We start from the raw sequence: 57671 nt of genomic DNA, 5'->3' as shown, positions 1-57671 counted from the left end.
CGCTTCGTACTCGTCGAGGTAGTCCCATACGCGCAGGGTCATGACTTCTCTTTTCCCTCCCGGCCGGCCAGGCCGTGTAGACAGGCGAGGATGGAGCGGACCTGGATGTTGAGGTAGTGGCTGTGGCGGAGCAGCGCGGCCGTGTCGTGGAGCGCCGTCCAGCGGTAGTCGGGGCAGTCCGCGAGGGAGAGGCCGGGGTCGGCCTCGACGATCACGTAGCGGTTGCGGGCGTGCAGGAAGCGTCCGCCTTCCTCGGAGTGGACGGCGCTGAAGAGGACGTTCTGCTCCGGCGCGGTCAGCACGGTGTCGAGGAAGCGGGGGCGGGCCTCGGGGGGCAGGTGCGCGTAGGTCTGCGGGGTGCACTGCACCGTGGGTGCGAGTTCGAGGACGTCGAGGTGGCCGGCTTCGACCCGGGCGTGCAGCAGCGCGTGCGGTATTCCGTCGATCTCGCGGACCAGCAGCGCAACCAGTCCGGTGCCGCGCGGGGCCAGCAGCGGCTGGTCCCAGCGGCCGACCTCGCGGCCGGCCGCCTCCACCGAGACTCCGACTACGTCGAAGAAGAGGCCGTCCCGGTGGGTGACGCGGCCGTCGCGGAGCTGCCATCCGGTGACGGAGTTCAGCGGGATCTCGCGGACGTGGCGTTCGCGGCGGGTGCGCTCCTCGGTGATCCAGCGCAGGAGTTCTCCGTACGACGGTGCGCACTCGGCGGCCGTGGGGGCGGCGGGGAAGCAGGACAGCACCGTACGGGTGTCCATGTTGACCAGGTCGTCCTGGCGCAGCAGTTCGTGGAGCTGTCCCAGGGTCAGCCAGCAGAAGCCGTCGAGGAGTTCGACAGGACCGGTGGTCTCGACGATCAGGTTGCGGTTGCGTTTGCGGTGGAACCAGGCGCCCTGCTCCGACTGGAGGACGTCGGCGAGCACCCGGTGGGATGCGGTGTCGCGGAAGTACTCGAGGTAGGGGACGGCTTTGCCGCGGTGCACGCCGCTGTAGTTGCTCCGGGTCGCCTGGACGGTCGGCGAGAGCTGGATGCCGTTGATGTTGCCGGGCTCCGCCTTGGCCTGCATCAGGCAGTGCGGCACCCCGTCGAACTCCTTGACGAGGATGCCGAGGATGCCGGCCTCGGGCTGGCTGATGATGGGCTGCTGCCAGCGTTCCACGGCGGCGCCCGGCACCTGCACGTCGAGGCCGCGTACGGCGAAGAACCTGCCGCTGGAATGTCCGACGTCCCCGGTGTGCGGGTCCACCGACCAGCCCTGCAGCGCGTCCAGCGGGCGGAGTTCGACGGTGGTGTGGAAGCGGTCGCGGCAGTCGGCGAGCCAGGCGTCGAAGGCCGCCGTGTCCGTACGGACGCCGTCGACGGCCCGTGCCGACTCGGCGAACCGCGTGGCGGGTGCCTGCTCGGTCACCTGTGTCATGTCGGGCGGCCCGGTCAGGCGCGTACGGCGAGGAACAGTCCACGGCCGTTCTGCACCCCGGGCAGGTACTCGGCGGTCAGGCCGGCCTCGGCGAAGGCCTTCTCGTACTGCTCCCGGGTGTAGAGGCGTGCCAGGTAGGTCTCGACGAAGTGGCTGATGCCGGCGTCCGGGCCCGCCACGGTGTAGTGGACCTCCATCCGGGACTTGTCGTCCTGGCGGGTGGCGTGCGAGACGCGGGCCATGGTGAGCCCGTCCACGGTGCACACGTCGCCCGCCACATGGCCCGGGGTGAAGGTGTCGTCGAACCACCACGGGTCGACGACGATCACGCCGCCGTCCTCGAGGTGCGCCTCGAACCGGCGCAGTGCGGCGACGAGTTCGGGCTCCGTCATGGCGTGGCCGATGGAGCCGAACATGCAGGTGACGACGGAGAAACGGGTCCCGAGGTCGAAGTCGCGCATGTCGCCCTGGTGGACGGTGTCCCCCAGTTTGCGACGGGCCACCTCGACCATGGGCGCGGACAGCTCCACGCCCGCGACTGTCTCGAACATCTCGGCGAAGGCGCCCAGGTGCGAGCCCGTGGCGCAGGCCACGTCCAGCAGCGAGGTGGCGGCCGGGGCCTTCTCGCGGGCGAGGCCGGCGACAAACTGCGCCTCGAGGGCGTAGTCCTTGCCCCGGCCCTGGTGGATCAGGTCGTAGATCTCGGCGAATTCTGCACCGTACACGGCTGTGGTCCCCTCGGACTGCTCAGACTGCGCTCTTGTGGCGGGCGGTGAGGTCCTCGAGGACCGGGACGACTTCGTTGGGCGAGGGCGCGGACAGCAGGTCCTTGCGCAGCGCCTCGGCGCCCGTGCGGAACGACGGGTCCTCGAGGAGTCGTACGAGGGACTCGCGCACGCCCTCGGGCGTGACCTGGCCCGGCGGCAGCGAGATGCCCGCGCCGGACCGCTCGACGAGTTCGGCGCGTACGACCGTGTCCCAGAAGCCGGGCAGGATCAGCTGCGGGACGCCGTAGTAGGCGGCGGTGGACTGCACGCCCGCTCCGCCGATGTGGATCACGGCCGAACAGGTCGGCAGCAGGCCCTGCATGGGCACGAAGTCCAGGACGGTGGCGTTGTCCGGTGCCATGTCCGCCGATTCCCCTGGGACCGGCAGCAGCGTGGCGATCAGCTCGATGTCGAGGTCGGCGAAGGCCTGGAGGGCGCCGATGCTGAACATGTCGAAGCCGAAGTAGCCGCGTACGGAGATGCCGGCGGTGACGGCGACGCGGGGCTTGGGCGGCTCGGCGGCGAGCCATTCGGGCAGCTCCGCCTGCCCGTTGTAGGGGATGTAGCGCACACCGACCACCGGCAGGCCGTTGTCGATGCGGTGGCCGGGCGGGCTGACGTCGATCGTCCACTGCCCGTTGGCGACGGTCTCGTCGTAGGCGGCGCCGTACCTGGCGAGCGACTCGGTGAGCCAGTCGCGCAGCGGGTCCGTGCGCTGGTCCTCGGGGAGCTCCGCGAGGCGGTCCAGGAAGTCGTTGCGGGAGCGGGTGACGACGTCCGCCCCCCACAGCATGCGGGCGTGCGCCGCGCCGGTGACCTGGGCGGCGACGGCTCCCGCCCAGGTGAACTGCTCCCACACGATCAGGTCGGGCTGCCACCAGCGGGCGTAGTCGACCAGCGCGTCCGTGAACTCGTCGTTGTTGACGGTGCGGAAGTACCGGGAGGTGGTCTCGTCGAAGAAGCGGAAGAGCTCCTCGTGGCCCAGGTCCGCCGAGCGCGTGACGGCTTCGGCGACGCGGGCCCCCCAGCCTTCGTCCTGGCTGGCCTCCATGACCTGCTTCCACCGGTGGTCGCCGCCGAGCGGCACCGCCGTCAGCCCGGTCCTGGTGACGGTCTCCGCCATCTCCGGCTGGGTGGCGACCCTGACCTCGTGGCCCGCCGTGCGCAGCGCCCACGCGAGGGGCACCATGCTGAAAAAGTGCGTCTTCTCCGCATGTGCCGCGAAGAGAATGCGCATTGCCGTCCTCCAGACGGGACCGTTGCCGGGAACGGGCCTGGTTCGCTGCCGAGATGGTGTACTCGGCAGGAACATAGGGACTGGGCGTGCCCGCCGAACACCCCCTACCCCCCCTACACCTGGCCTCCTCCACCCCAGTGCCCGGCGGCGGGCGCCAGCGCGGCGGCGGTGCGTCGCAGCGCGTCCTTCAGCTCCACCCGCGCGCTCCAGCCCGTGACCGTGTGGAAGGGCCCCGGGTCGACCACCACGTCCTCGCTGTCGGCCGGGTCGGAGTGGTCGGGCGGGGGCACGGTCACGACGGGGACGGACGGGCTTCCGGTGTGCGCGGCGACGGCCTCGGCGACGCCGGTGAAGAGGGAGAGCAGCGTGACGCCGGTGCCGGTGCCGATCTCCCAGTAGCGGCCCGAGAGCCGGTCGGCGTGGTCGTGGGCGGCCAGCAGGGCCTCCACCACGTCGTCGACGTGGACCAGGTCGCGGCGGACCGAGCCGTCGCCCCAGACGGTGAGCGGCTCGCCGGCCAGGGCGCGGCGGGTCATGGCGGCGACCACGCCGCGGTCGGGGGCGGTGGTGGCGGGGCCGTGGCCGAAGACCGTGGGCAGGCAGAGCGAGACGCCGCGCAGTACGCCCTCGGCGGTGGCGTGCGCGAGCACGTTCTCGGCGAGCAGTTTCTGCCGTACGTACGGGCTCTTCACGTCGCCCGGGTCGACCGCCCCGCCGGGGCCGGCGCCGAGGTGGGTGGTCGTGCTGGGGAAGATCACCACGGGGCGCCGCTCCCCCTGGCGCCCGGCGGCGAGCGCCGCGGCGAGGTCGCGTACCAGGCCGACGTTCAACCGCTCGGCGGCGACGTCGTCCTCGGCGACCCGCCAGCCCGCCTCGGTGGCCGCGACCAGGTGGAAGACGGCGTCGGCCCCCTCGACGGCCTCGGCGATCGCGCCCGGGGCGGCGAGGTCGGCCGTGCGCACCTCGATCTCGGCGACCGCCCCGTCCGGGACGGGGGTCTCGCGGCGGGCCACCAGCCTCAGCCGGCCGGGTCTGGCGGCCAGGGCGCGGGTGAGGGGCGAGCCGATGAAGCCGGACGCGCCGAGCACCACGACCAGGGGACGGTCGTCGCCGCCGGGGCGGGCCGTCACGCGTACATCGCCTTCTCGATCTGCCGGCACTGCTCGTACACCGGGAGTGTCCCGGCCTCCGCCGCCTCGGCCAGGGTGGGGGCGACCGAGTCGCGGTCGGAGAGGACCATCCGGTCACGGTCCGGCAGCGGCAGGCCGAGCGCGGGGTCCAGGACCGTGAGGGCCAGTTCGTGCTCGGGGACGTAGCTGCTGGAGACCATGTACGACATGACCGTGTCGTCCTCGAGCGAGATGAAGGCGTGGCCGAGGCCGAGCGGGAAGTACACGGCGCGGTGGTCGGTCTGGTCGAGCAGCACCGAGTCCCAGGCGCCGAAGGTGGGCGAGCCGACACGGACGTCCACCACTATGTCGATGGCGCTGCCACGCGCGCAGTAGACGTACTTCGCCGCGCCGGGCGGCGTGAGCGTGTAGTGGACGCCGCGTACCACGTCGCGGGCGGAGACGCTGTGGTTGGTCTGGGCGACGGGGAAGAGCGGGTGGCCGAGGGCGGCGGTGAACGCCGGCTCCTGGTACGGCGAGAGGAAGGCGCCCCGGCTGTCGGGGAAGACCTTCGGGGTGAAGGCGTAGGCGCCTTCCACTCTCAGGGGGCGGACGGACATGGAGCCGGTGACGGCGGCGTCGCGCGCGGTGGCGGACGGGGCTTCGGGCACGGCAGACCTCACGGTTGGGCGGACGACGGATGCGCGCCGCGCGCGTGGCGCGGTGCGGCAGGTGGGGGGCTGGGGGGTGCGGTGGCGGGTGCTCAGCGGAAGCGGCGGCCCTCGTCGGCGCGGTAGGCACGGAAGGCGACGAGCGCGAGGACGACGGTCCAGACGCCCTGCGCGATCAGCGAGGCGGGCTGCGGGGTGTAGTCGCTCACCGCCGCCCACACCAGTTCCGCCGCGCCCCGGACCGGGGTGTACGGAGCGATCGTGGCGATGAAGCCGTCCGTCGCGTACGGGTCGGCGAGCAGTCCGCCGAGGACGACCAGGACCAGCGGGGTGATGCTGGTCAGCATGGCCACCAGGTAGGGGTTGACGGCGTACCCGATGGCCAGCATGAAGAGCGCGAAGGGCACCACCGCGAGCATCAGGGCCAGCAGTCCGAGCACGAGCCGGCCCGGGGAGACACTGGCCTCGGTGCCGAGGGCGGCGACCAGGATCAGCGGGATCGCGCCGAGCAGGGTCATCAGCAGGCTCAACGTCACCATGGAGACCATGCGGGGTACGGGTCCGCCGGGCAGCGTGCGGACGTACCCTCCCCAGGGCTTCATCCGGGCGTCGGCGATGCCCATGCCGTACTGCGCGGAGCAAATGATGAGTACCGCGAAGAGGCACATGGAGGCCGTGCCCATGGTCGCCGTCCCGGGGTCGGAGCCCAGCGTCGGGACGACGAACACGAACATGCCGCCGGCGGGCATGAAGAGCAGTCCGAAGAAGACCGCGGGGATGCGGACGGCCTCCAGGATCTCGAACTTCACATAGGCGAGGGTGGTGTTCATCGTGCGATCGCCTCCGCGACGGCCGTGGTTTCGCCGGCTTCCGGGGCCTTGTCCCGGTTGCGGCCGAGCAGTGCGAGGAACGCGTCCTCGAGGGACCCGGCGCTGACGTCGAGTTCGTCGAAGGGCGCGCCGGAGGCGACCAGGTCGCGCACCATCTGGTCGGAGTCCTGGGAGATCAGGTGCACCCGGTCGCCCTCCCGCTCGACGGCGACGAGGCCAGGCAGGTCGGGTACCTCGGCCATCCGCACGGTGACCCGGCGCAGGCCGCTCACCCGGCGCAGCGACGCGACGCTGTCGTCGGCGACGCAGCGGCCCTGGTCGATGATCACGACGCGTTCGGCGAGTTCCTCCACCTCGTCGAGGTAGTGGCTGGTCAGCACCACCGTGCCGCCGCCCTGGTGGAAGGCGCGGATGCCGTCCCACAGCGTGCGGCGGGCCTCGACGTCCAGGCCGGTGGTCGGCTCGTCCAGGAACACCAGGTCGGGTTCGCCGACGAAGGCGAGCGCGATGGCCAGGCGGCGCTTCTGGCCACCGGAGAGGCCGCCGACCTGGCGGCCGGCGAACTCGGTGATGCCGAACCGCTCCTGCAGTTCCCTCGTGTCGGCGGAGCGCGTGAAGTGCGCCGCCACGAAGTCCATCACCTCGGTGGCCTTGAGGGTCTCGGGCAGGCCGGTCTCCTGCGGGGTCATGCCCATCCGGCGGCGGGCCTCCACGTGCCGGGGATCGCGGCCGAACAGCTCGACCCTGCCCTGCGTGGGTTTGCGCAGGCCGGTGAAGAGGTTGATGAGGGTGCTCTTGCCGGCGCCGTTGGGGCCGAGCAGGCCGATCAGCTGTCCGGCCGGTATGTCGAGGGATATACCGTCCACGGCCGTCGTCTCGCCGTAGCGCCGGGAGACCCCGATCGCGCGGGCCAGGGGTTGAATGGTCATCGGGGTTCCTCCATGGAACGGGCACTTCCGGGCACTTCCGGGCGCTCCCGGCGGGGTCGGCCGGACTGTCGGTGTGGTGGGGTTCACGGTGGTCATCGGGGGAGTTCCCCGATCCACCGGTGGACTGCGCGAGCCGTCGTCCCGACGTGCTCGGCCATCATCGTGAAGTGGTCGCCCGGTACGTCGACGACGTCGCGAGCGGCCTTCCACGCGCTGCGCCAGTCACGGCCGTCGGCGGGCTCGCGCAGCGGTTGTGAGGCACGCAGCAGGAGAGTCGGGAAGCGGGTGTCGGGGTCCGGGTTCGTCCAGAACAGGCTGCCGTACCAGGCCATCGCGGTGAGACGGCTGTCGTCCATGGCGACGAACTGCTCCACCCGGTCGAAGACTCCCTCGGAAAGCTCGGCGTTCCACTCCACCATCAGTGGGTCGTCCAGAGCGTAGACATCCGCCAGCACCAACCCCGCAGGCGGGGACCCCAGTTCGGCCATGCGCACCGCCAGCCTGTGGGCAAGCAGCGCGCCTCCGGAGTGCCCGAAGAGGACGACCGGGGTGCCCTCGGCGTGGGCGAGGACACCCTGCGCCTGCCAGTCCAAGGCGATTTCGGGGGTCGCGGGCAGCAGCTCGCCGCGGCCGTAGCCGAGGACGGGCACCGCGGCCACGCGGCGTGCGCCGCGCAGCGGTGCGGCCAGCCGGGCGAACTCGTGCGGGCCGCCGCCGGCCGTCAGGCCGCTGACACAGACCAGCAGTTCGGGCGCCGGGCCGTCGGCGAGGGTGGTGAGCTCCGCCGGTCCGCCCGCCTCGGCCACGTCGTCGGCCATGGGCCGGAACTTCGCCGTTTCGCCGACCAGTTCGAGGAACTCCTGGATCCGCCCGGTGCGCACTGCCTCCCGGTAGAGGGAATCCAGCAGGCCGACCGGGTTGCGGTCGGTGGGCGAGATGCCCAGCACCGGGGCGGGCGCCGTCCCGGCCGCGGCGGTGTCGCCGGCCGCACCGCCGACGAGGTGGCGGGCGAGGGCGGCGGGTGTGGGGTGGTCGAAGACGAGGGTGCCCGGCAGTGTCAGGCCCGTGGCCTGCTCCAGCGTGTCGCGGATCTCCAGCGCGGCGACCGAGTCGACGCCCAGCTCCAGGAACGGGCGGTCGGGGGTGACGGACTTCGTGTCGGTGTGCCCGAGCACGCCGGCGGCCGTCGTACGGACGAGGTCGAGCCCCGTCCGCTGCCGGTCCGGCCCGGTGAGGCCGGATCCCGCGTCCGCGTCCGGCGCCGGAGTGCGCGGAGCGGCCGACAGCCGCTGGACCTCCGGGAGTTCGTCGAACAGCGGGCGGTGCCGGGCCAGGGTGTAGGCGGGGTGGAAGCGCCCCCAGTCCACGTCGGCGACGACGGCGCACGGCGCCGGTGCGGCCACCGCCTCGGCCAAGGCGGCCCAGACCGTGGCCGGATCCAGCGGGCGCAGGGCGGGACGCGGGGCGGCCGGGTCCTCCTCGCCCGTCGCCCACGGCCCCCAGGAGACCGAGGTCGCGGGCAGGCCGAGGGAGTGGCGGTGCGCGGCGAGGGCGTCCGTCCGGGCGCTCGCGGCGGAGCGTACGGCGGCTCCCCTGCCGCCCCAGACGCCGGTCCCCGAGGAGATCAGGACGAACGCCTCTAGGCCGGTGGCCAGATCGCCGGTCACCTCGTGCAGCACCTGGGCGCCGTCGGCCGCGGCCGACGCGCGCAGGTCGCCGGGGCACAGCTCCGTCCAGGGGGTGTTCGCCTCCGCACCCACCGCGTGGACCACGGCGGTGAGCGGTCGGTCGGCGGGGATCGCCGCCAGCACCTCGGCGACGGCGGCCCGGTCGGTGACGTCCGCGGCGGCGAAGGTGACCTCGACGGGCAGGCTCTCGGCGAACTCGCGGGCGCCCGGCGCATCGGCGCCCCGGCGGCCGAGGAGCACCAGATGTCCGGCTCCGTTCGCGGCGAGCGCCGTGGCCAGCGCCCGGCCGCGGCGGCCGGTTCCGCCGGTGACCAGGACGGTGCCCGAGGGCTGCCAGGGCGCGGCGCCGGTGGACGGCGGGGCGGTGGTGACCCTGCGGGCCATGGGGGTGGCCCGCAGGGCGATCTGGTCCTCGCCCGACGTGCCGGCGGCGAGCAGCGCGGCCAGGCGCGCCGCGGTCCTCGTATCCGGGCTCGCGGGCAGGTCCACCAGGCCGCCCCAGCGGTGCGGAGCCTCCAGGCCCAGGGTGCGGCCCAGTCCCCAGACGGCGGCGCGGGCGGGGTCGGCGGGCGGGTCGGCAGGTCCGGTGGCGACGGCGCCCGTGGTCAGGCACCACAGGCGGGCGTCCGCCGCGATGTCGTCGAGTGCCTGGGCGAGGGCGAGGACCGTCGCGGGTTCCTCCGCCAGGCAGATGACACCGGTGACCGCGGACGCCTCGTCGTGGGCCCTCCGCAGCACCTCGGCGCATGCCTGCCTGCTGTCCCCCGTGTCGGGGACGTCGGTCACCCGCATTCCCTGTTCGCGCAGTTGCGCGAGCAGGGCGGTGGCGCTCCCGTCCGCGGCGCCCACGGCGAGCCAGGTGCCGTGGGGGACGGCCCGGTCCGGCTCGGGCAGGGGGCGCCAGGTCACCTGGTAGCGGCCGGTCCGCTCGCCGTCCCGCGCCGCGACGGGGTGCGGTGCGGGCCAGTAGCGGCGTCGCTGGAAGGCGTACGTCGGCACATCGGGGCGGGGCCCGGTGGCGGGCCCGAGGAGCGCGTTCCAGTCGACGGGGACGCCGGCCGTGTGCAGCCGGGCGACGGCGGTGAGCAGCGCAACGGGCTCCTGCCGGTTGGAGCGCTGGAGCGCCACGGCGAGGGTGGCGGTGGTGTCGTCGAGCGCCCGGGCGCGTTCCAGGGTCCGCTCCATCGGGACGGTGAGCGCGGCCCCGGGTCCGATCTCGGCGAAGCGGGTCACGCCCTGGCCGAGAAGGGTGCCGACGGCGTCGGAGAAGCGGACGGTGGCGCGTATCTGGCCGACCCAGTACTCCGGGGTGGACATCGCGCCGTCGTCGTCGAGCCCGGTGACCGTGGACACCAGCGGGATGCGGGCGGGGCGGTACTCCAGGGTCGCGGCCACGGCGGCGAAGTCGTCGAGGACGGGGTCCATGTGCGGGGAGTGGAAGGCGTGCGAGACGTCCAGGGAGCGGATCCTGCGGCCGGTGCGCCTGCCTTCCTCGGCCAGTTCCTCCAGAACGTCGACGTCGCCGGAGAGGACGAGCTCGTCGCGGGTGTTGACGGCGGCGATCGCCACGCGGTCCTCGTACCCGGCGAGCGCGGAGCGCGCCTCGGCCTCGGACATCCGGACCGACATCATGGCGCCGCCCTCGGGCAGCGCCCCCATCAGCCGGGCTCGGGCGGCCACCAAAGTGCAGGCGTCGGCGAGCGACAGGATGCCGGCGACGTGCGCGGCGGCGAGTTCTCCCACAGAGTGCCCGGCCAGCCGGTCGGGGGTCAGGTTCCAGGATTCCAGCAACCGGAAGAGGGCCACCTCGAAGGCGAAGAGGGCGAGCTGCGTCCAGGCGGTGCGGCCGAGCGCGTCGGCGTCATGGAGGACGACGTCGCGCAGCGGGCGGTCCAGGTCCGGGTCGAGGTGGGCGCAGACCGCGTCGAAGGCGTCGGCGAACACCGGGTATTCCTCGTACAGTTCGCGGCCCATGCCGAGGCGCTGCGCGCCCTGGCCGGAAAAGACGAAGGCGAGGTCGCCGCTCGCGGCCACGCCGCGGACGATATCGGCTCCCGGGACGGCACCGGCGGTTCCGGCGAGTCCGGCGAGCCCGCGGCGCAGCCCGTCGGCGTCGGGCGCCAGCACGACAGCCCGGTGTTCCAGGCCGGCCCGGGCCGTGGCCAGTTGGCGGGCGACAGCGTGCAGGTCGAGCGCTGCGCCGGTGCGGTCGAGGTGCGAGCGGAGCCGGTCGGCCTGGGCGCGCAGCGCGTCCTCGGACCGGCCCGAGACGGGCCAGAGCACGAGCGGAGCGGTGGCGTCCGGCTCGTCGGCGGACGGCGGGGTCACCTGCGGCGCCTGCTCACGCGGGGCCTCCTCGATGAGGACGTGGGCGTTGGTACCGCTGATCCCGAACGAGGACACGCCGGCCCTGCGGGCGTGGCCCGTCTCCGGCCAGTCCCGCGCCTCCGCCAACAGCTCCACCGCTCCGGCCGACCAGTCCACATGCGGCGTCGGCTCGTCCACGTGCAGCGTCCGGGGCAGCACACCCCGACGGATCGCCTCCACCATCTTGATCACACCCGCGACACCCGAAGCCGCCTGCGTGTGACCGATGTTCGACTTCACCGACCCCAGATACAGGGGCTCCACACGGTCCTGCCCGTACGTCGCCAGCAACGCCTGCGCCTCGATCGGGTCACCCAGCCGCGTACCCGTACCGTGCGCCTCCACCGCGTCGACCTCGGACGTCTCAAGACCCGCCGCGGCCAGAGCCGCCCGCACCACCCGCTGCTGCGCGGGACCGTTCGGCGCCGTCAAACCGTTCGACGCACCATCCTGATTCACCGCCGAACCCCGCACCACAGCCAGCACCTCGTGCCCGTGACGACGCGCGTCCGACAGCCGCTCCAGCAGCAGCAGACCCACACCCTCACCCCAGCCCGTGCCGTCCGCGGCAGCCGCGAACGCCTTGCACCTACCGTCCCCGGCCAGACCGCCCTGGCGGCCGAACTCGGCGAACACCGCGGGCGAGGGCATGACGGTGACTCCGCCCGCGAGTGCCATGGAGCACTCGCCGGTGCGCAGCGACTGCGCCGCCAGGTGCAGCGCCACCAGCGACGACGAGCACGCCGTGTCGACGGTCACCGCCGGGCCCTCAAGGCCGAAGGTGTAGGAGATACGGCCGGACAGCACGCTGTTGGAGGTACCGGTCAGGGCGTGGCTTTCGGAGCCCTCCGGCAGGACGCCGGCCATGGCGTAGCCCGCGGCGGAGGCGCCGACGAAGACACCGACGCGCGTGCCCCGTACGGAGGTCGGCGCGATGCCCCCGCGCTCGAGCAGCTCCCAGGAGGCTTCGAGGAGCACCCGCTGGTGCGGGTCCATGGCGACGGCCTCGCGGGGCGAGATGCCGAACAGGTCCGCGTCGAACTCCGTGGCGTCGTGCAGGAATCCGCCCTCGGGGGTGAACCCGCCCGCTCCCGACAGGTCCCAGCCCCGGTCCACGGGGAACGGCGACATGGCGTCGGTCCCGGCCGCGACCAGCTCCCAGAAGCGCTCCGGGGAGTCGGCGCCGCCGGGGTAGCGGCAGCTCATCGAGACGATGACGACGGGGTCGTCCGTGTCGGCGAGTGCGGCGGGCCGTGCCTGCGCGGGTGCGGCGTCCGGCTCCATGACGCCGAGCCGGGCGAGGAGTTCGGCGGCGGCCACCCGGGCGGTGGGGTGGTCGAAGACCAGGGTGGCAGGAAGCCGCAGGCCGGTCGCCCCGGCCAGGCCGTCGCGGACGCGGATCGCGGTGAGGGAGTCGATGCCGAGTGCCGTGAAGACCTCGTCGGGGTCGACGGCTTCGGAGCCGCTGTGGCCGAGCACACCGGCGACGACGGTGCGCACCAGGTCGAGCAGGATGCGGGTGCGGTCGGCGGGGACAGCGGCCCCGAGCCGCGCGCGCAGCTCGTGGCCGGCCCCGTCGTCGGCGGTCGCGAGGGCGGCGCCGTCCGCCTGCGCGGCGACCGCCTCCGGCAGGTCGGTCAGCAGCGGGCTCGGGCGGCGCAGCGTGAACGAGGGTGCGAAGAGGTCCCAGTCGACGTCCGCGACCACGCCGGTGGCGCGGCCGGAGTCCACGGCGGCGGACAGCGCGGCCAGGCACAGCCTCGGTGCCATGGCCGTGATGCCCCGGCCCCGGAGGTACTCTCCGGCTTCCCGGTCGGCCGCCATGCCGCTGCCGCCCCAGGCGCCCCACGCCACGGACGTGGCGGCCCGGCCCCGGGCCCGGCGCTGTTCGGCGAGTGCGTCGAGGGCCGCGTTGGCTGCGGAGTACGCGGCCTGCCCGCCGCTGCCCCAGACCCCGGCGATCGAGGAGAACAGCACGAACAGCTCGGCCCTCTCCCCCAGCAGGGCGTCCAGGTGGAGCGCGCCGAGCACCTTGGCGTGGGCGGCCTCGGCGATCTCGGCCGGGGAGGTGACGGCCAGCGGCACGGTGGCCGCGACACCGGCGGTGTGGACGACGCCGGTGACCGGGTGCTCGGCGAGCAGCGCGGCCAGTGCCTCGCGGTCGGCGACGTCGCAGGCGACGACGGTCGCCGTCGCCCCGAGCGAACCCAGCTCGGCGACCAGCTCGGCGGCGCCGGGCGCCTGGGGACCGGAGCGGCTCACGAGGAGCAGTTCGGTGGCCCCGCGTCCGGTGAGCCAGCGGGCGACCTCGCGGCCGAGCGCACCGGTCCCGCCGGTGACGAGCACCGGACCGCCGGGGGTCCACGGCTCGGTGACCGGGTGCGGTTCGGGGGCGGCACGCCGTACCCGGCGGGCGAAGACTCCGGACGGCCGTACCGCCAGCTGGTCCTCGCTCTCGGCGGCGCCCGCCAGGAGCGCACCGAGCCGGGTCGCGGACCGGGTGTCGGTGGCGGACAGGTCGATCAGACCGCCCCACCGCTCGGGGTGCTCCAGGGCGGCGCTGCGCCCCAGACCCCACAGCATGGCCTGGGCGCGGCTCACCTCGCCGTCGACACGGCCCACGGCGACCGCACCGCGGGTGACGCACCACAGGGGTGCGCCGGATCCCGCGTCGCCGAGCGCCTGGAGCAGGGTGACGGTGTCGCCGGTCCCGGTGGGCAGAGCAGCGCCCTCGGGGTGCGGGCGCTCGTCGAGCGCCAACAGGGAGACCACACCCGTCAGGCCGTCCGGCTCCGGGAGCGCGGCGGCGAGTTCGGCACGCCCCGTCCCGGCGGGGACGGTGATCTCGGTGAGGTCCGCCCGGCCGAGCGCGGTGCGTACGGTCGCGCGTTCCGCTTGCGCCCCGGACGACGGGAGGACCAGCAGCCAGCGCCCCGTCGGCGCGATGGACGGCAGTCCGACCAGCGGGCTCCACGCCACGTCATAGCGCCAGGAGGCGACGACGGTCTCCTGGCGGCGGCCCTGCCGCCAGGCGGTGAGGGCGGGCAACACCTGGGCGAGGTCCGGCGCGTCGATGCCGAGGGCCTTGGCGACGGCCTCGGTGTCGCCGCTCTCGACGCCGCCCCAGAACGCCTGCTCGGCAGGATCGGTGCCCGCCTGGGCTTCCGGTCCGGCAGCAGGGCGCTCGACGGGGGTGGGCCAGTAGCGGTCACGCGCGAAGGCGTAGGTGGGGAGGTCGACGGGTCGGCTGTCGGGCAGGACACCGGTCCAGTCGACGGGGACACCGGCCACGTGGGCTTCGGCGAGCGCGGTCAGCCAGCGCGTCGCGTCACCACGGTCGCGGTGGAGAGTGGCCAGCGTGACACCCGGATGACCGGACGCCTCCAACGACTGCTCGATACCAGGAGTCAGCACGGGATGCGGACTGGACTCCAGGAACACCGACCGGCCATCAGCCAGCAACGCGGCCGTCGCCTCGTCGAACCGCACCAACGACCGCAAGCTCTCATACCAATAGCCCGCATCCATCACCGCCGTATCGATACGCCCACCGGTCACCGACGAATACAACGGCACCGACGAGGACACCGGCTTCACCGGAGCCAGATCAGCGAGGATCCGCTCCCGCAACTCCTCCACCTGCACCGAATGCGACGCGTAGTCCACCGGCACCCGACGCGCCCGAACCCCACGCCCCTCACACAAAACCATCAAAGCATCGAGCGCATCCGGTTCACCCGACACCACCGTCGAACCCGGACCGTTGACCGCAGCCACCGAGACCCGGCCCCCAAAACCCGCCACCAGCTCCCCGGCCACCTCCGGACCAGCCGCCAGCGACACCATCCCACCCCGGCCCGCCAACACCCGCAGCGCACGCGAACGCAACGCCACCACACGAGCACCGTCCACCACCGACAGACCACCAGCCACCACCGCAGCCGCGATCTCACCCTGCGAATGCCCCACCACCGCCGACGGCACCACACCACACGAACGCCACAACCGCGCCAGCGACACCATCAACGCCCACAGAACCGGCTGGACCACATCCACCCGACCCCACAACACCTCGTCCCCGCTCTCCAACACCTCCCACAACGACCAGTCCACATGCGGCTCCAACGCCACCGCACACTCCTCAAGACCCTCCCGGAACACCGACGACCAGCCCGCCAGCTCCCGACCCATCCCCAACCACTGCGACCCCTGCCCCGGAAACACCAACACCGGAGCACCCTGACCCGAGCCACGCACACTCGTGACGACGCCCGGCACCTCACGGCCCTCCGCCAGCGCCTCAAGACCCCGCCGGAACTCCACCAGATCCGAACCCAGCACGACCGCCCGATGCCCCAGAGCAGCACGCGTCGCCGCGAGCGAGAAGCCGATCCGACCGACCGCCGGTCCGCCGTCCGCGTCCAACTCCCGGACGTGGTCGAGCAGACGCGCGGCCTGACCCCGCAGCGCCTGCTGCGTACGCCCCGACAGCACCCACGGCACCACACCACCGGCCTCCACCACCGGAGCGGCAGACACCTCCTCGCCGTCGAGCCCGGCGGGCCGGAACTCCTCCAGGATCACGTGCGCGTTCGTACCGCTCACACCGAACGACGACACACCCGCCCGACGCGGCTCCTCGCCCTCGGGCCACTGACGCGCCTCCGTCAACAGCTCGACAGCCCCCGCCGACCAGTCCACATGCGGCGTCGGCTCGGCCACGTGCAGGGTGGCCGGCAACACGCCATGACGCATCGCCTCCACCATCTTGATCACACCACCGACACCCGCAGCCGCCTGCGTATGACCGATGTTCGACTTCAACGACCCCAGATACAGGGGCTCCACGCGGTCCTGCCCGTACGTCGCGAGCAACGCCTGCGCCTCGATCGGGTCACCCAGCGTCGTACCGGTGCCGTGCGCCTCCACCACATCCACATCGGCCGCAGTGAGCCGCGCGGCATCCAACGCGGCACGGATCACCCGCTCCTGGGAGGGGCCGTTCGGCGCCGTCAGGCCGTTCGACGCACCGTCCTGGTTCACCGCCGAACCCCGCACCACGGCCAGCACCTCATGGCCACGCTCCAGAGCATCCGACAGCCGCTCCACCAGCAGCACACCCACACCCTCGCCCCAGCCCGTGCCGTCGGCGTCCGCCGAGAAGGCCTTGCAGCGGCCGTCGGAGGAGAGTGCGCCCTGCGTGCTGAACTCGATGAAGGTGCCGGGCAGCGGCATCACGGTGACGCCACCCGCCAGCGCCATGGAGCACTCGCCGTTGCGCAGCGACTGCGCCGCCAGGTGCAGCGCGACCAGCGACGACGAACACGCCGTGTCCACGCTCAGCGCCGGCCCCCGCAGGCCGAAGGTGTAGGAAATGCGGCCGGACAGCACACTGGCGGTGTTGCCGGTGCCGAGGTGGCCCTCGGTGGCGGTCTCGGAGCCGAGCAGCAGGGCGGCGTAGTCCTGGCCGTTGGTGCCCGCGAAGACGCCGGTGTCGCTGCCGCCGACCGAGGTCGGGTCGATGCCGGCCCGTTCGAACGCCTCCCAGGAGGCCTCGAGGAGCAGGCGCTGCTGCGGGTCCATCGCGAGCGCCTCGCGCGGCGAGATGTTGAACAGGCCCGCGTCGAAGGCGGCGACGTCGTCGAGGAAGCCGCCCGCTCGGCTGGACGAGAGTCCGTCGGGGCCGAGAAGGGTGTCGAGGTCCCAGCCACGGTCCCCCGGGAAGTCGCCCATCGCGTCGGTACCGGATGCCACCAGGCCCCACAGCGCCTCGGGCGAGTCCACGCCGCCGGGGAAGCGGCAGGCCATCCCGATGATGGCGATGGGCTCGTCCGTCGCCATCCGGCTGCCCGCGGCCGGGCGGGCGGCGACGGCCGCCGTCTGGCCGGACAGCAGGGTGAGCAGGTGCGCGGCGAGGGCTGCGGGAGTCGGGAAGTCGAAGACCAGGCCGGCCGGCAGGGACAGGCCGGTCCGGGAGGCGAGGAGGTTGCGCAGCTCCAGGGCCGTGAGGGAGTCGAAACCCAGGTCGTGGAAGGCGCGTTCGCGGTCCACGGCCGCGGGCGAGCCGTGGCCGAGGACGGCCGCGACGGCCTCCAGGACGAGGTTCTCGGCGCCGCGCGCCTGCTCGGCGGCGTCCGCGTCCGGCGCGGCGAGCGCGGCGGGACCGGCTGCCTCGACTCCGCGTACGACCGGGGCGGCCTCGGGGAGTTCGGCGAACAGCCTGCTGGGCCGTACCGCCGTGAAGCCCGGGGCGAACCGTTCCCAGTCGATGTCGGCGACGACCAGCGTGCCGTCTCCCTCGGCCAGGGCGGTGGCCATGGCCCCCAGCGCCCGGTCCTCCGGCATGGCGGGCAGTCCGCCGCGGGCCAGCCGGGCCGCGGCGGCCGGATCGGCGGCCATCCCGGCTCCGGCCCAGGCGCCCCAGGCGAGGGCGGTGCCGGGCAGACCCCGGGAGCGGCGGCGTTCCACCAGGGCGTCGAGGTGCGCGTTGGCTGCGGCGTAGGGCCCCTGCCCGGCGCTGCCGAGCACGCCCGCGACGGAGGAGAAGACGACGAAGTCGGTGACTTCGCCGGTGAGTTCGTCAAGCAGGTCGGCGGAATGGGCCTTGGCGTCGAGTACGGCGGCGAGCCGTTCGGGCGTCAGCGCGTCGAGCACACCGTCGTCGACGATCCCCGCGGCGTGCACGACCGCGGTCACGGGGTGGCGTTCCAGAAGCTCGGCCACCGCGTCCCGGTCGCTCAGGTCGCAGGAGACGACGACGGCGTCGCAGCCGCGCCCCGCGAGTTCCGCGACCAGCTCGGACGCGCCCGGTGCTGCGGGGCCGCGCCGGCTCGCCACGACGAGGCGGGTGGCGCCGCGCTCGGCCAGCAGACGGGCGACCTTGCCGCCCAGCGCGCCGGTGCCACCGGTGACCAGGACGGGCCCTTCGCTGCGCCACTCGGCGGGCTGCGTCTGCCCGGCCACAGCGCCGGCCGCAGCGGTGGGGGCACGCCGCAGGCGGCGGACGTGGATGCCGGTCGGCCGGACGGCCGCCTGGTCCTCGCCCGCGTCCCCGGCCAGCAACTGGGCCAGCCGCTCGGCCGCCCGTCGGTCGAGGCGCTCCGGCACGTCGACCAGGCCGCCCCAGCGGTCGGGGTGTTCGAGGGCGGCGACCCGGCCGAGTCCCCACAGCTGGGCCGCGTCGGGGCGGCACTCGTCGCCGGGCACGGCCACGACCGCGCCGGAGGTGAGGCACCACAGCGGTGCGGCGAGTCCGGCATCGCCCTGGGCCTGGACGACCAGCAGCAGTTCGGCGGCGGTGTCCACGCAGGCGAGCACCCCGGCGACGGGGCGGCCGCCGTCGGCTGCGGCGGACGCCAGGGCGGCCATCCGGGCGGCGCACCGCGTACGGTCCGCGCCGAGTTCCGTCATCTCGGCGACATCTGCGCCCGCGGCACGCAGGCCTTCGGCCAGCCCCTCGGGTGCCTCGCCGCCCGTGACCAGGAGCCAGGTGCCGCTCAGCCGCACCCGCCGGTCGGTGAGCGGGGTCCAGCCGACGCGGTAACGCCAGGCGTCGGTGGCGGCCTTGTGGCGGCCCCTCTCCCGCCAGGCGGCGAGGGCGGGCAGGACGGCGCCCAGGCCGTCCCGCTGGTCCTCGTCCAGTCGCAGCGCGCCGGCCACGGCGTCGGCGTCGGCCGAGTCCACGGCCGCCCAGAACTCCCGCTCGACCGGGTTCTCCGGCGCGGCGGGGCGGGGGACCACGGGAGTGGGCCAGTACCGCCGACGGGCGAAGGGGTACGTGGGCAGGGCGATCCGGGCGCCCCCGAACGGGGCGAGGTAGGCGGACCAGTCCACCGGGACGCCACGGGTGTGCAGGCGCGCCAGCGCGCGGACGAGGGTGGTGGCCTCGGGGCGGTCCGGGCGCAGCGCGGGTACGGCGGCCAGGGTGTCGACCTGCTCCGGTACGAAGACGGAGAGCACGCCGGCAGGGCCAAGCTCCAGCGCCGTACGTATGCCGCTGAGGGAGGCGATCGCCTCGGCGAAGCGGACGGGCTCACGGATCTGGCCGACCCAGTAGTCCGGGCTCGCCATGTCGCCGGGTGCCGTGGCGACGACGGGAATGGTCGGGGCGTTGTACGTCAACGACTTCGCGACCGCCGCGAACTCGTCGAGCATCGGCTCCATCAGGTGCGAGTGGAACGCGTGGGAGACGGTGAGCCGCTTGACCCGTACGTTCTCGGAGCGCAGCCGCTCCTCCAGCGCGCCGATCGCGTCGGCGTCACCGGAAACGGTCAGGGAGGTGGGCCCGTTCACGGCCGCCAGGTCCACGCCCTCGGGCAGCTCCAGCCCGTCCTCGGCCACCTCCACGGCCAGCATCGCACCGCCCGACGGCAACGCGTCCATCAAACGACCACGCGCCGACACCAAACGGCACGCGTCGTCCAGGGACAGCACCCCGGCGCAGTGCGCGGCAGCCAGCTCACCGATCGAATGACCGACCAGGACGTCCGGAGTGACACCCCAGGACTCCACCAGCCGGAACAACGCCACCTCGACCGCGAACAGCCCCGCCTGCGTGTAGACCGTCCGGTCCAGTGCCTCGCCGTCCTCGAACACCACGTCTCGCAGAGGCCGTTCGAGATCCACGCGTGCACACACCGCGTCGAAAGCGTCGGCGAACACCGGGAACGCCTCGTACAGCTCACGCCCCATACCGACCCGCTGCGCACCCTGACCCGTGAACAGCAGCGCCAGCCCTCCGTGCACGACCTGGTCCCGCACCGCGTCCTGCGGCTGCTCGCCCGCGGCCAGTGCCGTCAGTACTTCGGTGTGGTCGCCGAAGACCACCGCGCGGTGGTCCAGGTCGGCGCGAGTGGTGACCAGGGCGAGCGCCAGGTCGGCGGGGTCCGCTTCCACGCCGGCGAGCCGTCCGGCCTGCTGGGCGAGCGCGTCAGGTGTGGCACCGGACAGCGGGACGGGCAGCGGGAGGTCCGGGTGCTCAGGCTTCTGCTGGATGCCGGCGGGTACCTCGGCCGGCTCGGGTGCCTGCTCCAGAATGGTGTGCGCGTTGGTGCCGCTGATGCCGAACGACGACACGGCCGCCCTCCGCGGCCGGTTCGCCTGCGGCCACGGGCGGTTCTCGGTGAGCAGCTCCACCGCGCCGGCCGACCAGTCCACTTCCGGGGTCGGCTCGTCCACGTGCAGCGTCCGGGGCAGCACCCCGTGCCGGAGCGCCATGACGGCCTTGATCACGCCCACGACACCGGCGGCGGCCTGGGTGTGCCCGATGTTGGACTTCACCGACCCCAGGTACAGGGGTTCGTCGCGGTCCTGCCCGTACGTCGCCAGCAGCGCCCCGGCCTCGATCGGGTCACCCAGCCGCGTACCCGTACCGTGCGCCTCCACCGCGTCCACGTCGGAGGGCTCAAGACCCGCCGACGCCAGCGCGGCCCGGATCACCCGCTGCTGCGCGGGACCGTTCGGAGCCGTCAAACCGTTCGACGCGCCGTCGGAGTTGACCGCGCTGCCGCGGACCACCGCGAGCACCTCGTGCCCGTTGCGGCGCGCGTCCGAGAGCCGCTCGACGAGCAGGACACCCACGCCCTCGCCCCAGCCGGTGCCGTCCGCGCCCGCGGCGAAGGCCTTGCAGCGGCCGTCGGCGGCCTGGCCCCGCTGCTTGCTGAACTCGGCGAAGACGGACGGCAGGGAGAGCACGTTGACACCGCCGACCAGAGCCAGGTCGGACTCATGGTGGCGCAGTGACTGGCAGGCCAGGTGGAGGGCCACCAGAGAGGAGGAGCACGCGGTGTCCACGGTGACCGCCGGGCCTTCGAGACCGAAGGCGTAGGCGACACGGCCCGACAGCACGCTGGGGGATCCGCCGGTGACCAGATAGCCGTCGCCGGCCTCGGGGTCCGCCGCAAGGACGGTCAGGTAGTCCTGGCCGCCGGCGCCGGCGTACACCGCCGTACGCGACCCGGCCAGCGACTTGGGGTGGATGCCCGCGCGCTCCAGTACCTCCCAGGACGCTTCGAGCAGCAGACGCTGCTGCGGGTCCATGGCCAGCGCCTCACGCGGCGAGATGCCGAACAGGTCGGCGTCGAAGGCGGTCGCGTCGGGGAGGAAGCCGCCCGTCCGCGGGTAGTCGCCGCCGGGCGCGTCGAGGTCCCAGCCGCGGTCGGCGGGGAAGGGGCCCATCGCGTCGGCGCCGGACCGGACCAGCTCCCACAGGTCCTCCGGGGAGCGGACGCCGCCCGGGAAGCGGCAGGCCATGCCGACGAGGACGATCGGGTCGTCGTCCGCCGCGGCGTCACCGGGTACCGGCACGGCCGGGGCCGCGGTGTCGGGAACCGTTCCGGCGTTCCCGCCGGTGATCTCGGCGGCCAGGAACCGGGAGAGGGCCAGCGGGCTGGGGTGGTCGAAGACGAGGGTGGCGGACATGCGCAGACCGGTGGTGAAGGTCAGTCGGTTGCGCAGTTCGACGGCGCCCGCCGAGGTGAGGCCGAGCTCGCCGAAGGCCCGGCCGGGCTCCACCTCGGAGGCCGACTCGTGGCCGAGCACCAGCGCCACCTGGTCACGGACCAGGTCGAGCAGGAACCGGTTGCGCTCCGCCTCCGAGGCCCCGGCCAGCCGTTGGGCCGGCGGCAGGTTCTCCTGGTCGGCGGCGGGACCCTGGGCCGCGCTCTGTTCGGCTGCCTGCCGGAGGCTGCGGGCGTCGGGGAGTTCGTCGAGCAGGCGGCTGGGGCGGGTGGCGGTGAAGAACCAGGAGAAGACCTCCCAGCGGATGTCGGCGAGGGCGAGCGTGGTCTCGTCCCGCTCCAGCGCCGTACGCAGTCCCGCGAGGGCGTGTGCGGGCTCCATCCGGAGGATGCCGTGGCGTTCGAGTACGTCGCCGAAGCCCCCCTCGGCCATGCCGGCGCCCGCCCATGACCCCCATGCCACGGAGGTCGCGGTCAGGCCCTGGGCGCGGCGGTACTGCGCGAAGGCGTCCAGGAAGGCGTTGCCGGGGGCGTAGTTGCCCTCGCCGGCGGAGCCGAAGACGCCGGCCATCGACGAGAAGAGCACGAAGTCCGAGAGGTCCAGGTGCGCGGTGAGCCGGTGCAGGTTGAGGGCGCTGGCGACCTTGGCGCGCAGCGCGGTCTCGACGCGGTCCGGCGTGAGGGAGTCCACGATGCTGGAGTCGACGACTCCAGCGGCGTGGAAGACGGCGGTCAGCGGCTGGGCGGCGGGCAGCCCGGCGAGGACGGCCGCCAGTGCGTCGTGGTCGGCCGCGTCCACCGCGGCGACGGTGACCTCGGCTCCCGATTCCCGCAGTTCGGCGGCGAGTTCCGCCGCGCCGGGGGCCTCCGGGCCACGCCGGCTGAGCAGGAGCAGGTGTTCGGCGCCCGAGGCGGCGAGCCAGCGGGCCACGTGCGCGCCGACACCGCCGGTGCCACCGGTGACCAGCACGGTGCCGGACGACTGCCACGTGCGGCCGGGCGGGGCCGGCTCGGCTCGGCGCAGGCGGGGTACGAAGACCCCGGTGGGGCGTATCGCCGCCTGGTCCTCGCCCGTGCCGGCGAGGACGGCCGCCAGCCGGGACATCGCGCGTGGCCCGGGGTCGGTGGGCAGGTCGATCAGGCCGCCCCACTGGGTGTACTCGTGGGCGGCGACCCGGCCAAGACCCCAGGTCAGGGCCTGTACGGGGTGGGTGACGGTGTCGCCCGGCCCGGCGGCGACGGCGCCGGAGGTGGCGCACCACAGACGCATCGGTTCGCGGGTGTCGTGCACGGCGTGCAGCAGGGTGATGCCGGCGGCGAATCCGGTCGGGGTGGCGGGGTGCCCGGAGGCGGGGTCCTCGGCGAGGGAGAGCAGCGACAGCACACCGTCGGCGCCGCGCAGCCGCTCGGCGAGGGTGCCGCGTTCGTCCTCGGGGGCCACGGACAGCAGTTCGGGGGCGGCGCCGGCCTCTTCGAGGGCCGCGAGAACCGCGGTGACCAGCGCGTGTGCGTGGTGGTCCGGGTGTACGGCCACCATCCAGCGGCCGTCGAGCCGCCCGGCGGGGAGCTGCGCGGGCGTCCACGCGGTCCGGTAGCACCAGCTCTCGGCGCGGCTGCGTTCGCGGTCGCGCCGGTGCCAGGAGGAGAGCGCGGACAGGGCTTCGGCCAGCGGGGTCCGGCCGCTGACGTCGAGCATGCGCTGGAGGGCCGGGAGGTCCTCGTTCTCGACGGCGGACCAGAACCAGTCCTGTGCGCGTTCGGTGGGGGGCAGTTCGGGCTCGGCGGTGTCGAGCCAGTAACGGCGTCTCTGGAAGGCGTAGGTGGGGAGGTCGACGGGTCGGCTGTCGGGCAGGACACCGGTCCAGTCGACGGGGACACCGGCCACGTGGGCTTCGGCCAGCGCGGTCAGCCAGCGCGTCGCATCACCACGGTCGCGGTGGAGAGTGGCCAGCGTGACACCCGGATGACCGGACGCCTCCAACGACTGCTCGATACCAGGAGTCAGCACGGGATGCGGACTGGACTCCAGGAACACCGACCGGCCATCAGCCAGCAACGCGGCCGTCGCCTCGTCGAACCGCACCAACGACCGCAAGCTCTCATACCAATAGCCCGCATCCATCACCGCCGTATCGATACGCCCACCGGTCACCGACGAATACAACGGAACGGTGGAGGACACCGGCTTCACCGGAGCCAGATCGGCGAGGATCCGCTCCCGCAACTCCTCCACCTGCACCGAATGCGACGCGTAGTCCACCGGCACCCGACGCGCCCGAACCCCACGCCCCTCACACAAAACCATCAAAGCATCGAGCGCATCCGGTTCACCCGACACCACCGTCGAACCCGGACCGTTGACCGCGGCCACCGAGACCCGGCCCCCAAAACCCGCCACCAGCTCCCCGGCCACCTCCGGACCGGCCGCCAGCGACACCATCCCACCCCGGCCCGCCAACACCCGCAGCGCACGCGAACGCAACGCCACCACACGAGCACCGTCCACCACCGACAGACCACCAGCCACCACCGCAGCCGCGATCTCACCCTGCGAATGCCCCACCACCGCCGACGGCACCACACCACACGAACGCCACAACCGCGCCAGCGACACCATCAACGCCCACAGAACCGGCTGGACCACATCCACCCGACCCCACAACACCTCGTCCCCGCTCTCCAACACCTCCCACAACGACCAGTCCACATGCGGCTCCAACGCCACCGCACACTCCTCAAGACCCTCCCGGAACACCGACGACCAGCCCGCCAGCTCCCGACCCATCCCCAACCACTGCGACCCCTGCCCCGGAAACACCAACACCGGAGCACCCTGACCCGAGCCACGCACACTCGTGACGACGCCCGGCACCTCACGGCCCTCCGCCAGCGCCTCAAGACCCCGCCGGAACTCCACCAGATCCGAACCCAGCACGACCGCACGATGCCCCAGAGCAGCACGCGTCACCGCGAGCGAGAAGCCGATCCGACCGACCGCCGGTCCGCCGTCCGCGTCCAACTCCCGGACGTGGTCGAGCAGACGCGCGGCCTGACCCCGCAGCGCCTGCTGCGTACGCCCCGACAGCACCCACGGCACCACACCACCGGCCTCCACCACCGGAGCGGCAGACACCTCCTCGCCGTCGAGCCCGGCGGGCCGGAACTCCTCCAGGATCACGTGCGCGTTCGTACCGCTCACACCGAACGACGACACACCCGCCCGACGCGGCTCCTCGCCCTCGGGCCACTGACGCGCCTCCGTCAACAGCTCGACAGCCCCCGCCGACCAGTCCACATGCGGCGTCGGCTCGGCCACGTGCAAGGTGGCCGGCAACACGCCATGACGCATCGCCTCCACCATCTTGATCACACCACCGACACCCGCGGCCGCCTGCGTATGACCGATGTTCGACTTCAACGACCCCAGATACGCCGGCCGACCGGCCGGCCGCCCCTGCCCGTACGTCGCGAGCAACGCCTGCGCCTCGATCGGGTCACCCAGCGTCGTACCGGTGCCGTGCGCCTCCACCACGTCCACATCGGCCGCAGTGAGCCGCGCGGCATCCAACGCGGCACGGATCACCCGTTGCTGCGAAGGGCCGTTGGGGGCCGTCAGCCCGCTGGAGGCGCCGTCCTGGTTGACGGCCGAACCGCGCACGACCGCCAGCACGCGGTGTCCGTTGCGCACGGCGTCCGAGAGCCGCTCCACCAGCAGCACGCCGACGCCCTCGCCCCAGCCCGTGCCGTCGGAGTCCGCCGAGAAGGCCCTGCACCGGCCGTCGGCGGAGAGCGCGCCGGACATGCCGAAGTCGATGAAGGTGTTGGGGGTGATCATCACGGTGACGCCACCCGCCAGCGCCATGGAGCACTCCCCGCTGCGCAGCGACCGCACCGCCAGGTGCAGCGCGACCAGCGACGACGAGCACGCCGTGTCCACCGTCAGTGCGGGGCCCTCGAGGCCGAGGGTGTAGGACACCCGGCCGGAGACGACGCTGCCGCTGCTGCCGGTGCCCAGGTGTCCGGCGACCTCCTCGGGGACGGACAGGGCACGGGAGGCGTACTCGTTGTACATGACACCGGTGAAGACACCCGTACGGCTGCCGCGCAGGGAGAGCGGGTCGATGCCGGCGCGCTCCACGGCCTCCCAGGAGGTCTCCAGGACCAGGCGCTGCTGCGGGTCCATGGCGAGGGCCTCGCGCGGCGAGATGTTGAAGAGCGAGGGGTCGAAGTCGGCGACCGCGTCGATGAACCCGCCCTCGCGGGTGAACTCGACACCGGCGGCTGCACCGGCGTCGAAGGGTGCCATGTCCCAGCCCCGGTCCACGGGGAAGCCGGAGACCGCGTCGACGCCGTCCCGCACCACGCGCCACAGCGCCTCGGGCGAGTCGACTCCCCCGGGATAGCGGCAGGCCATGCCGATGATGGCGATCGGCTCGCGCTCGGCCGAATCGGCGGCGCGGAGCCGCTGGCGCACCGCGGCGAGGTCCGCGGTGGCGCGCTTCAGGTAGTCCCGGAGCTTGTCCTCGGTGGATACGGCACGTGCGCCGGCTGTCTTGTCCTGCACCGCCTCAGACTCCTCTTTCGTTGTCGATGAAGGCGAAGAGTTCCTCGTCTCCTGCCGCGTCGAAGTCCGCGGCGGTGCCGACCGCACCCGTGTCGTCCCCGGCGTCGTACCGGGCGAGCAGCGCATGCAGCCGCGCGACCACGCGCGCCCGGGTCTCGTCCTCCGGGCCGATGCCGGAGAGGGCACTGTCGAGCCGGTCGATGTCGGCCAGGAGCGCGGCGGGGCTGGCTCCGGTGTCGTCGATGGCCAGGTGCTCCAGCAGGTGGTCCGCGAGACGCGCGGCGTTCGGGTGGTCGAAGATCAGCGTGGTGGGCAGTCGCAGCCCGGTGGCGGTGTTGAGCCGGTTACGGATCTCGACCGCGGTGAGGGAGCTGAACCCCAGGTCGGTGAAGCCCTGTTCGGGCTCCACGGCCTCGGCCGAGGTGTGCCCGAGCACCGTGGCGGCGTGGCCGCGTACGAGGTCGAGCACGGCCTGCCGCCGCTCGGAGGGGTCGAGGGCTGCCAGGCGGGTGGTGAACGACGCGGCGTCCTCCCCCGCCTCGGCCGCTCGCCGCGCGGGCTGCGGGACGAGGTTGTACAGCAGCGGCGGCACCGGGACGCTGCCCGCGCGTGCCCGTAGCGTCGCCAGGTCCAGGCGGGCCGCCACGAGGTGGGGCCGACCGGAGGTGAGGGCGGCGTCGAGCAGGGCGACGCCGTCCGCGTCGGAGAGGGCCGTGCCGTCTCCGGTCGCGCGCCCGCGCACGTCGTCCGAGAGGTGACCGGTCATGCCGGTGGCCGTGGCCCACATGCCCCAGCCGATGGAGAGGGCGGTGCGGCCCTGTGCGCGGAGGCGGGCGGCGAGGGCGTCCAGCACCGCGTTGGCGGCGGCGTAGTTGGCCTGGCCGGCGGCGCCGAAGGTGCCGGAGGCGGAGGAGAAGAACACGAACGTCTCGGCCTCGACCAGTTCGGCCAGGTGGAGCGCCGCGTCCGCCTTGGGGCGCAGCACCGTCGCGAGGCGCTCGGGCGTCATCGAGGTGAGGACACCGTCGTCGAGGACGCCCGCCGCGTGCACGACGGTCCCGATCCGGCGGCCGGCGAGCACCTGCGCGAGCCGGTCCCGGTCGGCGGTGTCGCAGGCCACGATCTCCGCCCGGGCTCCGAGCGCGGCGAGGTCGTCGGTGAGGGCGGCGGCCCCGGGCGCCTGCGGGCCGGAACGGCTGAGCAGGAGCAGTTCGGTGACGCCGTGCGTGGCCGCGAGGTGCCGGGCCACCAGGGCGCCGAGACCGCCGGTCCCGCCGGTGATCAGCACGGTCCCGGACGGCAGTGCGGGCGACGCGGGCGCGTCGGCGGACCCGGCGCGCACGAGGCGCGGCACGTGCGGGGTGCCCTTGCGGAGGGCGGTCTCCGGCTCGCCGGGGAGGAGCGCTTCGGTCAGTCCGCCGAGGCTGCCGTCGGAGTCGAGCGTCGCGAAGCGGCCGGGGTGCTCGGAGTGCGCCGTGCGCAGCAGTCCCCTGGCGGCCGCGCCGGGCAGGTCGGTGATGTCCTCACCGGGGTGGACGGCGACGGCTCCCGAGGTGAGCAGGACGATGCGCGAGCCGTCGAAACGCTGGTCCGCGAGGAGGGCCTGCGCGGCGGCGAGCACCCCGGTGACCCGGTCGTGCACGTTCTCGGGCGTTCCGGCGGTTCCGGCCGGCCCGGAGAGCAGGACGATCTCGGGCACGGTCATGCCCGCGTCGACGGACTCGGTCAGTGCGGCCGTGTCGGCGTGCCACTCGACGGCGTAGGTCTCTTCCGCCAACTGGTCGGCGGCGCCCAGGGCGTCGGCGCCGACCACCGCCCACGAGACGGGGATCGGACCAGCCGCGGCAGGCGTCCATTCGACCGCGAACAGCGCGTCGCGCGGTCCCTGCGCGGAGGCCAGCTGCGCGGCGGAGACCGGACGGAACTCCAGCGTCTCCACCTGGACGACGGGTGCGCCCGAGGTGTCCGTGGCCTCCAGGCGAAGGGCGTCCCGCGCGGCGGAACGGCTGATCCGGACCCGCAGTTCGGTGGCGCCCGCGGCGTGCACGGTGACGCCCTGCCATGCGAACGGCACCCGCACCTGGCCGGTGTCGGGGAACAGGCGGCCGGCCCCGGCGGCGTGCAGGGCCGCGTCGAACAGCGCGGGGTGCAGGCCGAAGCCGGCGCTGTCGGTGCGGGCTTCCTGGGGAAGCACGATCTCGGCGAAGACCTCGTCGGCCCGCCGCCAGACGGCGCGCAGGCCTTGGAAGGCCGGCCCGTATCCGTAGCCGCCTTCGGCCACGGCCGCGTAGAACCCTGCCGGGTCGACTGGTTCGGCGTCCCGGGGCGGCCACGGGACCGGCTCCGGGGCGGACCCTGCGGGAGTGGCCCGCAGGGTGCCGGTGGCGTGCCGGGTCCAGACGCCCTCGTCGCCCTCCGCGCGGGAGTAGACGGTGACGGCACGGCCGTCGTCGGCGGAGGTGCCGTCACCGACGGCGACCTGGACGACGACCGCCCCGTCCCCGGGCAGGGTGAGCGGTACCTCCAGGGTCAGTTCGTCCAGGTGCGGGAAGCCCGCCGACTCCCCGGCTCGCAGGGCGAGTTCGACGAGGGCGGTGCCGGGCAGCAGGACCGTGCCGAGCAGGACGTGGTCGGCGATCCACGGGTGGGTGCCGGCGGCGATCCGCCCCGTGAGCAGGACGCCGTCGCTGCCGGCCATGGGCACCGACGCGCCGAGCATCGGGTGATCGGCGCGGCCGAGGCCCACGGCGGAGACGTCGGTGGGCAGCGGCCGCTTCTCGGGCCAGAAACGTTCCCGCTGGAAGGCGTAGGTGGGCAGGTCGACCGCACGGCCCGTACGGTCCTCCAGGACGGTGGTCCAGTCGACGGGGACACCGGCCACGTGGGCTTCGGCGAGCGCGGTCAGCCAGCGCGTCGCATCACCACGGTCGCGGTGGAGAGTGGCCAGCGTGACACCCGGATGACCGGACGCCTCCAACGACTGCTCGATACCAGGAGTCAGCACGGGATGCGGACTGGACTCCAGGAACACCGACCGGCCATCAGCCAGCAACGCGGCCGTCGCCTCGTCGAACCGCACCAACGACCGCAAGCTCTCATACCAATAGCCCGCATCCATCACCGCCGTATCGATACGCCCACCGGTCACCGACGAATACAACGGAACGGTGGAGGACACCGGCTTCACCGGAGCCAGATCGGCGAGGATCCGCTCCCGCAACTCCTCCACCTGCACCGAATGCGACGCGTAGTCCACCGGCACCCGACGCGCCCGAACCCCACGCCCCTCACACAAAACCATCAAAGCATCGAGCGCATCCGGTTCACCCGACACCACCGTCGAACCCGGACCGTTGACCGCGGCCACCGAGACCCGGCCCCCAAAACCCGCCACCAGCTCCCCGGCCACCTCCGGACCGGCCGCCAGCGACACCATCCCACCCCGGCCCGCCAACACCCGCAGCGCACGCGAACGCAACGCCACCACACGAGCACCGTCCACCACCGACAGACCACCAGCCACCACCGCAGCCGCGATCTCACCCTGCGAATGCCCCACCACCGCCGACGGCACCACACCACACGAACGCCACAACCGCGCCAGCGACACCATCAACGCCCACAGAACCGGCTGGACCACATCCACCCGACCCCACAACACCTCGTCCCCGCTCTCCAACACCTCCCACAACGACCAGTCCACATGCGGCTCCAACGCCACCGCACACTCCTCAAGACCCTCCCGGAACACCGACGACCAGCCCGCCAGCTCCCGACCCATCCCCAACCACTGCGACCCCTGCCCCGGAAACACCAACACCGGAGCACCACCGGAACGCGCGACACCCCGCACCACACCCGCATGCGACACATCCCGCGCCAACGCCCGCAGAGCCCCGGCACGGTCCTCCCCCAACACCACCGCCCGATGCTCCAGCACCGCACGACCGGTGACCAGCCGCCAGGCGACGTCGGAGGGATCCGCCTCGGACGTCAGCCCGGCGAGCCGTGCCGCGGCCGTCTGGAGCGCTCCCGCGCTCTTGCCGGCGAGCAGCCAGGGCGCGGGGGCCGACAGGGGCTCGGTCTCCACCGCGGGGGCGGCAGGCACCTCGTCGGCGTCGGGCTCGGGCGGGGCCTCCAGGATCACGTGCGCGTTCGTACCGCTCACACCGAACGACGACACACCCGCGCGGCGCGGCCGGTCCGTCTCCGGCCACTGACGCGCCTCCGTCAACAGCTCGACAGCCCCCGCCTCCCAGTCGACATGCGGCGTCGGCTCGGCCACGTGCAGGGTGGCCGGCAACACTCCATGACGCATCGCCTCCACCATCTTGATCACACCACCGACACCCGCAGCCGCCTGCGTATGACCGATGTTCGACTTCAACGACCCCAGATACAGGGGCTCCACGCGGTCCTGCCCGTACGTCGCGAGCAGCGCCTGCGCCTCGATCGGGTCACCCAGCGTCGTACCGGTGCCGTGCGCCTCCACCACATCCACATCGGCCGCAGTGAGCCGCGCGGCATCCAACGCGGCACGGATCACCCGCTCCTGGGAGGGGCCGTTCGGCGCGGTCAGGCCGTTCGACGCACCGTCCTGGTTCACCGCCGAACCCCGCACCACGGCCAGCACCTCATGGCCACGCTCCAGAGCATCCGACAGCCGCTCCACCAGCAGCACACCCACACCCTCGCCCCAGCCCGTGCCGTCGGCGTCCGCCGAGAACGTCTTGCAGCGGCCGTTGGAGGAGAGTGCGCCCTGCGTGCTGAAGTCGATGAAGACGGCGGGGGTGGAGAGCACGGTGACGCCGCCCGCCAGTGCCATGTCGCACTCGCCCGCGCGCAGCGCCTGGCAGGCCAGGTGGAGCGTGACCAGAGAGGACGAGCACGCGGTGTCCACCGTCATGGCCGGGCCCTCGAGCCCGAAGGTGTAGGAGACACGGCCGGCCAGCACGCTGCCGGAGGTACCGGTGCCGAGGTAGCCCTCGACGCCCTCGGGCAGCACGGTCATGGTCGAGCCGTAGTCGTGGTACATGAGTCCGGCGAAGACGCCGGTGCGGCTGCCGCGTTGCGAGGTCGGGTCGATGCCCGCCCGTTCGAAGACCTCCCAGGAGGCCTCGAGGAGCAGGCGCTGCTGCGGGTCCATCGCGAGCGCCTCGCGCGGCGAGATGTTGAAGAGCGCGGGGTCGAAGCGGTCGGCGTCGCGGACGAAGCCGCCTTCGAGGACGTACGACTTGCCCGACGCGTCGGGGGTGGGGTCGTAGAGGTTCCCGATGTCCCAGCCGCGGTTGTCCGGGAACGGGCCGATCGCGTCGGAGCCCTCGGTCACCAGCCGCCACAGGTCCTCGGGGCTGTTCACCCCGCCGGGGTAACGGCAGCTCATCGCGACGATCGCGATGGGTTCGTCGTTGCCGGCGGCCGTTCGGGGGGCGCGGCCGGCCGACGTGGGGGCCTTGCCCTCCTCGCCGATCAGGCGGGACAGCAGGTGCGCCGTCAGCGCCTGCGGGGAGGGGTGGTCGAAGACCAGGGTCGCGGGCAGCCGCAGGCCGGTCACGGCGCCGAGGCGGTTGCGCAGTTCGACGGCGGTCAGCGAGTCGAAGCCCAGGTCCTTGAACGTGCTGTGGTCCTGCACCGGGTCGGTGGCGGCGTACCCCAGCACTCCGGCGGCTTCCGACCGCACCAGTTCGGCGAGGAACTCGGTGCGCTCGAGCTCGCCGAGCGCGGCGAGACGCTCGCCCAGCGGGGAGGCGGCGCCGGGTACGGCACGCGTCGCCGCCGCGGGCCGGGTGGAGCGGGTGACCAGGCCGCGCAGCAGCGGGGGCGCCTGGCCGGCGGGGTCGCCGTCCAGGGCCTTCCGGAGTTCGGGGAGGTTCAGGTGGAGGGCGACCAGGTGCGGGGTGTCACCCGTGTGGGCGGCGTCCAGGATCGTCAGCGCCTCGGCCGTGGTGAGTGGCCCGCCCGCGCGGTTGATCCGGGCCCGGCCCGTCTCGTCCAGCCCGGCGGAGATGCCGGAGGTCTCCTCCCACAGTCCCCAGCCGACGGAGACGGCGCCCGGCCTGCGCTGGGCGAGGGCGTCGAGCACCGCGTTGGCCGCCGCGTACCCGGCCTGGCCGGCCGAGCCGAACGTCGCCGAGGCGGAGGAGAACAGCACGAAGAGCGGAACGTCTCCGACCAGCGCGTCCAAGTGCAGCGCGGAGGCCGCTTTGGCGTCCAGCACCGCGTCGATCCGCTCCGGGGTGAGGCCGGTGACCACGCCGTCGTCCACGATCCCGGCGGCGTGCACCACTCCGGTCAGCGGGCGGTCCTCGGGCACGGTGGCGAGCATCGCGGCCAGCGCTTCGCGGTCGGCCACGTCGCAGGCGACGGCCCGTGCGTGGGCGCCCAGTTCGGCCAGTTCGGCGATCAGTTCGTCGGTCCCGGGGGCTGCGGGGCCGCGCCGGCTCACCAGCAGCAGCTCGCGGACGCCGTACTCGGCGGCGAGGTGCCGGGCCACCCGGGCACCCAGGACACCGGTGCCGCCGGTGACGAGTACGGTTCCGTGGGCCACCGGCTCCTTGGAGTCGGCGCCCGGCGCGGAGGCGGCGACGCGGGCGAGGCGCGGGGCGTGCCACCGGCCGTCCCGCAGCGCGAGCTGCGGCTCGTCGGTGTCGGCCGGTCCCGTACCGGGTACGTCGCCGTCCGCGGGGTCCAGGTCGAGCAGGACGAAGCGGCCGGGGTGTTCGGTCTGCGCGCTGCGGATCAGGCCCCACACGGCGGCCACGGCCGGATCTACCGGGGCCGGGCCGACGGGCATGGCGCCCCGGGTGAGCAGGACGAGCGTGGAGTCGGTGAAACGCCCGTCGGCGAGCCAGGTCCGTACGCAGTCCAGGGCGCGGTGCGCGGCGGCGCGGACCCGGGCGGGCTCGTCGGCGTCGGACACCGGACCGGCGTGGACGGCCACCAGCGCGGGGACCTCCGGCAGGGCCGCCAGGTCGGCGAGTTCGGCCGGTCCGGCGACGACCGTCCAGGGGCGGGCGCCCTCCCGGCCGTCCGTCGTGGGCAGCGCGGTCCACTGGACGCGGAAGAGCGTGTCGGGTATCACGGCGGCGGCGCCCGTGGTCCCGGCGGGTCGCAGGACCAGGGACGCGACGGAGGCGACCGGTCGGCCCTCCGGGTCGGCGAGGTCGAGGGAGACGGCGTCGGTGCCCGCCGGGGCAAGGCGTACGCGCAGAGCGGTCGCGCCGGTCGCGTACAGGGTGACGCCGGACCAGCTGAACGGCAGCCGTACGGAAGGCTCACCCTGCGCCGGAGCGCTCTGCGCCGGGTCGTACAGTGCCGCTCCGTGCAGGGCGGCGTCGAAGAGTGCCGGGTGCAGGCCGAAGCCGCCGGGCTCAGGGGCGCCCGCGCCGCCGACCGAGGGCAGCGCCACTTCGGCGTACACCGCTCCGTCGGCGCCGCGCCACGCGGCCTGCAGGCCCTGGAAGAACGGCCCGTACTGGAGGCCCGCGTCCGCGGCGGTGGCATAGAAGTCGCCCAGGTCCACCGGCGCCGCGTCCTGCGGCGGCCACGGGGCGAGCGGGGTGCCGGCGGTGGCAGAAGGGGCGGCCGAGAGGATGCCGCTCGCGTGCCGTACCCAGTCGCCGGCCGGTTCCACGGCTGCGGTCAGGTCGTCGGCGTGGGAGTAGAGCGCGATCTCCCGGGAGCCGTCCGCGAGCGGCGCTCCCACCTCGGCGTGGATGCGGACGCCGCCCCGCTCGGGCAGCACCAGCGGCGTGTCGAGGGTGAGTTCGTCCACGACGGGGCACCCCACCTGCTCGCCCGCGTGCAGGGCCAGCTCGAGGAGCGCGGTGCCCGGGACGAGGACCGTGTCGGCGACCCGATGGTCGGCGAGCCAGGGGTGGGTGGCCCGGGAGAGCCGCCCGGTGAACACCAGACCGCCGCCGCCGGCCACCGTGACCACCGCACCGAGCAGCGGGTGATGCGTGCCGCGCAGCCCCACGGCTCCGAGCGCGGCCGCACCGCCGAGGGCCGGCCAGTAGCGCTGCCGCTGGAAGGCGTATGTGGGCAGGTCGATGCGCCGGGGGGTCCAGGGTGCGTACACGGCGGCCCAGTCGGGCGTGGCGCCGGCGGTGTGCACGTGGGCCAGGGCGGTGAGCACGGACTCGGTGTCGTCCCGGTCACGACGCAGCAGGGGGACGGCGGGCGTGCTGTCGTGCAGGTACGGAACGAGCGCGGACAGCACCCCGTCCGGCCCGAGTTCGAGGAAGACCCGCACGTCGGTGAGAGGGGCGACCGCGTCCGCGAAGCGGACGGGCTCACGGATCTGGCCGACCCAGTAATCCGGGGTCGCCAGGTCTCCGGGCGCCGTGGCGACGACCGGGACCGTCGGGGCGTGGTACGTCAACGATTCCGCGACGGTCGCGAACTCGTCGAGCATCGGCTCCATCAGATGCGAGTGGAACGCGTGGGAGACGGTGAGCCGCTTGACGCGTACGTTCTCTGCCCGGAGCCGCTCCTCCAGCGCGCCGATCGCGTCGGCGTCACCGGAAACCGTCACCGACATGGGCCCGTTCACGGCCGCCAGGTCCACGCCCTCGGGCAGCTCCAGCCCGTCCTCGGCCGTCTCCACGGCCAGCATCGCACCGCCCGACGGCAGCGCGTCCATCAAACGACCACGCGCCGAGACGAGAGCACACGCGTCGTCCAGGGACAGCACTCCGGCGCAGTGCGCGGCGGCCAGCTCGCCGATCGAATGACCCACCAGCACGTCCGGGGTCACACCCCAGGACTCCACCAGCCGGAAGAGCGCCACCTCGACCGCGAACAGCGCAGGCTGCGTGTAGACCGTCCGGTCCAACAGCTCCGCATCCTCCCCGAACACCACCTCGCGCAAAGGCAGTTCGAGGTCCACCCGCGCACACACCGCGTCGAAAGCGTCGGCGAACACCGGGAACGCCTCGTACAGCTCGCGCGCCATGCCGACGTACTGCGCACCCTGACCCGAGAACAGAAAGGCGGTCAGCCCCGGCCGCACGGCTCCGGTGAGGACACCGGGACCGGCCGTGCCCTCCTCGACGGAGCGCAGGCCGGCCTGGATGTCCTCCGGGTTCGAGGCGAGGACGACACCGCGGTGCTCGTGGGACTGACGGGTCGCGCCGAGAGAGTAGGCGAGATCGACGAGTTCGACGGGGGCGGCGGAGTTCTCCCGCGCTTCGTCCAGGAAGCCGCGCAGCTGCGCCGCTTGCGCGGACAGGGCCTGCGCGGTGCGCCCGGAGACCGGCACGGGCACCACGCCGGGGCCGGTGCGGCGCACGGTGGCCGGCGCCGTCGCGGCGGGGGGCGCCTCCTCCAGGATCACGTGGGCGTTGGTGCCGCTGATGCCGAAGGACGAGACGGCCGCCCGGCGCGGGCGCTCGCCCGGCTCCCAGGGGCGCTGTGCGGTGAGGAGTTCGATGTTGCCGGAGGACCAGTCCACGTGCGGGGTGGGCACGTCGGCGTGGAGCGTACGGGGCAGCATGCCGTGCCCCAGCGCCAGCACCATCTTGATGACGCTGGCGACTCCGGCGGCGGACTGGGTGTGCCCGATGTTGGACTTCAGCGAGCCGAGCCAGAGCGGCTGCGCGCGGTCGCGGCCGTACGTCGCCAGCAGCGCCTGTGCCTCGATCGGGTCGCCCAGCGCGGTGCCGGTGCCGTGCGCCTCGACCACGTCTATCTGGTCGGGGGTCAGGCGCGCGTTGGCGAGGGCGGCGCGGATGACGCGCTCCTGGGCGGGACCGCTGGGGGCGGTGAGACCGTTGGAGGCGCCGTCCTGGTTGACGGCGGAGCCACGGACCACGGCGAGCACCGGGTGACCGGCGGCCCGCGCGTCGGCGAGCTTCTCCACGAGGATCATCGCGACGCCCTCGGCCATGCCCATGCCGTCGGCGTCGGCGGAGAACGCCTTGCAGCGGCCGTCGGAGGCCAGGCCGCTCTGGCGGCTGAACTCGTGGAAGCCGACCGGGTGCGGCATGACGGTGACGCCACCGACGAAGGCGAGGGAGCAGTCGCCGTTGCGGATCGCCTGCATGGCCAGGTGCAGGGCGCTCAGCGACGAGGAGCACGCGGTGTCCACGCTGACCGCGGGACCCTCCAGGCCCATCGTGTAGGCGATGCGGCCGGAGAGTACGGACGTGGCGGCGCCGGTGAGCTGGTAGCCCTCGGTGCCGGCCAGGCCCGCCTGCATGCCGTTGCCGTAACCCTGCCCGTTCGTGCCGACGAAGACGCCGGTGCGGCTGCCGCGCAGCGTGCCGGGGTGGATGCCCGCCCGCTCCATCGTCTCCCAGGCCGCCTCCAGGATCAGCCGCTGCTGCGGGTCCATGGCCAGCGCCTCGCGCGGGTTGATGCCGAAGAACGCGGGGTCGAACATGCTCGCTTCGTGGAGGAAGCCGCCCTGGGAGGCCGTGGCGTCGGCGACGCCGTCGGCCGCCGCCAGTGGCGTGTCGTCCCAGCCCCGGTCGTCGGGGAAGGGCGTGACGCCGTCCCCGCCCGCGGCGAGCAGCCGCCACAGGTCGTCGGGCGAGCGCACGCCGCCGGGGAGGGTGCAGGCCATCGCCACGACGGCCATGGGCTCCGGGTCCCGGGTGCCGACCTCGCGCAACTGCCTGCGGGTGTCGTGCAGTTCGGCGATCACCCGGCCCAGGTAGTCGCGGAGTTTGCGCTCGGTGGGGCTCGTGGCGGCTTCGTCGGTCATCGTGTTCTCCTGAGGGCCCTCGGGGCGGCGGCGTTCACTTGAGTCCCAGGTCCCTCTCCACCAGGGCGAACAGTTCGTCGTTCGTGGCATTGCCGAGCCGGTCGGCCAGTGCCGCGTCGGCGGATCCGTCGCCGTCGGCCGTGACATCGGCGGACGCGGCGGCAGCGGGCCCGTTGCGGGTCCGGGACAGCAGCGACTCCAGTCGCATCACGATCCGGACCCGGTCGAGGTCGTCGTCGGCGCGGCGGGCGAGCGCCGCTTCCAGCCGGTCGAGTTCGTCCGCCGACGGCAGGGCCTCGGCGGCGTCCTCCGGTTCTTCCGGCAGCAGCAGGCCGCCCAGGTGCTCCGCCAGCGCGACGGGCGTCGGCTGGTCGAAGACGAGCGTGGCGGGCAGGGCCAGTCCGGTAGCGGCGGTCAGCCGGTCGCGCAGGGCGACGGCGGTGAGCGAGTCGATGCCGAGGTCGCGGAAGGTGCGTTCGGGCTCGATCTCCTCGGCTCCGGTATGGCCGAGTGCGACGGCGGCGTGCGTCCGTACCAGCTCCACCACGGCGCGCCCGCGTTCCACCGCGGACAGCGTGGCCAGCCGGGCACGCAGCCCTTCCTCGGCACCGGCCGTACCGTCCGTGGCGTCCTCGTCCGGCCGGCCGGACGTCAGCGCGCGCACCTCGGGCAGGTCGGTCAGGAGCGGGCTGGGGCGCAGCGCGGTGAAGGAGGGCACGAAGCTCGCCCAGTCCACCTCGGCCGCGGCCACCGCCGGTTCGCGTGCGTCCAGTGCCTGGCGCAGCGCGACCATGGCGGGGCCGGGCCGCAGCAGGGGGATGCCGCGGCGCTGCATCAGCTCGGCGGCGCCGGCCTCGACCATGCCACCGCCGTCCCACGGCCCCCAGGCGACGGAGCGGACGGGAGCGCCCTCGTGGCTGCGGAGTTCGGCGAGCGTGTCGAGGTAGGCGTTGGCCGCGGCGTACGCGCCGTGGCTTCCGACGCCCCAGACCGCGGAGACGGACGAGAAGTGGACGACGGCGTCGAGTTCCGTCGGGTCGAGCAGTTCGTCGAGGTACCGGGCGCCGGCCGCCTTGCCGCCCATCAGGCGGGCTAGGTCCGCGACGCCGGTGTCGGCGAGGGGGGCGAGCTCCCCCAGGCCTGCGGTGTGCATGACGGTCCGGACGGTGACACCGTCGTCGGCCAGCTCCGCGAGGGTGCGGGCGACCTCGGCGCGGTCCTGGAGGTCGCAGGCGCGGACGGTGACGCGGGCGCCCAGCGCGGTGAGTTCGGCGGTGAGGTCGAGCGCGCCGGGGGCGTCGGGTCCGCGCCGGCTGAGCAGCACGACGTGTTCGGCTCCCTCGGTGGCCAGCCAGCGGGCGACGTGGCCGCCGATGGCTCCGGTGCCACCGGTGATCAGGGCGGTGCCCGTGGGCCGCCATCCGGTGCCGGGCGGTACGGGGGTGGTCTCGGCGTGCCGCAGCCGCCGTCCGTAGGTGCCGCGGGCGCGGAGGGCCATCTGGTCCTCGCCGTCCGTGCGGGTCAGGGCGGCCGCGAGCCGGGCGGCCAGGCGCGGGTCGCCGTCCAGGCCGTGGGCGGGCAGGTCGATCAGACCGCCCCAGTGGCCGGGGTGTTCGAGGGCGGCGACCCTGCCGAGGCCCCAGGCGGCGGCCTGGTCGGGGCTGACGGGCGCCTCGTCGTCGCCGGTGCCGACGGCGCCCGCGGTGAGCGTCCACAGCGGGCCGGGCTCGGTGTCGAGGGCGGCGTGCAGCAGGTGGAGGGTCGCGGCCAGTCCGGCGGTGAGCACCGGGTGGCCGGTGCAGGGTGTCTCGTCCAGGGCGAGCAGGGAGACCACGCCCCGCAGCCGTTCGCCGGGGGCGACGTGGTCGCGGAGCAGGTCCGCGAGTTCGGTCGCGTCGGTGTCGGCGGGATCGACGAGGAGTACGTCGGTCTCGCCTTGGCGTTCGGTGAGGGCGGCGCGGCAGGCGTCGGCAGTGGTGGCGGCGGAGTCGGGGGCCACCACCAGCCAGCGCCCGGAGCAGGAGGGCGCGGGCTGCTCCTCCAGGGCGTTCCAGGTGACGTGGTACCGCCAGGCGGCGACGGTCTCCTGTGCGCGGGTGTCGCGGTGCCAGGCCGAGAGGGCGGGCAGCAGGGGTGCGAGGTCTGCCGCGTCCAGGCCCGCGGTGGTGGCCACGGCCTCGGTGTCCCCGTCGTCGACGGCCGCCCAGAAGCGGGACTCGGCCGGTGAGGCGGTGGCCGCCGGCGCGGTGGCCGGGTCGGCGCCGCGTGCCTTGGGCCAGTAACGGGTGCGCTGGAAGGGGTAGGTGGGCAGGTCGGTGAGGCGGGCGCCGGGCCAGGGCTCCAGTGCCGTGCGCCAGTCGACCGGGGCGCCCAGGACGTGGGCCTCGGCCAGGCTCGTCAGCAGCCGTTCGCGGCCGCCCCGGCCGCGGTGCAGGGTGCCCAGGGCGGCCACGGTACGGCCCGCCTCGGCGGCGGTCTCCTGGATCGCGGCGGTGAGCACGGGGTGCGGGCCGACCTCGATCAGGAGGGTGTGGCCGTCGCGGAGCGCGGCGGTGGCGGCCCGGTCGAAGCGGGCGGTCTCACGGAGACCGGTGAACCAGTACTCGGCGTCGGCGCCCGCGGTGTCGAAGCGGTCGCCGGTGAGCGACGAGTAGAAGGGCACCTCGGAGGTGCGCGGGGTGTTGGCCACGGCGGTCAGCGCGCCGGTGACGCCGGTGCGGACGGCCTCCATCTGCGCGGAGTGCGCGGCGTAGTCGAAGGGCAGCCACTGACACCGTACGCCGTCGGCGGCGAGCTGGGCCTCCAGCTCCGCCAGGGCGACCGGCTCGCCGGAGACCACGGCCGAGCGGGGGCCGTTGACCAGGGCGAGGGAGATCCGGCCGGCATAGGGGGCCAGACGATCCTCGGCGCGGTCGGCGGGCAGCGCCACCGCCAGCATCCGGCCCTGTCCTGCGACCTGGGTGAGCGCCTTGGCCCGCAGGGCCACCACGGCGGCGCCGTCGGCCAGGGACAGCGCGCCGGCGACGACGGCGGCGGCGATCTCGCCCTGGCTGTGGCCGATGACCGCGGAGGGGGTGACGCCGTGCGTCCGCCACACCTCGGCGAGCGACACCATCACGGCCCACAGCAGCGGCTGGACGACGTCCACGCGCTCCAGGCCGGGGGCACCGGGCCGGCGGCGGAGCACGTCGGCGGGCACGAAGTCGACGTGCGGGGCGAGGGCGTGCGCGCACTCCTCGAACCGTGCCGCGAACGCCGGTGACTCGTCGAGCAGTTCGGCCGCCATTCCCTCCCACTGGGTGCCCTGGCCCGGGAAGACGAACGCCACCTTCGGGGTGGTGTCGCGGCCGGTGACGGCGGCCGGGTGCGGCCGGTCGGCGGCCATGGCGTCGAGGGCGTCGAGGAGTTGGTGCCGGTCGGTGCCGACGACCACGGCGCGGTGGTCCATGGCGGTGCGGGCGGTGGCCAGGGTGAACGCGGTGTCGGCGACTGCGGCCCCGTCGTCCTCGGTCGCCCGCGGTGCGCCGCTCTCCGGCCGGCCGGCCAGGTGGGTGTGCAGGGCGGCTGCCTGGGCGCGCAGGGCCTTGGGGGTACGGGCGGAGAGCACGAGCGGGAGTACGGTGCCGGTGCCGGGCGCGACGTCGGGGCCGGGGGCGGTGTCGGCTCCGGTGTCGGGGGCGATGTCCTCGGCGGCGGGGGCCTCCAGGACGACGTGTGCGTTGGTGCCGCTGACGCCGAAGGAGGAGACGCCCGCGCGCCGCGGCCTGCCGGTGTCCGGCCAGGGGCGGGCCTCGGTGAGGAGCGCGACGTCCCCGGCGGACCAGTCCACCTTGGTGGTCGGCCTGTCCACGTGCAGGGTGCGGGGCAGCAGTCCGTGGCGCATCGCCAGGGCCATCTTGATGATGCCGGCGATGCCGGCGGCGGCCTGGGTGTGGCCGATGTTGGACTTCACGCTGCCGGTCCACAGCGGCTCGGCGCGGTCCTGTCCGTAGGCTGCGAGCAGTGCCTCCGCCTCGATCGGGTCGCCGAGCGCGGTGCCGGTGCCGTGCGCCTCGACGGCGTCCACCTCGGCGGGGGCGAGGCCGGCGGAGGCGAGCGCGGCTCGGATCACCCGCTGCTGGGCGGGGCCGCTGGGCGCGGACAGCCCGTTGGAGGCGCCGTCCTGGTTGATGGCGCTGCCGCGCAGCACGGCGAGGACCGGGTGGCCGTTGCGACGGGCGTCGGAGAGGCGTTCCAGCAGCAGCATGGCGGCGCCCTCGCCCCATCCGGTGCCGTCGGCGCCGTCGGCGAACGACTTGCAGCGGCCTTCGGGGGCGAGGCCCCCGAGGGTGCTGAACTCCGTGAACGGGCCGGGAGTGGTCATCACCGACACGCCGCCGGCCAGAGCCAGGGAGCATTCGCCGTCGCGCAGGGCGCGCAGGGCCAGGTGGACGGCGACGAGGCCGGAGGAGCAGGCCGTGTCGACGGTCACCGCGGGGCCTTCCAGGCCGAGGGTGTACGAGAGTCGGCCGGAGAGGACCGCGCCGGTGACGCCCGCGGTCAGGTGTCCCTCGACGTTCTCACCGGAGCCGAGCAGCAGGTAGCCGTAGTCCTGGCCGTTGCTGCCGACGAAGACGCCGGTGTCGCTGCCGTGCAGGGAACCGGGGGCGACCCCGGCCCGTTCGGCGGCCTCCCACGCGGTCTCCAGGAGCAGCCGCTGCTGCGGGTCCATGGCCAGCGCCTCGCGGGGCGAGATGCCGAACATGCCGGCGTCGAAGCCCGCCACGTCGTCGATGAAGCCGCCGAAGCCGGCCACCGGGGCGTCACCCGCCGTGTCGAGGAGCGCCCCGAGGTCCCAGCCGCGGTCGGTGGGGAAGGGGGTGACGGCGTCCTCGCCCCGGGCGATCAGCTGCCAGAAGTCCTCCGGGGTCCGTACGCCGCCGGGGAAGCGGCAGCCGATGCCGACCACGGCGACGGGGTCGTCGTCGGCCACCGGGGCCCGTACCAGCGGGGCCGACGGCGTCGGCGCGTCCTCGCCCAGCCGGGCGGCGAGGTGCTCGCCGAGCGTGCCGGGCCGGGAGTGGTCGAAGACCAGGCCCGCGGGGAGGGCCAGGCCGGTGCGGGCGGCCAGCCGGTCGCGCAGTTCGACGGCGGTCAGCGAGTCCACGCCCAGGTCGCGGAAGGCCGTACGGACGCCGACCGGGTCCACGGACGGGTGCCCGAGCACAGCGGCGGTCTCCTCACGGACCATCTCGATCAGGGGGGTGGAGCGGTCCCGCGCGGGCAACTCGGCCAGTGTCCGGGCCCAGTCGGCGCGGAGCGCCGCGGGGTCGGCGGCGGTGACGGCCACCGTCTTGGCGGCCTCCGGGATCTCGCCGAAGAGGCGGGTGGGCCGGGAGACCTGGAAGGCGGAGGAGAAGCGCTGCCAGTCGACGTCGGCGACGACCAGGGCGGTCTCGTCGTGGTCGAGGGCGGTGGCCAGCGCGGTGGTGGCCACCGCGGGTTCCATGGGCGGAAGGCCGCGCCGGGCGAGGTGCGCGCGGACGTCGTCGCTCGCGGCCATGCCGGCCTCGTCCCAGGGGCCCCAGGCGACCGAGGTGGCGGGCAGCCCGGCGGCGCGGCGGCGCTCGGCCAGGGCGTCGAGGTGGGCGTTGGCGGCGGCGTACGCGCTCTGCCCGCCGCTGCCCCACACGCCGGCTACGGAGGAGAAGAGCACGAAGCGTTCGACGTGCGAGGCGTCGGAGAGGAGTTCGTCGAGCACCTCGGCACCGCGCACCTTGGCGTCGAGGACGTCGGCGAACGTGTCGAGGCCGGTGCTCTCCAGCGCCTCGGTGCCGGTCACGCCGGCGGCGTGCACGACCGCGCGCACGTCGTGCTCGGCGAGGAGGGCCGCCATCGCCGTACGGTCGGTGACGTCGCAGGCGACGGCGGTGACCCGGGTGGCGGGCGCGAGTTCGGCGGCGAGGTCGGCCATGCCCGGTGCTTCCGGGCCGCGACGTCCGGCCAGCACCACGTGGCTGGCGCCCCGTTCGGCGAGGAGCCGTGCCGTGCGGACACCGAGCGCGCCGGTGCCGCCGGTGATGAGAACGGTGCCGTCCGGGCGCCAGGGGCCGGTGCCGTCCGGGTCGGCGGCCAGGGCGGGCGCGACGCGCCGGGCGAAGGCGCCCGAGGGGCGCAGAGCGGTCTGGTCCTCGCCCGTCGTGCCGGTGAGGAGGGCCACCAGCAGGGCGGCCGACGTCTCGTCGAGGGCGTCGGGCAGGTCGATCAGTCCGCCCCAGCGGCCGGGGTGTTCGAGGGCCGCGACCCGTCCGAAGCCCCACAGCGCGGCCTGGCGCGGGCTGCCGACCTGCTCGGCGGAGCCGATGGCGACGGCGCCGCGGGTCAGCGCCCACAGCGGCGCCTCGATCCCGGCGTCGCCGGCGGCCTGGGTGAGCAGGACGGTCCCGGCCAGGCCCGCGGACAGCGCGGGGTGGGTGGCGGACGGGGTGTCTTCCAGGCCGAGCAGCGACACCACGCCGGTGTACGGGCCGTCGGCGGCGGCGGACTCCTTCAGGAGCTCGGCGAGTTCTCCCCGGTCGGTCTGCGTGAGGAGGCCGACGGGCAGTTCGGTGACCAGGGCGCCGGCGTCGCGCAGCGCGGCCGGTACAGCGGCCGTCAAGGGGTCGGGGCGGCGCTCGGCGGGCAGCACGGTCAGCCAGTGGCCGCCGGCCGTCACCGGAGTGAGGCCGGTGAGCGGCCGCCAGGTCACCCGGTAGCGCAGCGAGTCGGCGCGGACGCGGTTGCGGTGGTCGTTCCGCCAGCGGGTGAGGGCGGGGAGCAGCGGTTCGACGGCGGCCGCATCGGGCAGGCCCACCGTCTCGGCGAGCAGGCCGGCGTCGGCCTGCTCGACGGCGTTCCAGAACCGATCCGCGGCCGGGTCGGCGGTGGTGGCGACCGGGTCGGCGGGGGCGGCGGTGCCGGGCTCCACCCAGTAGCGGTCGCGGTGGAAGGCGTAGGTGGGCAGCGGGATCCGCCGCCCGCCCCAGCAGTCGAAGACGGCCTGCCAGTCGACGGCCGCGCCCGCCGTGTGGGCGGCGGCGAGGGCGCTGAGCAGGGTCTCCGGTTCGGGGCGTCCGGGGCGGAGCGTGGCGGTCACCGTCGGGCCGCCCGAGACACCCGGTGCCGGCAGGCTGTCGCGGGCGGCGGCGGCGAGGGTGCCGCCGGGGCCCAGCTCCAGGAAGACGCCGGCGCCGTGGTCGTGGGTCCAGGACACCGCGTCGGCGAATCGTACGGTCTCGCGGACCTGACGGACCCAGTAGCGCGGGTCGCACAGGGTGTCCGCGTTCACCGGGCCGCCGGTCAGGGTGGAGACGACGGGCAACGTCGGCGGGTGGTACGTCAGCGACCGGGCGACGGCCGCGAAGTCGTCGAGCATCGGCTCCATCAGGTGGGAGTGGAACGCGTGGGAGACGGTGAGCCGCTTGACCCGGACGCCCTGCGAACGCAGCCGCTCCTCCAGTGCGGCGATCGCGTCCGCGTCGCCCGAGACCGTCACCGACGCGGGCCCGTTCACGGCGGCGAGGTCCACCCCGTCGGGCAGCTCCAGCGCGTCCTCGGAGGTCTGCACGGCCAGCATCGCGCCGCCGTCGGGCAGTGCCTGCATGAGCCGGCCGCGGGCCGCGACGAGCGTGCAGGCGTCGTCGAGGGAGAGGACTCCGGCGACGTGGGCGGCGGCCAGTTCTCCGACAGAGTGGCCGACGAGGTGGTCGGGGGCCGTCCCCCAGGACTCGAGCAGCCGGAACAACGCCACCTCGAGCGCGAAGAGCCCGGCCTGGGCGTGGACCGTGCGGTCGAGCGCGCCACCGTCCTCGGAATCGCCGTCGCCGAAGACGAGTTCTCGCAGGCCGGGGCCCGTCGCGGAGTCCAGGCGGGCACAGACCGCGTCGAAGGCGTCGGCGAACACCGGGAAGGCGGAGTGGAGTTCGCGTCCCATCCCGGTGCGCTGGGAGCCCTGGCCGGTGAAGAGGAGCACCAGGCGGGCGTCCCCGGTGGCCTCGCCGCGGACGAGGCCGGCCAGGGTGCGGCCCGCGGCCAGTGCGGAGAGGCCGGCGGCGAGGTCCGCGCGGTCGCCGGCCAGCACGACGGCGCGGTGCTCCAGCGGCGAGCGGGTGGTGGCGAGCGTACGGCCGATGTCCAGCAGATCCAGGTCCGGCTGCGCGTCGAGTTCGGCGCCGAGCCGCCGCGCCTGCTCGGCGAGCGCCTCGGCCGTGCGGCCGGAGACCGGGCAGGGCACCACGGTGGGGGCGGCAACGGGGGAAGCGGCGGGCACGGCGGCGCCGGGGTCGGGGGCGGGTGCCTCGCCGAGAATGACGTGGGCGTTGGTGCCGCTCAGCCCGAACGACGAGATGCCGGCGCGCCGCGGCCGCCCGGCCGGGGCCCACGGTCGTTCCTCGTCCAGCAGGCGTACGGCGCCCGTCGACCAGTCGATGTGCGGTGACGGTTCCGCGGCGTGCAGGGTGCGGGGCAGCACGCCGTGGCGCAGCGCCTCGATCATCTTGATCAGCCCTGCCATGCCCGCGGCGGCCTGCGCGTGGCCGATGTTCGACTTCACCGAGCCGAGCCAGAGCGGTTCCTCCCGGCCCTGGCCGTACATGCCGAGCAGCGCCTCCGCCTCGATCGGGTCTCCGAGCCGGGTGCCGGTGCCGTGCGCCTCGACGGCGTCCACCTCGGAGGGCAGCAGCCGGGCGTCGGCGAGCGCGGCGCGGATCACGGCGCGCTGAGCGCGGCCGTTGGGAGCGGTCAGCCCGTTGGTGGAGCCGTCGGAGTTGACGGCGGACCCGCACAGGACGGCGTGGACGTGGTGGCCGTTGGCCCGCGCGTCGGAGAGCCGCTCCAGCAGGACCACGCCCGCTCCCTCGGACCAGCCGGTGCCGTCGGCTCCCGCGCCGAACGACTTGCAGCGGCCGTCGGGGGAGAGGCCGCCGTGGCGGCCGAACTCGCCGAACATGCCGAGGTCGGCGAGGACCGCGACACCGGCGGTGACGGCGAGGTCGCACTCACCGCTGTGCAGGGCGCGGGCGGCCTGGTGCACGGCGACGAGGGACGACGAGCACGCGGTGTCGACGGTGAAGGCCGGGCCCTCGAACCCGAAGGTGTAGGAGATCCGGCCGGACAGGACGCTGCCCGCCATGCCGGTCATCAGGTGGCCCTCGGAGCCCTCGGGCGGCCGCGCTCCCCCGCCGTAGCCGGAGGACCCGGCGCCGACGAACACCCCGGTCCGGGTGGCGCGCAGGGAGAGCGGCGGGATGCCCGCCCGCTCCAGCGCCTGCCACACGGTCTCCAGCAGCACGCGCTGCTGGGGGTCCATGGTGAGCGCCTCGCGGGGGCTGATCCCGAACAGTGCGGCGTCGAAGCGGTCCGCGTCGTCGATGAAGCCGCCCTTGAGGGCGGGCAGCGCGTCGGGTCCGCCGGGCACGCCCCAGCCGCGCGCGGCGGGCAGGTCGCCGATGGCGTCCCGGCCCTCGCGGACGAGTTCCCACAGTCCTTCGGGGTTGTCGGCGCCGCCCGGGTAGCGGCAGGCCGTGCCGACGACGGCGAGCGGCTCGCGCTCCCGGCCCTCCGCCTCTGCCAGCCGCTGCCGTGTCTCGGCGAGGTCGGCGGTGACGCGCTTGAGGTACTGGAGAAGTTTCTGATCGTCTGCCATGCCCGGTCCCTGCGCGGGTTCGGTGCGGTCGGCCGTCCGGCGGGAGGTCACGACAGTCCCAGCTCCTTGTCGATGAAGTCGAAGACGTCGGATGCCGAGGCGTCCTCGAGCCGGTCGGCGACGGCGGTCTTCACGCCTGCCGGGTCCGTGTCGCCCTCGGTCACCCGGGCCAGCAGCGCGCGCAGCCGGTCGGCGACCGCCGGGCTGTCGGCCCCGGCCACGGTGAGTCGGCCGACGGCGGCTTCCAGCCGGTCGAGTCCGGCCAGTACGTCGGCCGTGTCCGCCTGCGCCGGGTCGGTGGACCCGGCCAGTTCGGCCCACAGGTGCGCGGCGAGCGCGGTCGGTGTGGGGTGGTCGAAGACCAGGCCGGCGGGCAGCCGCAGTGTGGTCGCCTTGGTGAGCCGGTTGCGCAGTTCCACGGCGGTGAGTGAGTCGAAGCCGAGCTTGGTGAAGGCGTGATCGGCGGCGACCGCGTCGGGGCCGTCGTAGCCGAGGACGGCGGCGGCGTGTGCGCGTACGAGGTCGAGGACGGTGCGCCGCTGCTCGGGCTCCGGGAGCCGGGCGAGGTCGGCGGCCAGGTCGCGGGGGGCCGCGGCGCCGGCCCGGGTGCGCTCGACGGGGGCGCGGACCAGGCCGCGCAGCAGCGCGGGCACCGGTTGGCCCTTCGCCTCTTCGCGCAGCCGTGCGAGGTCGAGGGCGACGGGCACCAGGTGGGCGTGCGGCAGGGCGCGGGCGGCGTCGAACAGCGCCATGCCCTGTTCCGCGCCGATCACACCGGCCGTCGCGGCCCGGTCGCGCTCGCGGCGGCCGAGGCCGCCCGCCATGCCGTCCTCGGTGTCCCACAAACCCCAGGCCAGGGACTGGCCTGCCAGTCCGCGGACCCGGCGGCGGTGGGCCAGGGCGTCGAGGACGGCGTTGGCGCCGGCGTAGCTCGCCTGCCCGGCGGACCCGAAGGTCGCGGCGGCCGAGGAGAACAGCACGAAGAACGCCAGATCCTGATCGGCCGTCAGTTCGTCGAGGAGCAGGGCCGCGTCCGCCTTGGGGGTCAGGACCCGGTCGGCGCGCTCCGGGGTGAGCGCGTCGAGCACCCCGTCGTCGAGGATCCCGGCGGCGTGGACGACGCCGGTGAGCGGGCGGTCGAGGCTCGCCAGCAGGGCGGTGAGCGCGTCGCGGTCGGCGACGTCGCAGGCCTCGATGCGTACGGCGGTCCCGGCCTCGGCGAGTTCGGCGGCGAGCCGGTCCGCGCCGGGCGCGGCCGGGCCGCTGCGGCTGGCCAGCACCAGATGCCGTACGCCGTGTTCGGCGACCAGGTGGCGGGCGAGCAGGCCCGCCAGCGCTCCGGTGCCGCCGGTGATGAGGACCGTGCCGTCCGGGTCGGGGGCGGCGGGCAGGGTGAGCACGTTCTTGCCGATGTGCCGGCCGCGGCCCATGAACCGGAACGCCTCGGCGGCGTCCCGCAGGTCCCAGGCGGTGAGCGGCAGGAGCTCCAGGACGCCCTGCTCGAACAGGTCGATGATCTCGGTGAAGATCTCCGCGATCCGGCCCCGGTCGGTGCTCATGAGGTCGAAGACGTCGTAGTGCGTGCCCGGGTGGGCGGCGCTGACCTGCTGACCGTCGCGGATGTCCGTCTTGCCCATCTCGACGAACCGGCCGCCGGGGGCGAGCAGACGCAGCGAGGCGTCGATGAACGGACCCTCCAGCGAGTTCAGCACCACGTCCACGCCGCGTCCGCGGGTGGCTTCGCGCACCCGGTCCTCGAAGTCCGTGGTCCGGGAGGAGGACAGCCGCCCGTCGGGCAGGCCGGTGGCGCCCCACTTGCCGGGGGAGGCGGTGCCGTGGGTCTCCAGGCCGAGGTGGCGGGCGAGCTGCACGGCCGCCATGCCGACGCCGCCCGCCGCCGCGTGGACGAGGACGGTCTCGCCCGCGGTGACGTCGGCGACGTCCACCAGCCCGTAGTAGGCCGTGAGGAAGGGAGTGGGTACGGAGGCCGCCTCGGCGTAGGTCCACTCCGGCCGCATGCGCGCCAGCACCCGCCGGTCGGTGACCGCGGTGGGCCCGAAGGCCCCGGCGAACAGGCCGAAGACACGGTCGCCGGGGGCGAGGTCGGTGACGTCGGCGCCCGTCTCCAGGACCACACCGGCGCCCTCGGTGCCCATGCCGCGCTGGCCGGGGACCATGCCGAGGGCCATCACCACGTCGCGGAAGTTGACGCCTGCGGCGCGCATGGCGACCCGGACCTGGGTGGGGCCGAGGTCGGCGAGGGCCTCGGGGGCGGGCACGAACGCCAGGTTCTCCAGGGTGCCTTCGCCGGTGGTGTCGAGGCGGGTGCCGGGCACCGGCTCCCCGGCAGGGGCCGGGCCGGTGCCACGGGCCAGCCGGGGCGCGAGCAGGGCGCCCGCGCGGATCGCGAGCTGCGGCTCCGTGGAGCCGAGCGCGGCGGCCAGGGCGGCGGCCGAGTCGGGGTGGCCGTCCACGTCGATCAGGGCGAAGTGGTCCGGGTGCTCGCTCTGCGCCGAGCGCAGCAGGCCGTGCACGGCGGCGCCCGCGAGGTCGGGGACGCCCTCGCCCGCGCCGACGGCGACCGCGCGTGCCGTCAGCACGGCGAGCCGGGAGCCGGAGAAGCGCGCGTCGGCCAGCCAGGTCTGGGCGGCGTGCAGCGCCTCGTGGACGGCGGCGTGCAGCGTGTCGGTGTCGGCCGGATGCGCGGCGGTGGAGTCGGCCGCGTGGCCGGATTCCTCGTCACCGGGCCGGGAGCCGCACCACAGGACGGCCTCCGGCAGCCGCTTGCCCGCGTCGACCGCGGCGCCGAGCGCGTCCAGGTCGTCGTACCGGGTGGCCGCGAGCGACGCGAGGGCGGCGGGCGGCGGGCCGACGAGGACCAGCGGGAGGGCCGGTCCCTCGGCGGCGGGCGCCCAGTCCACGCGGTGGAGTACGTCGAGGTCCGCGGCGCGGGCCGCCCGGCGCAGCGCGTCGGCGTCGACCGGCCGCAGGGTGAGGGAGGCGACGTCGGCGACGGGGTTCCCGGCGGCGTCGGTGGCCACGAGCGAGATGGCGTCCCGGCCCGCCGGCGAGAGCCGCACCCGCAGGGTGTCGGCGCCCGTCGCGTGCAGCCGGACGCCCTCCCAGGCGAACGGGAGCAGGCCGGTCCGGGCGAGCAGTCCGCCCACCCCCGCCGCGTGCAGGGCGGCGTCGAAGAGCGCGGGGTGCAGGCCGAAGCGCTCGGCGTCCGCGCGCGCCCCGTCGGGGAGCGCGACCTCGGCGCAGAGGTCGTCCCCGGCGCGCCAGAGCGCCTTCAGCCCCTGGAAGACCGGCCCGTAGGAGTAGCCGGCGGAGGCCAGGGCCTCGTAGCAGCCGTCGACGGGAACCGGTACGGCTCCGGCGGGCGGCCACGGGGCGGGCGTGCCGGGCTCGGGCGCCCCGTCGGCGGAGCCGTCGGCGAGGAAGCCGGTGGCGTGCGTGGTCCATGCCGGGCCCGCTTCGCCCGCGTCGCCCGCCGTCTCGGGACGGGCGGAGACGGTGACGGGCCTGTGGCCGTCCTCGGCGGCCTCCCCCACGAGCATCTGGAGCGTCACACCCTCGTCGGCGGGTATCGCCAGAGGCGCCTGGAGGGTGAGTTCGTCCAGGCCGTCGAGGCCCGCGTGCAGGGCCAGTTCCACGAAGGCGGTGCCGGGCAGCAGCACCGTGTCCCCGATGGTGTGGTCGGCGAGCCAGGGGTGGGTGGCCGTCGACAGCCTGCCCGTCCACAGCGTGCCGCCGCCGGCCAGCGGTGCCGCCGCGCCGAGCAGCGGGTGCCGTACGCCGGACAGTCCGGCGGCGGCGACATCGGCGGCGGGGCGGATGTCCGGCCAGTAACGCCGGTGCTGGAACGGGTAGGTGGGCAGGTCGAGAACGCTCCGGCCGGCCGGGCCGCCGAGCACGCCGGGCCAGTCCACGTCGACACCCGCGCAGTGCGCCTCGGCGAGCGCCAGCGCCCAGCGGTGGTCGTCGTCCTCGCCGCGGCGCAGGGTCGTGAGCACCGCGCCCGGGGTGTCGGTGTCGTCGAGGGTCTCGGCGATGCCCGGGGTGAGCACGGGGTGCGGGCTGATCTCCAGGAAGGTGGTGTGGCCGTCGGCCACGGCGGCGCGGACGGCCTGGTCCAGCCGTACGGTGTCGCGGAGGTTGCGGTACCAGTAGCCGCAGTCCAGGTCCGCGGTGTCCAGTGCGGCGCCGGTGACCGTCGAGTAGAACGGCACGGTGCCGAGGGCCGCGGGCGTCTCGGGCAGCGCCTCGAAGACCGGGCGGAGCGGCTCGACCAGCACCGTGTGCGAGGCGTAGTCGATGCCGACGCGGCGCGCGCGCACGCCGCGCCGCTCGCACTCGGCGGCCAGTCGTTCCAGTGCGGCGTTCTCGCCGCCGACCACAGTGGCCCGCGGGCCGTTGAGCGCGGCGATCCACAGCGGCTGGGCCGAAGTGGCGAGCAGCTCCGCCGCCTCGGCCTCGGTCAGCGGCAGGGACACCAGGCCACTGCGGCCCGACAGCTGGTCGGCGATGGCCCGGCTGCGGGCGGCGACGACGCGCGCGGCGTCCGGCAGCTCCATGGCACCCGCCACGACGGCGGCGGCCAGTTCGCCCTGGGAGGCGCCGATCACGGCGGCGGGCTCGACGCCCGACGCGCGCCACAGCTCGGCCAGCGACACCATCACCGCCCACAGCAGCGGCTGTACGACGTCGGCGCGGTCCACGCCCGCGTGCACCGGGTCCTCGCCGCGGATCACGGCGATGAGCGAGAAGTCGAGGTACGGAGCGAGCGCGCGCTCGCACTCCTCCAGCCGTGCCCGGAACGCCGGCTCGGTGTCGATGAGCCGGGCGGCCATGCCGGTCCACTGGGCGCCCTGCCCGGGGAAGACGAAGACGGGCGCGCCGGTCTGGCGGGCAGTGCCACGGCGCAGTTCCGGCGACTCGCCTTCTTCGGCGAGGGCGGCCAGCCCTTCGGGTCCGAGAACGACGGCGCGCTCGGTGAGGGTGGCGCGGGCGGTGGCCAGTGTCCATGCCAGGTCGAGCGGGTCGTCCGACGCGTGGGTGGCCGGTACGGAGCCGGCGAGTCGACGGGCCTGGTCGCGCAGCCCGTCGGGGGTGTCGGCGGAGAGCAGCCACGGCACCGGCCGGGCCGAGGGCGCGGGCACGGCGGTTTCGCGTACGGCCTCTTCGGCGGGCGCCTGCTCCAGGATCACGTGGGCGTTGGTGCCGCTCATGCCGAACGACGAGACGCCCACGCGGCGCGGCGCGGACCTCTCGGGCCAGGCCCGCTCCTCGGCGAGCAGCCTGACGTTTCCGGTCGTCCAGTCGACCTGGGTGGTGGGCCGGTCGGCGAAGAGCGTGCGCGGCAGCCGGCCCGCCCGCATCGCCATGGCTCCCTTGATGACGCCCGCGATGCCCGAAGCGGCCTGCGTGTGACCGATGTTGGACTTGATGGAGCCGAGCCAGAGCGGCTCGTCGTCCGTTCGGCCCTGGCCGTAGGTGGCCAGCAGCGCCTGGGCCTCGATCGGGTCGCCGAGCTTCGTGCCCGTACCGTGCGCCTCGACCATGTCCACGTCGGCGGGGGCGAGACCCGCGTCGGCGAGGGCGGCGCGGATGACGCGCTGCTGGGAAGGGCCGTTGGGGGCCGTGAGGCCGTTGGAGGCGCCGTCCTGGTTGACGGCGGAGCCGCGGACGACCGCGAGGATCCGGTGGCCGTTGCGGCGGGCGTCCGAGAGCCGCTCCAGCAGCAGGATGCCGGCGCCCTCCGCCCAGCCGGTGCCGTCGGCCTCGTCGGAGAACGCCTTGCAGCGACCGTCGGCCGCCATCGCGTCCTGCTTGCCGAACTCGGCGAAGACGCCGGGGGTGGACATGGTGACCACGCCGCCGGCCAGGGCCAGGGAGCATTCACCTCGGCGCAGGGCCTGCCCCGCGAGGTGCAGGGCCACCAGGCCGGACGAGCAGGCGGTGTCGACGGTGACGGCCGGGCCCTCCAGGCCGAACGTGTAGGAGATCCGGCCGGAGAGCACGCTGGCCGAACCGCCGGTGGCCAGGTAGCCTTCGCCGCCCTCCGGGGTCTCGCCGGGCAGAGAGGTGTAGTCGTGGTTGTTGGCGCCCGCGAAGACGCCGGTACGGGAGCCGCGCAGGGAGAGCGGGTCGATGCCGGCGCGCTCGAAGACCTCCCAGGCCGTCTCGAGGAGCAGCCGCTGCTGCGGATCCATCATCACGGCCTCGCGGGGCGAGATGTTGAACAGGCCGGCGTCGAAGGAGGCGATGTCGTCCAGGAATCCGCCCTGGAGGGGGCGGGGCACGCCGGTGCCGTCGGCGGACTGCAGCGGCCAGCCGCGCTCCGCGGGGCAGTCGCCGACCGCGTCGACACCTCCCGCGACGAGGTCCCACAGGTCCTCGGGCGAGTGGACTCCGCCGGGGAAGCGGCAGCTCATGCCGATCACGGCCAGCGGCTCGTCGTGGGAGCCGCGGGCGTCCGGGACCGCGGGGACGGCCACGGCGTCGGCGGTGGCCTCCTCCCTCCCGGCCACCGGCGGGAGGTCCGCGACGAGCAGGGCGCCGAGGTGGGTGGTGAGGTCCTGGGCGGTGGGGTGGTCGAAGACCAGGGTGGCGGGCAGGTCCAGGCCGGTGGCGTTGCTCAGCCGCCCCCGCAGTTCCACCGCCATCAGCGAGTCGAACCCGAGGTCGGAGAAGGCTCGCAGCGGTGCGACGGCGTCGCTGCCGCTGTGGCCCAGGGTGGCGGCCGCCTCGTCGCGTACGAGTGCCAGCAGGACCCGCTCCCGCTGCTGCGCGCCGAGTTCCGCGATGCGCCGCCGGAGCGGGGTGCCCTGGGCGGTGGTCGCCACCTCGGCCTCGCGTCGGGCCGCCTCGGGGAGTTCGCCGAACAGCGGCGCCGGACGGACGGCGGTGAAGCTGGTGGAGAAGCGGTGCCAGTCGAGGTCGGCGAAGGTGAGGCAGCCGAGATCGTGGGTGACCGCCTGCTCCAGCGCGGTCACGGCGAGACCGGGGTCGAGCGGGATGAGGCCGCGGCGGCGCAGGTGCTCCTCCGCCTCGCCGTCGACCAGCATGCCGGCTTCGGCCCAGGGTCCCCAGGCCACCGAGGTGGCGGTCAGGCCACGAGCCCGGCGCTGCTCGGCCAGACCGTCGAGGTAGGCGTTGGCCGCCGCGTACGCGGACTGCCCGCCACTGCCCCACACGCCGGCGATCGACGAGAACAGTACGAACATGTCGGCCTCGGGCACCAGTTCGTCCAGGTGCCGGGCACCCAGCGTCTTCGCCCGCAGCACCTCCGCGAACTGCTCCGGACCGACACCCACCAACGGCACCGTGTCCACGACACCAGCCGCATGGACCACACCCGTGACCGGGTGCTCGACGAGCAGCGCGGCCAGCGCGTCACGGTCGGCGGCATCACAGGCCGCGATGGTGACGCGGCAGCCCAGGGCCTCCAGGGACGCGGCGAGTTCGTCCGCGCCCGACGCCTCGGGGCCGCGCCTGCTGGTCAGCAGCAGGTGCTCGGCACCGGCCTCGGCGAGCGAGGTGGCCACGCGCGAGCCGAGCCCGCCGGTGCCGCCGGTGACGAGTACGGTTCCGCGCGGCCGCCAGGAGCGGGCGGCTACCCCGGTGGGGGCTGCGGAACGGACGAGCCTGCGGGCGTAGGTGCCGGATGCCCGGACGGCGACCTGGTCCTCGGACCCGGCCAGTACCCGTGCCAGACGCGAGCCCGCACGCTCGTCCAGCACCACCGGAAGATCCACCAACCCGCCCCAACGCTGCGGGAACTCCAACGCGGCGACCCGCCCCAGACCCCACACCTGAGCCTGCTCCGGATCCACCACACCATCAGCACGCCCCGTCGACACAGCACCCGACGTCACGCACCACAACGGCGCATCGATCTCCGCATCACCCAACGCCTGCACAAGCGCCAGCGACCACGCCACCGACACCGGCAACGCCTCCGGCACACCCGCAACACCCACACGCCAATCCAGCGCCGCCAGAGACAACACCCCAGCGACACCACCCCCGAACGCGTCCTCCTCCGTCAGCCGGGCAGCCAACTCCCAACGATCAAGCTCACCATCGTCCAACACCACCACGAACGGCTCCGCACCACCGCCCGCCAAAGCCGCCACACACGCCTCGACCCGCTCCTCAGGCACACCCTCCGTACCCACCACGAGCCAACGACCCGAAACAGCGCCGACCACGTCGTCCGCCACCCGCCACGAAACGCGATACCGCATCCCGTCCGCCCGCGAACGCTCCACCCGCTCACGCCGCCGGCCCGCCAGAGCCGGCAACACCGCCTCCACCTCACCAGCACCCACACGCAGCACCTCGGCCAGCGCCCCACTGTCACCGGCCTCCACCGCCGACCAGAACGCCTCATCCTCACCAACGCCGGAAGCCACCACCTCCGCGACCTCCGCCACCCCCAGCCAGTACCGCTCACGCTGGAACGCATACGTCGGCAGACCCACACCAGGCCCCGACACATACCGACCCCACTCGACGGGGACGCCACGGGTGTGCAGGCGCGCCAGCGCGCGGACGAGGGTGGTGGCCTCGGGGCGGTCCGGGCGCAGCGCGGGTACGGCGGCCAGGGTGTCGACCTGCTCCGGTACGAAGACGGAGAGCACGCCGGCAGGGCCAAGCTCCAGCGCCGTACGTATGCCGCTGAGGGAGGCGATCGCCTCGGCGAACCGGACGGGCTCACAGATCTGACCGACCCAGTAGTCCGGGCTCGCCATGTCGCCGGGTGCCGTGGCGACGACGGGAATGGTCGGGGCGTGGTACGTCAACGACTTCGCGACCGCCGCGAACCCGTCGAGCATCGGCTCCATCAGACGCGAATGGAACGCGTGCGAGACGGTCAGCCGCTTCACCCGTACGTTCTCGGAGCGCAGCCGCTCCTCCAGCGCGCCGATCGCGTCGGCGTCACCGGAAACGGTCAGGGAGGTGGGCCCGTTCACGGCCGCCAGGTCCACGCCCTCGGGCAGCTCCAGCCCGTCCTCGGCCGTCTCCACGGCCAGCATCGCGCCGCCCGACGGCAGCGCGTCCATCAAACGACCACGCGCCGACACCAAACGGCACGCGTCGTCCAGGGACAGCACCCCGGCGCAGTGCGCGGCGGCCAGCTCACCGATCGAATGACCGACCAGGACGTCCGGGGTGACACCCCAGGACTCCACCAGCCGGAACAGCGCGACCTCGACCGCGAACAGCCCGGCCTGGGCGTAGACCGTGCGATCCAGTGCCTCGCCGTCCTCGAACACCACGTCTCGCAGAGGCCGTTCGAGATCCACGCGTGCACAGACCGCGTCGAACGCGTCGGCGAACACCGGGAACGCCTCGTACAGCTCACGCCCCATACCGACCCGCTGCGCACCCTGACCCGTGAACAGCAGCGCCAGCCCTCCGTGCACGGTCTCGTCGCGGACCACGGACGGCACGGCCTTGTCCTCGGCCAGTGCGCGCAGTCCGGTCAGCAGTTCGTCGCGGTCGTCACCGAGCACGACCGCCCGGTGCTCCAGCGCCGCACGACCCGTCGCCAGCGTGTGCGCCACAGCCGACGAACCCACCTCAGGACGCTCGGCCAGGAACGACCCCAACCGCTCGGCCTGCGCCACCAACGCACCCTGCGACCGCGCGGACAACACCCACGGCCCCACAGCCCCCACCAGAGCCGGCCCAGCCACATCAACAACCTCAGCAGCCTCAGCAGCCTGCTCCAGGATGACGTGCGCGTTCGTACCACTCACACCGAACGACGACACACCGGCCCGACGCGGACGACCCGCCTGCGGCCAGTCCCGCGCCTCCGCCAACAGCTCCACCGCTCCGGCCGACCAGTCCACATGCGGCGTCGGCTCATCCACGTGCAGCGTCCGGGGCAGCACACCCCGACGGATCGCCTCCACCATCTTGATCACACCCGCGACACCCGAAGCCGCCTGCGTGTGACCGATGTTCGACTTCACCGACCCCAGATACAGGGGCTCCACACGGTCCTGCCCGTACGTCGCCAGCAGCGCCTGCGCCTCGATCGGGTCACCCAGCCGCGTACCCGTACCGTGCGCCTCCACCGCGTCGACCTCGGACGTCTCAAGACCCGCCGCGGCCAGAGCCGCCCGCACCACCCGCTGCTGCGCGGGACCGTTCGGCGCCGTCAAACCGTTCGACGCACCATCCTGATTCACCGCCGAACCCCGCACCACAGCCAGCACCTCGTGCCCGTGACGACGCGCGTCCGACAGCCGCTCCAGCAGCAGCAGACCCACACCCTCACCCCAGCCCGTGCCGTCCGCGGCAGCCGCGAACGCCTTGCACCTACCGTCCCCGGCCAGACCGTCCTGACGGTCGAACTCGGCGAAGATGTCGGGACCGACGATCACGGTCACGCCGCCGGCCAGCGCCATGGAGCACTCGCCGGTGCGCAGCGACTGCGCCGCCAGGTGCAGCGCCACCAGCGACGACGAGCACGCCGTGTCGACGGTCACCGCCGGGCCCTCAAGGCCGAACGAGTACGCGACCCGACCGGACAGCACGCTCCCGGCCATGCCGGTCATCAGGTGGCCGTCCGCGCCCTCGGTGCGTCCGCCGGTGCCGTAGCCGGACGTCGAGGCGCCGACGAACACCCCGGTCGACGTGCCCTGGAGCGTGCGCGGGTTCATGCCCGCCCGCTCCAACGTCTCCCAGGCCGTCTCGAGCAGCAGTCGCTGCTGCGGATCCATCGCGATCGCCTCACGCGGCGAGATCCCGAACAGCCCCGCGTCGAACTCGGTGGCGTCGTGCACGAAGCCGCCCTCGGCCGCGAAGGCTCCCGTTTCCCGCAGGGCGGAGAGGTCCCAGCCTCGGTCGGCGGGGAAGGCGGAGATGCCCTCGGCTCCCGAGGCGACCAGGTCCCACAGGTCCTCCGGCGAACGGACTCCGCCGGGGAAGCGGCACGCCATGGAGACGATCGCGATCGGCTCGTCCGGGTCTGCTGCGATCCGGGGGGCGATCGCCGACGACGTGTCGCCGGGCGCGGAGGAAGGCAGCAGGCCGGCGAGGTGGCCTGCCAGGGCCTGGGCGGTGGGGTGGTCGAAGACGAGCGTCGCGGAGAGCGAGAGGCCCGTCGCGGCCATCAGCCGGTCGCGGAGGTCGACGGCGGTGAGCGAGTCGAAGCCCAGGTCGGAGAAGGGCAGCTCGACGGGGATGCTGTCCGCGCTCGCATGGCCCAGGACCGCGGCGGCACCGGTCCTGACCGTGTCCAGCAGC

At 74.3% G+C, this 57671-nt stretch carries 12 protein-coding genes (2 of these 12 running past the window's edge); all 12 read right to left on the bottom strand.

Annotation, left to right across the window (positions count from 1 at the left end; all coding sequences use genetic code 11):
- On the bottom strand, nt 1–42 hold the 5' portion of the coding sequence (locus K1J60_RS45155) for a DegT/DnrJ/EryC1/StrS family aminotransferase (RefSeq protein WP_220652072.1). The gene continues 1068 nt to the left of window position 1, outside the view; the window shows 42 of its 1110 coding nt (coding positions 1–42); the start codon lies at nt 40–42; its stop codon lies beyond the left edge, outside the window.
- On the bottom strand, nt 39–1415 hold the full coding sequence (locus tag K1J60_RS45150; protein WP_220652071.1) for an NDP-hexose 2,3-dehydratase family protein: 1377 nt from the start codon (nt 1413–1415) through the stop codon (nt 39–41). The genes K1J60_RS45155 and K1J60_RS45150 overlap by 4 nt, the downstream gene beginning before the upstream one ends.
- Before the next feature lie 14 nt (nt 1416–1429).
- Entirely contained in the window at nt 1430–2140 is a 711-nt protein-coding gene (locus tag K1J60_RS45145; RefSeq protein WP_220652070.1) for a class I SAM-dependent DNA methyltransferase, read from the bottom strand.
- 22 nt (nt 2141–2162) lie between these two features.
- Nucleotides 2163–3419: an activator-dependent family glycosyltransferase gene (locus K1J60_RS45140; RefSeq protein WP_220652069.1), complete on the bottom strand. Its 1257-nt coding sequence runs from the start codon at nt 3417–3419 to the stop codon at nt 2163–2165.
- Between the two features lie 113 nt (nt 3420–3532).
- Entirely contained in the window at nt 3533–4549 is a 1017-nt protein-coding gene (locus K1J60_RS45135; RefSeq protein WP_259408408.1) for an NAD-dependent epimerase/dehydratase family protein, read from the bottom strand.
- Nucleotides 4546–5148 (bottom strand): dTDP-4-dehydrorhamnose 3,5-epimerase family protein, encoded by a 603-nt coding sequence (locus K1J60_RS45130; protein WP_220652093.1) that lies wholly within the window; start codon nt 5146–5148, stop codon nt 4546–4548. The genes K1J60_RS45135 and K1J60_RS45130 overlap by 4 nt, the downstream gene beginning before the upstream one ends.
- Nucleotides 5149–5291: 143 nt before the next feature.
- On the bottom strand, nt 5292–6029 hold the full coding sequence (locus K1J60_RS45125; RefSeq protein ID WP_220652068.1) for an ABC transporter permease: 738 nt from the start codon (nt 6027–6029) through the stop codon (nt 5292–5294).
- A complete protein-coding gene (locus K1J60_RS45120) occupies nt 6026–6958 on the bottom strand; it encodes an ABC transporter ATP-binding protein (protein ID WP_220652067.1) in 933 nt (310 codons plus the stop codon). Before K1J60_RS45120 ends, K1J60_RS45125 begins: the two co-directional genes overlap by 4 nt.
- Nucleotides 6959–7050: 92 nt before the next feature.
- Nucleotides 7051–26034, bottom strand: coding sequence for a type I polyketide synthase (locus K1J60_RS46715; protein WP_317619763.1), 18984 nt, complete (start codon nt 26032–26034; stop codon nt 7051–7053).
- A gap of 4 nt (nt 26035–26038) precedes the next feature.
- Nucleotides 26039–36742, bottom strand: a complete 10704-nt coding sequence (locus tag K1J60_RS45045) for a type I polyketide synthase (protein ID WP_220652066.1) — start codon at nt 36740–36742, stop codon at nt 26039–26041.
- 34 nt (nt 36743–36776) lie between these two features.
- Complete coding sequence (locus tag K1J60_RS45040; RefSeq protein WP_220652065.1) at nt 36777–46403, bottom strand: type I polyketide synthase; 9627 nt, start codon at nt 46401–46403, stop codon at nt 36777–36779.
- 47 nt (nt 46404–46450) lie between these two features.
- On the bottom strand, nt 46451–57671 hold the 3' portion of the coding sequence (locus K1J60_RS45035; RefSeq protein WP_220652064.1) for a type I polyketide synthase. The gene runs 8945 nt beyond the window's last position; the window shows 11221 of its 20166 coding nt (coding positions 8946–20166); its start codon lies beyond the right edge, outside the window; the stop codon is at nt 46451–46453.

Source organism: Streptomyces akebiae (genome assembly GCF_019599145.1).
GTDB classification, from domain to species: Bacteria; Actinomycetota; Actinomycetes; order Streptomycetales; family Streptomycetaceae; genus Streptomyces; species Streptomyces akebiae.
This window is presented reverse-complemented; position numbering and strand designations above follow the sequence as displayed.

Bases quoted from the DNA above. Each gene is read 5' to 3' on its own strand.
- K1J60_RS45130 (WP_220652093.1), bottom strand. From the start codon at position 5,148: ATGTCCGTCCGCCCCCTGAGAGTGGAAGGCGCCTACGCCTTCACCCCG.
- K1J60_RS45045 (WP_220652066.1), bottom strand. From the start codon at position 36,742: ATGACCGACGAAGCCGCCACGAGCCCCACCGAGCGCAAACTCCGCGAC.
- K1J60_RS45120 (WP_220652067.1), bottom strand. From the start codon at position 6,958: ATGACCATTCAACCCCTGGCCCGCGCGATCGGGGTCTCCCGGCGCTAC.
- K1J60_RS45040 (WP_220652065.1), bottom strand. From the start codon at position 46,403: ATGGCAGACGATCAGAAACTTCTCCAGTACCTCAAGCGCGTCACCGCC.
- K1J60_RS45150 (WP_220652071.1), bottom strand. From the start codon at position 1,415: ATGACACAGGTGACCGAGCAGGCACCCGCCACGCGGTTCGCCGAGTCG.
- K1J60_RS45125 (WP_220652068.1), bottom strand. From the start codon at position 6,029: ATGAACACCACCCTCGCCTATGTGAAGTTCGAGATCCTGGAGGCCGTC.
- K1J60_RS45140 (WP_220652069.1), bottom strand. From the start codon at position 3,419: ATGCGCATTCTCTTCGCGGCACATGCGGAGAAGACGCACTTTTTCAGC.